Raw genomic sequence first — 57249 nt, forward strand, 5'->3', positions numbered from 1 at the left:
GATCGACCCCGATCCGCGGGACAGGACCGACGGCACGCTGTGGGACGGGCTGCACATCGCGCTGCGCGGCCACAGCGAGCGGCTGTCCCGGCAGAACGGGATGGGCAAGGAGCGGACGGAGCGGCAGCCGACGTGGGCCGCGCGCGTTCCGGACAACGACAAGGAAGCGCGGTAGGACATGTGCGGCATAGCAGGTACGTACCGGTGGCCGGACGGGAAGGCAGTGACCGACCGGCTCACCGATACCCTCGCCCACCGCGGTCCCGACGGGGCGGGCCGGTACAACCACGCCGCCGGTGACGCCGAAGTGCATCTCGGGCACCGCCGGTTGTCCATCATCGACCTGTCCGAGACCGGCGCCCAGCCGATGGTCTCGGACGGTCTCGCCCTGACGTACAACGGCGAGCTGTACAACGCCCCCGAGCTGCGGGCCGAGCTGGTCTCCGCCGGGGTGCGCTTTCGCGGCACCTCCGACACCGAGGTGCTCCTCGAGGCCTGGCGGCGCTGGGGCACGGACTGCCTGCCCCGGCTGCGCGGCATGTTCGCGTTCGGGATCTTCGACGAGCGCACCGGTGAACTGGTGCTTGTCCGCGACCAGTTGGGCATCAAGCCGCTGTTCATGCTCCGGCGCGGCGGCGGCCTCGTGTTCGCCTCCGAGCTCAAGGCGCTCGCGGCGGCCACCGGCGGTTCGCTGGAGGTGGACGACGCGGCGCTGGTGGCCTCGCTCCTCTACTACTGGGTGCCGGACTCCCGGTGCGCGTACCGCGAGGCGGAGAAGCTGGCGCCGGGGAGCTGGCTGCGGTGCCGGCCCGACGGCCGGGTGGAGCGCGGCCGGTTCTGGAACCTGAAGGACGTCGCCGCCGAAGGCCGCGAGCGGGCCCTGAGCGGCGACCGGCCGGACCTCGCGGCCATTGTCGAGGAGTCGACCCGGCACCACCTGCTCTCCGACGTGCCGGTGGCGACCTTCCTCTCCGGTGGCCTCGACTCCAGCTATCTGACCGCCCTCGCGGCCCGCGACCGGCCCGGCATCTCCGCCTACACGATCGGGTTCCGCGCCGAGGACGCCAAATTCGAGGCGATGCCGGACGATCTGCGCTACGCCCGGCAGGTGGCCGAGCGGTTCGGCGTCGACCTGCACGAGATCGAGATCGCCCCGGACGTGCTCGACCTGCTGCCCCGGATGACGTACAGCCTGGACGAGCCGATCGGTGACCCGGCGGCGATCAACACGTATCTGATCTGCCGGGCCGCCCGGGAGGCCGGGGTCAAGGTGATGCTCTCGGGGATGGGCGCCGACGAGCTGTTCGCCGGGTACCGCAAGCACCTGGCCAATCTGCTCGCGCTGCGCTACCAGCGCGTCCCGGGGCCGCTGCGGCGCGGCCTGTCCGGGGTCGTCGACCGGCTGCCGGTCGCCTCGGCCCGCCGGGGCTACCGCTCGGTGCGCTTCGCCAAGCGGTTCCTCTCCTTCGCCGATCTGCCGGAGGAGACCGCGTTCCGGCGCAGCTACACCATGTACGACCGGGAAGAGTTGCTCGCCCTGGTCAATCCCGACCTGGCGGGGGCGGTCGGGGACGTGCTGACGGAGCACGCGGACGTCTACGAGGACAACGACCTCGACGACTTCGTCAACCGCATGTGCCTGGGCGACGCCCGGATGTTCCTGCCGGGTCTGAACCTCGCCTACACCGACCGCTCCAGCATGGCCGCGTCGACCGAGGTGCGGGTGCCGTACGTCGATGTCGAGGTGGTCAAGGCGGCGTTCGCCGTGCCCGGTGACCAGAAGATCGTCGGCCGGCAGGGCAAGGCCGTCCTCAAGGAGGCGGCCACCTCGATCCTGCCCAAGGAGATCGTGTACCGGCCCAAGGGCCTGTTCAGCGCCCCGCTGCGGGCCTGGATGAGCCGGGACCTGGCGCCGCTGGTGCGTGAGGTCGTCAACGACGGTGTGCTCGTCAACTCCGGGTTCCTGCGCCGCGACGCGCTGGCGCGGATGGTCGCGGAGGACGCCGCGGGGCAGCGGGACTTCTCCAAGCATCTGTGGCACGTGCTGACGCTCGAGTACTGGTATCGCGGCGCGACCTCCGGCTCCGACCGGAGCCGAGCGGCCTGACGGCCCGGAAACACGGCTTGACAGCGTAGAAACAATGAGGAGCTCGGGTGAAACAGGTTGTGCAGAACTACAAGAGCGGCGAACTGGCGCTGCTCGACGTGCCGGTGCCGGGGTGCAAGCCCGACGGCGTGCTGGTGCGCAGCGCCTACTCGCTGATCTCCACCGGTACCGAGCTCATGAAGGTGTCCGAAGCCGGCATGTCGATGGTGGGCAAGGCCCGCTCCCGTCCCGACCAGGTGGCCAAGGTCATGCAGAGCGTGGCCACCAACGGGGTGCCCGCCACGTACCGCAAGGTGATGGGCAAGCTCGACTCCTACACGCCGCTCGGCTACTCGCTGTGCGGGGTGGTCGAGCAGGTCGGCGCCGGGATCGACGATGTGCGGGTGGGTGACCTGGTGGCCTGCGCGGGCAATGAGCACGCGCTGCACGCCGAGCTGAACTGGGTGCCGAAGAACCTGTACGCCCCGGTGCCGGACGGCCTCGCGGCGCGGCACGCGGCCTTCGGCACCGTCGGCTCCATCGCGATGCAGGGCGTCCGCCAGGGAGAGTCGCGGCTCGGCGAAACGGCAATGGTCATCGGCCTCGGCCTGATCGGGCAGCTGGTGGTGCAGCTCCTCGCCGCCTCCGGGGTCCGCGTCGTCGGTGTCGACCCGGACCCGGTGCGCTGCGATCTCGCCGAACGCCTGGGCGCCGCGGCCTGCGGCGATCCCGAATCCGCGGCCGTGGAGGCCACCGTCGCCGAACTGACCGACGGCCACGGCGTGGACCAGGTGTACCTGGCCGCGGGCGGCTCCAGCAATCAGCCCGTCGAGCTGGCCGCCCGGCTCTGCCGGGACCGCGGCCGGGTCGTCGACATCGGCAAGTGCCGTCTGGACCTGCCGTGGAACGCGTACTACGAGAAGGAGCTCGACGTCCGCTTCTCCCGCAGCTACGGCCCCGGGCGCTACGACCCGGCGTACGAGCTGGAGGGGCGCGACTACCCGATCGGCTACGTACGCTGGACCGAGCGCCGCAACCTCGCGTGCTTCCTCGACCTCGTGGCCCGCGGCCGCGTCGACGTGGGGCCCCTGGTCTCCCACATCGCCGACTTCGATGACGCCGTCGAGACGTACCGGGGCCTCAAGGACGGCGAACTGAAGGCCGTGGCCGTGCTGTTCCGCTACCCCGGCCAGGAGGTCACCGCCGAGGCCGGGGCCCCGGCGGCGACCGTGCCCGCGGTGAACGTGCCCTCGGTGAGTGTCACGCGCGGTCCGGCCCGCGCCGCCGGGGCGCCGGTGCGCTGTGCGTTCGTCGGCGCCGGGAACTACGCGACGTCGATGCTGCTGCCGCACCTGGCGGGGCGCGACGGCATCGCCCTGTCGACCGTCGTCACCACGACGGCGCTGTCCGCGGCCAACGCCAAGCGGAAGTTCGGCTTCGGTGAGGCGACCACCGATCTGGACGCCGTGCTCGGTGACAAGTCCATCGACGCGGTGTTCGTCGTCACCCGGCACAGCTCGCACGCCGAACTGACCCGCAGGGCGCTCCTCGCGGGCAAGGCGGTGTTCGTGGAGAAGCCCCTGGCCCTCGACGAGGACGAGCTGGCCGGTGTGGTCGCGGCGGTGGAGGAGTCCGGCAACGACCGGCTGCAGGTGGGCTTCAACCGCCGGTTCGCGCCGCTCCTGAAGGACGCCAGGCAGCGGTTCGGCGAGCGGACAGGGCCGGCGAGCCTGCGCTATCTGGTCAACGCGGGCCGGCTGGCGCACGGCAGCTGGTACCTCCAACAGGGCTCCGAGGGCTCGCGGTTCGCCGGTGAGGGCGGGCACTTCATCGACACGGCGAGCTGGCTGCTCGGGGCCGACCCGGTCTCGGTGTACGCGCTCGCCACGTCCGGCAACGAGGACCTCCAGGTCGTCCTGGCCTACCCGGACGGTTCCACGGCCACCATCAGCTACGTCACCACGGGGCCGGCGGGCTTCCCCAAGGAGACGCTGGACCTGGTCGCGGACGGCCGTGCGCTGCGGCTCGACGACTTCGTCCGTGCCGCCGTGTACGACGGCCGCAAGCGGTGGGTCAGCTCGCGGCTGCCGAAGGCCAGGGACAAGGGCCAGAACGCCGAACTCGCCGCGTTCTTCAAGGCCGTGAGGACCGGCGGGCCGATGCCGGTGCCGCTGGAGTCGCTCGTCGCCACCACGGCGGCCACCCTCGCCGTGCACAGCGGCCTGGCCTGCGGCGCGCCGGTGACGCTGGCGGGGGCGGCGCGATGACGGTGGGCTCGGGAAGCCCGGGCTGGTACCTGCGGCGGCTGTCCCGGATGGGGCCCCTTGAGGTCGGCGGCCGGGTGGGCGACGCGGTGCGCAGACGGCGGTGGCGCTCGGAGCCGCCCGGCTGCCCGCGGGTGACCGGCGCCCGGTTCACCGCGGTGCTGCCCGCCGGGGCGGTCGCCGCGGTGCCGCCGGACGCCGCGAAGCGTCTCGTCGCCGAGGCGGACCGGCTGATGGCCGGGCACGCCGAGTTCTTCGGCGTGGGCCGCGACGACCTGGCCGCCCCGGACTGGTGCCACGACCCGAAGACCGGGCGCCGGGCCCCGTCGGGCTACGCCTTCGGCCTGCCGTACCGGGACGAGGACGCGGTCGGCGACATCAAGCAGATCTGGGAGCTGTCCCGGCACCAGTACCTCACCGTGCTCGCCGCCGCCTACGCGGTCACCGGCGACGAGCGGTACGCGGAGCGCGTGGCCGGGCACCTGCGGTCGTGGTGGGCGGCCAACCCACCGCTGCGCGGCGTGCACTGGATCAGCGGCATCGAGCTGGGCATCCGGCTGCTCTCCTGGGTGTGGATACGGCGGCTGCTCGACGCCTGGCCGGGGGCGGCCGGGCTCTTCGAAGGCAACCCGGTGGCGCTGAACCAGATCTGGCACCACCAGCGCTGGCTGGCCGCCTTCCCCAGCAGGGGCTCATCGGCGAACAACCACGTCATCGCGGAGGCCGCCGGGCAGGCCGCCGCGGCCTGCGCGTTCGGCTGGTTCCCCGCATCGGCGCGCTGGCGCACCGGCGCGCTGCGCTCCCTTGAGCGGCAGCTGCGGAGCAACACCTATCCGTCCGGCCTCAACCGCGAGCTGGCCACCGAGTACCACGGCCTGGTGCTCGAACTCGGCCTGGCAGCGGTGGCCGAGGCGGACGCCGCAGGTGTGCCGGTTCCTCCGTCGATCCGGCTTGTGCTGCTGCGGATGACCGACGCGCTCGCGGCCGTCGTGGACAACCGGTTGCGGCCGCCGCGCCAGGGCGACGCGGACGACGGGCACGGCCTCGTCGTCGACGGCGCGGGCACCGACCGCTGGGCCTCGCTGCTCGCCACCGGCGACGCCGTGTTCGGCCGGCTCGCCTGGTGGCCCGCGGTGACCGGCACCGATGTGCGCACCCCGCTCCTCGCCGCACTCGTCACGCCGTACGCGAAGAGCGGGAGCGCGCCCGCCGTGTCCCGCCCGGCGCGGCGGCCGGACCGTTTCACCGGTCCGGGCATGACCATCCTGCGGGGCCCCGGGGAGATCTGGTGCCGCTGCGACGGCGGCCCGCACGGCTTCCTGTCCATCGCCGCGCACGCGCACGCGGACGCGCTGTCCGTGGAGGTCCGGCACGACGGCGTCGACGTGCTGGCCGACCCGGGGACGTACTGCTACCACGGGCAGCCCGAGTGGCGGCAGTACTTCCGCTCCACCCTCGGCCACAACACCCTGCAGCTGGACGGCGCCGACCAGTCGGTCTCCGGCGGCCCGTTCCTGTGGACCCGGCACGCCCGCACCCGCGTCCTGACCGAGGCCGTGCCGGACGCCTCCGATACCCGCGACGTCTCCGGGGGCGGGACGGCCCGCTGGTGCGCCGAACACGACGGGTACGAGCCCTCCGTGCACCGGCGCCGGGTGGAGTTGGTGGCCGCGTCCCGGGAGCTGAGGGTGATCGACGAGGTGCGCGGCCCGCGTCGCGGCGCCCGGCTGGCGTTCCACCTCGGCCCGGCGGTCGCCGCGGACCTGGTGGGGAGCAGGGCGGTGCTCACCTGGACCCGCGACGGCGAGGACCGCTCCGCGGTGCTCGAACTGCCCGAAGAGCTGGACTGGCGGGCGCATCGCGGCGAGAGCGACCCGCCGCTGGGCTGGTACTCGGCCGGTTTCGGGCGCAAGGAACCCGCCACCACGCTGATCGGCACCGGATTCGCCGACGGCACGCAGGGGTTCACCACCGTACTCAGGTTCCGTGGCTAGGGAGGACGCGTGGGGATGAAGTGGCGGAAGTGGGCGTTACCGGTGGCACCGCTGGCGCTGGCCCTGCTGGCGTCCGGCTGCGACAGCACCTCGGGCGCACCCGCGGCGGAGCCGACCGCCGCTCCCACCACGTCCGCGGCCCGGTCCGTGGCCCGGGTGTGCGCCAAACCGGCGGCCGGTCCCGCGAAGGCGCCGGCGGGCGCCGTGACGGTCGATCCCGCGGTGGTCGGCGATCTGGCGGCCAAGACCAAGAAGAGCCCCCCGAACACCACGTTCTGGCTGCGGCCCGGCAAGCACAGGCTCGATCCGGACCGTTACGCCCAGGTCATCCCCAAGAAGGGGGACCGCTACCTCGGCGCGCCCGGCGCGGTGCTCGACGGCAGGAAGAAGAACCAGTACGCGTTCGGCGGCAGCGCCCGCGACGTCACCATCCGCTATCTGACCGTGCAGCGTTTCGTCGCGCCGCACGACGAGGGCGTGGTCAACCACGACTCGGCCGACGGGTGGCTGATCGAGCACGCGACGATCCAGCACAACTCCGCCGCCGGGCTGATGGCCGGCTCCGGTCAGCGGGTCCGGGGCAGCTGCCTGCGCGCCAACGGCCAGTACGGCATGAACGCGTACAAGGCCAAGGGCCGGCTCAGCGATCTGGTCCTTGAGGGCAACGAGATCGTGGGCAACAACACCGGTGACTGGGAGCGGCGGCGCAAGGGCTGCGGCTGCACCGGGGGCGTGAAGTTCTGGGCCGTCAACCGCGCCGACATCCGCGGCAACTGGGTGCACGACAACCGCGGAACCGGTCTGTGGGCGGACACCAACAACAACGACTTCCGCATCGAGGAGAACGTGCTCGATGACAACGACGGGGCCGCGCTGATCTATGAGACCAGCTACAACGCGGTCATCCGGAAGAACACCTTCCGGCGGAACAACTGGATCGAGGGCAGCAGGTACGCCGACCGCGGCGACAACTTCCCGTTCGCGACCCTCTACTTCTCCGAATCCGGCGGCGAACCCCGTATCAAGGCCCGCACGGACAAGATCGAGATCTACCGGAACGTGCTGGAGAACAACTGGTCCGGGATCACCCTGTGGGAGAACGCCGACCGGTTCTGCAACAGCCCGGCCAACACCTCGTCCGGTGACTGCACGCTGCTGGTGAAGGACACCGGGCGCTGCGCCGACCCGGCGATTTCCAGGGCGCCGCTCTACGCCGACTGCCGGTGGAAGACCCAGCGGGTCGACATCCACGGCAACCGCTTCGTCCTGGACAAGTCCGTCGTCGAGTGCACGGTGAAGTGCGACCGCATGGCGGTCCTCGCCAACTACGGCACCTACCCGGACTGGTCGCCGTACCAGGGCGAGCGGGTGGCCGAGGCGATCACCGGCAAGCAGCACAACCGCTGGCACGACAACACCTACATCGGACCGTGGAAGTTCGTCACCCACGACCCGAGCCGGGTGCTCGACTTCGGCCAGTGGCAGGGCGCGCCGTACCTGCAGGACGCGGGCAGCACCTTCCGCTCGCCGGAGGGTGGCTGAGATGGCAGAGGGCCACACGTCGAAGATCGTCGCGACGGTCTGGGGGCTGCTCGTCCTCAACACGCTCGGCTCCGCCGGGGCGAAGACCATCATCCCGCTCCCCCGCTCCCTCATCCAGATGGTCACCATGGGCGCGTTGGTCGCCGCGTTCGCCTTGGCGCTCGCGGTCAACCTCCGGCTGCGCATCCGGCCCAGCGCCTACGTCTTCCTGCTCACGCTGCTCCTCGTGCCGAGCGTGATCTCCAGCGTGCACCTGGAGTCCGGGTTCGGCGCGCTGTTCCGCTGCGTCCGCCTCGCGCTCTTCGTCGGCACACTGTGGCTGCTCAGCCGCTGGTGGGACGGCGGCCTGACGTTCGTACGGCATCACATCCGGATGTACTTCGCGGTGCTCGGCTCGGTCGCCGCGGGGGCGCTCGCCTCACCGGGCGCGGCCATGCCCGATCTCTACGGCGGGCGCCTGGTCGGCGCGTTGTGGCCGCTCACCCCGCCGCAGATCGGACAGTACGCCGCGGTGATCATCGGGCTCACCGTACTGCTCCTCCTCGACCGCAGGACCGACAGGGCGAGCGCGGTGGTGGTCATCGTGCCCTCGCTCGTCCTGCTCGCCCTGACGCACACCCGCACGGCCACGCTCGGGCTGCTCATCGGCCTCGCGCTCGCGATCGGCTCGCTCCTGCTGACCAGCGCCGCCGCCCGCCGCTTCTTCACCTGGGCGGTGCTCATCACGACTGTGGCGGCGGTGGGGTTCGCCTCGGCGCTGCGGGCGTGGTTCCTGCGCGGCCAGAGCGAGGAGTACCTGACCAGCCTCACCGGGCGGGCCAAGGTCTGGGACGCCCTGCTCGCGGCGCCCCGGACGACCGCGGAGAAGCTGTTCGGCGTGGGCCTCGGCGACAAGTCGTTCGGCGGGCTGCCGATCGACAACAGCTGGCTGGCCGTCTATCACGAGCAGGGTCTGACCGGCGCCGCCATCGTGGCGACGATCATCGCCGTCCTAGGCGGCGTCGCGCTGCTGCGGCCCCCGTCGCTGGCGAGGGCCTGCGCGATCTTCCTCATCAGCTACTGCGCGATCGCCTCGTACACCGAGGCGGGGCTCGGCGACGCCTCGCCGTATCTGCTGCATCTGGCCGTCGCCGCCTCGCTCCTCGCGGCGCCCGCCGCTACCACTGCCACTGCCACTGCTCCGGCCCTCCCGGTGCCCGAAGCCCCGAAACGACGCGTCCCGCGCTGGGCCCAGGATCGGAGGTGACCTCGCACATGCACGTTCTCGTGGTGCACAACCGCTACAACTCGGCGCAGCCGAGCGGGGAGAACAAGGTCGTCGACCAGGAGGTGGAGCTGCTCCGCGGGGCCGGCCACCGGGTCGGGGTGTTCGAGCGGCGCAGCGACGACATCGCCGCCCGGTCCCTGCCGGGCAAGGCCGCGCTGCCGCTGCTCGTGCCGTGGAACCCCGCGGTGCGCAAGGAGCTGGCCGCCCGGCTCCGCGCCGAGCGGCCCGACGTGGTCCACGTCCACAACGTCTTCCCGCTCCTGTCGCCCGCGGTCCTCGCCGCCTGCGCGGACGCCGGTGTGCCCGCCGTCGCCACGCTGCACAACTACACCCAGGTCTGCCCGCCGGGCACGCTGCAGCGGGACGGCCTGCCGTGCACCGAGTGCGTCGGCTCCACGCCGCTGCCCGCCGTCCGGCACGGCTGCTACCGGAACTCCCGGCTCGCGACGGTGCCGCTCGCGGTCAGCCTCGTCGTCAACCGGCGGCGGTGGTGGTCCGGCGTGGAGCGGTTCTTCTGCATCTCCGCCGCGCAGCGCGACGTCCTGGTGCGCTCGGGCATGCCCGCCGAACGGCTGGCCGTGAAGCACAACTTCGTGCCGGAGCCGGACGCCCGCCGCTCGGGCCCCGGCGAGCATCTGCTCTACCTCGGCCGGCTCGCGGAGGCCAAGGGCGTACGGCTGCTCATGGCCGCGTGGGACGAGCTGGCGGCGGGCGGCGGTGTGGGCGTGCCGCTCGTCATCGCCGGTACGGGGCCGCTGGAGCGGGAGGTGAGCGCGTGGGCGGCGGGCCGGGACGACGTGCGCTACGTCGGCCTGTACGACCCGGCGCAGTGCCGGCAGGCGATCGCTCGCTCGGTCGCCGTGGTGGCTCCCTCGACCTGGCTCGAGGCGTTCGGCCTGGTCGTCGTGGAGGCGATGGCGGCGGGGGTACCGGCCGTCGCCGCCGGTCACGGCGCCTTCGTCGAACTCGTCGAGGACGGGGTGTCCGGGCTGCTGCACCGGCCGGGCGAGAGCGCCTCGCTCGCGGCCTGCCTGCGCCGGGTCGCGGCCGATCCGGCCCTGGGCCAGGAGATGGGCCGGGCGGCCCGACGCCGTTACGAGCGGGGCTTCAGCCCGGCCGTCGGCCTGGAGCGCCTGGTGGAGGAGTACCGCACCGCGATCGCGGGGCGGTCAGCACTGACTCGTGACGGGAAGACCCGCGCGAGCAGGGGGGATGGGAAAAGTACATGACACGATGCCGACTCTGCGGCTCGGAAGCGACGGCGAGCGTCGTCGACCTCGGGGCGACGCCGCCGTGCGAGAGCTTCCTCGCCGCGGACCAACTGGACGAGCCGGAACCGGCGTACCCGCTGCACCTGCGGGTCTGCACCGAGTGCTGGCTCGCGCAGCTGCCTGTGCTGATCACGCCGGAGGAGACGTTCAAGGAGTACGCGTACTTCTCGTCGTACTCGACGTCCTGGGTGGCGCACGCGCACACATTCGTCGCCGACTCCGTGGAGCGGGTGGGGCTCGGCCCCGACGCCTTCGTGGTCGAGGTCGCCAGCAACGACGGGTACCTGCTCAAGCACGTGGTGGACCGGGGGATCCGCTGCCTCGGCATCGAGCCGTCGGTGAACGTCGGCGCCGCGGCGCGCGACGCCGGTGTGCCCACGCTCACGGAGTTCCTGAGCCCCGACACCGGATCGGCCGTCCGCGCCGAGCACGGCCCGGCCGACCTGGTCGTGGCCAACAACGTCTACGCGCACATCCCCGACGTGGTCGGATTCACCCAGGGCCTGCGCGCTCTGGTCGCCGACGACGGATGGGTCTCCATCGAGGTGCAGCACCTGCTGACATTGATCGAGGAGAACCAGTACGACACGATCTACCACGAGCACTTCCAGTACTACACGGTGGCGTCCGCGATCCGGGCCCTGGCCAGCGGTGGCCTTGCGCTCGTGGACGTCGAGCTGCTGCCCACGCACGGCGGCTCCATCCGGCTCTGGGCGCGCCCGCAGGAGGTGGCGGGCGAACCCGGTCAGCGGGTGGCCGACGTGCTGGCCAGGGAGAAGGCGGCCGGTCTCCAGGAGCTGTCCGGGTACACCGAGTTCTCCGCCCGGGTCGCCAAGGTCCGCAGGGACCTCCTGAAGTTCCTCATCACGGCGGCCGAGCGCGGCGAGACGGTCGTCGGCTACGGCGCCCCCGGCAAGGGCAACACCCTGCTCAACCACTGCGGCATCCGGCCCGACCTGCTCGCCTACACGGTGGACCGCAACCCCTACAAGCACGGCAGATTCACCCCCGGCACCCGCATCCCGATCCTGTCGCCCGAGCAGATAGCCGCCGACCGGCCGGACTACGTGCTCGTCCTGCCCTGGAACCTGCGGGCCGAGCTGGTCGAGCAGCTGTCCTTCGTGCACGACTGGGGCGGCCGCCTGGTCTTTCCCATCCCGGAACTGAGCATTGTCGAGGCCACATCATGAAGGTCGTACTGTTCTGCGGCGGCTACGGGCTGCGCATGCGCGCCGGAGCCTCCGACGACGTACCCAAGCCGATGGCCATGGTCGGCCCGCGACCGCTGATCTGGCACGTCATGCGCTACTACGCGCACTTCGGGCACACGGAGTTCATCCTGTGCCTCGGCTACGGCGCGCACCACATCAAGAACTTCTTCCTCAACTACGAGGAGACGACGTCCAACGACTTCGTGCTGCGCGGCGGGCGGACCGAGCTGCTCTCCACCGACATAGCCGACTGGACGATCACGTTCGCGCAGACCGGCATCGAGTCGCCCATCGGGGAACGCCTTCGCCGGGTGCGCCACCACCTGGACGGCGACGAGATGTTCCTCGCCAACTACGCCGACGTGCTCACCGACGCCCCGCTGCCGGACATGATCGACTCCTTCGCCCGCCGCGACGCGGGCGCCTCGATGATGGTGGTCCCGCCGCAGTCGTCGTTCCACTGCGTGGACCTGGGCGAGGACGGCCTGGTGGGCGGCATCACCGCGGTGAGCGATCTGCCGCTGTGGGAGAACGGCGGCTACTTCGTGCTCCGCCAGGAGGTCTTCGACCACATCCCGGAGAACGGGGACCTCATCGGCGACGGCTGCGCCCAACTGGCCAAGCAGGGGCGGGCGGTGGCGTACCAGCACCGCGGCTTCTGGAAGCCGACCGACACCGTCAAGGAGCGGGCCGCGCTCGACGAGGCGTACGCCAGGGGCGAGCGCCCGTGGGCCGTGTGGGAGCGGGACGGCGTGCGGGTCGGCCCGGCCGGGGCCGGGCGCGGCGCCACGGCGGCGACCGCGTGATCCGGCTCGGGACCGGCGCTCTGGACCGGATCGTCGCTGTGGGCGCGCACTGCGACGACATCGCCATCGGCGCCGGCGGCACGCTCCTCGCGCTGTGCCTCGCGCGGCCGGGCATCCGCGTCGACGCGCTGGTGCTCACCGGGGGCGGCGGCGAGCGGGAGCAGGAGGAGCGGGCCGCGCTCGCCGCCTTCTGCCCCGGCGCCGACCTGCGGCTCACCGTGCTGAAGCTGACCGACGGCCGGCTTCCCGCGCAGTGGGACGAGGCCAAGGCCGCCGTCGAGGAGCTGCGCGGGCAGAGCGATCCGGATCTGGTGCTCGCCCCGCGTACCGACGACGCGCACCAGGACCACCGCGGCCTGGCGCAGCTGATGACCACCGCGTTCCGCGACCACCTCGTGCTCGGCTACGAGATCGTCAAGTGGGACGGCGATCTCGGCCGCCCGGTGGCGTACCAGCCGCTGTCGCCGGAGACCGCCGAGCGGAAGGTGCGGCTGCTGCAGGAGCACTACCCCTCGCAGCGGCACCGGCCCTGGTACGACCGGGAGGCGTTCCTCGGGCTCGCGCGGATCCGCGGCATCGAATGCCACGCGCGCTACGCCGAGGCGTTCGCCGTCACCAAACTCACTCTCGACCTGGGGGAATGAACCTTGCGCGTACTGCTGACCGGACATCAGGGCTACCTGGGCACCGTGATGGCCCCGGTCCTCACGGCCGCCGGACACGAGGTCGTCGGCCTCGACGCCGGCCTGTTCGCCGACTGCGTCCTCGGCCCGGCGCCCGCGGATCCGCCGGGCGTGCGGGTGGACCTGCGCGACGTCACGGCCGACCACGTGGCCGGGGTGGACGCCGTGATCCACCTGGCCGCGCTCTCCAACGACCCGCTGGGGTCCCTCGCGCCGGACCTCACCTACGACATCAACCACCACGCGTCCATCCGCCTCGCCCGGCTGGCCCGCGAGGCCGGGGTGCGGCGCTTCCTGTACGCGTCGACCTGCTCGGTGTACGGCGCGGCGGGCGGTGGCGACCTGGTCGCCGAGGACGCCCCGCTGCGCCCGGTGACGCCGTACGCGGAATCCAAGGTGCGGGTGGAGGACGACCTGCACGCGCTGGCCGACGGCGACTTCAGCCCGGTGTTCATGCGCAACGCCACCGCCTTCGGCTACTCGCCCCGGCTGCGCGCCGACATCGTGCTGAACAACCTGGTGGGCCACGCCCTCCTCTCCGGCGAGGTGCTCGTGCTCTCCGACGGCACCCCCTGGCGCCCGCTGGTGCACGCCGCGGACATCGCGCGGGCCTTCGCGGCCGCGCTGGCCGCGCCCAAGGAGGCGGTGCACGACCGGGCGTTCAACATCGGCAGCGAGGTCAACAACGTCACCGTCGCCGAGATCGCCGAGCAGGTCGCCGAGGCGGTGTCGGGATCGAAGGTGCGGATCACCGGGGAGAACGGCGCCGACCCGCGCTCCTACCGGGTGGACTTCTCCCGGTTCCGCGCCGCGATGGGCGGCTTCGACTGCGAGTGGACGGTGCAGCGGGGCGCGCTCGAACTCGCCGATGCCTACCGGGAGTTCGGGCTGACCCGGGAGGACTTCGAGCAGCGCTTCACCCGCCTCGCCGTGCTGCGCGCGGCGTCCGAGGCCGGCACCGTCGACGACACCCTGCGGTGGCGCCGATGACCGACCGGGTGGAGAAGAGCACGGGCGAGCAGATGTACGAGCTGGTGGAGCGGCTGTACCCGCTCTGCCGGAGCATCACCGGCGACGGGGTGCGCGCCACCCTGAGCATCGTCGACGAGTACCTGCCGCTGCGGATGCACGAGGTGCCGACCGGGACGCAGGTGCTCGACTGGACGGTGCCGCAGGAGTGGAACATCCGGGACGCGTACATAGCCGACGCCGCCGGGAACCGGGTCGTCGACTTCGCCGCGTCCAGCCTGCACGTCCTCGGCTACAGCGTGCCGGTGTCGGCGACCATGCCGCTGGCCGAGCTGCGCGAGCACCTGTACACCCTGCCGGAGCACCCGAGTTGGGTGCCGTACCGCACCAGCTACTACAAGCCGGAGTGGGGGTTCTGCCTCGCCCAGGAGACGCTGGACGCGCTGCCCGACGGCGAGTACGAGGTGTGCGTCGACTCCACACTCGCCGACGGCCACCTCACCTACGCCGAGCACGTGATCCCCGGGCAGGTCCCCGACGAGGTGATCGTCTCCTGCCACGTCTGCCACCCGTCGCTGGCCAACGACAACCTGGCGGGCATCGCGGTGGCGACGTACCTGGCCAGGGCCCTCGCCGAGCGGACGCCGTACTACACCTACCGGTTCATCTTCGCGCCCGGCACCATCGGGGCGATCACCTGGCTCGCCCGCAACGCGGAGCGGATCGAGCAGGTCAGGCACGGGCTGGTGCTGGCCTGCGCGGGCGACCCGGGCGACCTGACGTACAAGCAGAGCAGGCGCGGCGACGCGGAGATCGACCGGGTGCTGCGGTACGTCCTTGCCGCCTCCGGACGACCGCACCAGGTCAACGAGTTCACGCCGTACGGCTACGACGAGCGGCAGTTCTGCTCGCCCGGTTTCGACCTCGGCGTGGGCTCGCTCAGCCGGACGCCGTACGCCGGCTACCCCGAGTACCACACTTCGGCGGACAACCTGGACCTCGTCTCCCCGGAGGCGATGGCGGACACCCTCGCGGTCTGCCGCGAGGCGTTCGCGCTGCTCGACCGCAACCGGCGCTACATCAACCTCAGTCCTTACGGCGAACCGCAGTTGGGGCGGCGGGGGCTGTACGACGCGCTCGGTGGCCGCAGCGACACCAAGCAGGCGCAGATGGCCATGCTCTGGGTGCTCAGCCTCTCCGACGGCGAGCACGCTCTGCTGGATGTCGCCGAGCGGGCCGGGCTGCCGTTCGACACCGTGGCCGCCGCGGCCGACGCCCTGCACGGCGCCGGGCTGCTCAAGGCATGACGCCGATGACCACCGGCGGGGAGAAGACGACGGCCCCGGCGGACCAGGGCTCCGGCGCCCGGTCCGCCGCCAAGCGGGCCGTCGTCGGCCGGCTCTCCTGGGGTCTTGCCGACCAGGCGGCCTCCAGCATCAGCAACTTCGTGGTGGGCGTCTACGTGGCACGCTCGCTCGGGCTCGTCGCCTTCGGCGTGTTCAGCCTCGCCTGGGTGACCTACGGCGTGGTGCTCAGCGTCTCCCGCGGCCTCGCCACCGACCCGCTGGTGGTGCGCTTCAGCGGCGTGCCGGAGGCGTCCTGGCGCGGCGCGGTGGCCCGCTCTTCGGGTACCGCGCTCGGCGTCGGTGTCGCCCTCGGCGCGGTGAGCCTGGTGGTCGGCCTCGTGGTCGGCGGCCGGGTGGGGCCCGCGTTCGCCTGCCTCGGCGCCGTGCTGCCCGGCCTTCTGCTCCAGGACGCCTGGCGGTACTCGTTCTTCGCCGCGGGCACCGGGCGCAAGGCGTTCGTCAACGACCTCGTGTGGGGCGTGGCACTCGTCCCCGCCATGGTGGTGGCGGCGCGCGTGGGCAGCGTGGCCGCCTTCGTGCTCGCCTGGGGCACGTCCGCCGCGGTGGCGGCGGTGTACGGCTGTTTCCAGTCCGGCATCCGGCCCCGGCCCGGCGGCGCGCGCGAGTGGCTCCGCGACCACCGCGACCTCAGCTACCGGTACCTGGCCGAGAACGTCGGCGTCAGCGGCGCGAGCCAGCTGCGCGCGTACGGGCTCGGCGCGATCGTCGGGGTCGGCGCGGTCGGTGTGATCCGCGGCGCCGAGCTGCTGCTCGGCCCGTTCATGGCCGTGCTGATGGGCCTCTCGCTGGTCACCGTCGCGGAGGCGGCGCGGGTGCTGCGGCAGGCACCGCACCGGCTCGGCGTGTTCTGCCTCCTGCTCGGCGGCGTGCAGGCCGTCGCCGCGCTGATCTGGGGCGCGGCGCTGCTGCTGATGCCCGACCGGCTCGGCGAGCTCGTGCTCGGCGACGTCTGGAACTCCGCGTCCGAGCTCATCGTGCCGGTCACACTCGGTGTCGCGGGCGCCGGTCTGGGCACCGGCGCGGCGGCCGGACTGCGCGCGCTCGCCGCGGCCCGCCGCAGCCTGCGCAGCCAGCTGATCGCCTCCGCCTTCTATGTCGGCGGCGGACTCGGCGGGGCGGCCGCGGCCGGCACCGTCGGCTCGGCCTGGGGCGTCGCCGCCGCGACCGTCTGCGGCTCGGCCGTGTGGTGGCTGCAGCTGCGGTCCGCCCTGCGCGAGCGCTCCAAGAACCCCATCCCCGAAGTGAGGACTTCATGACCGCCCAACCCAGGCTGAGCATCGGCCTGCCCGTGTACAACGGCGAGGAGTACCTGGCCGAGTCGCTCGACGCGCTGCTCGGCCAGACGTACGAGGACTTCGAGCTGGTCATCACCGACAACGCCTCGACCGACGGAACGCAGGACATCTGCCGCAAGTACGCGGCGAACGACTCGCGCATCCGCTATGTCCGGCTGCTGCGGAACATCGGCGCCGCCCCCAACCACAACTACGTCTTCACCCAGTGCCGCGGCGAGCTGTTCAAGTGGGCGTCGCACGACGACCTGTACGCCCGGGACCTGCTGCGGGCTTGCGTGGAGGCGCTGGACGAGCGCCCCGAGATCGTCCTCGCCCACTCCGGGCAGGCGGTCATCGACGCCGAGGGGCAGGTGAAGGTCCCCTACGAGTACGGGCTCGCCACCGACTCCCCCGACGCGCCGGAGCGCTTCCGCAGCCTGCTGTTCGAGCCCGGCGGCGACGACTTCTACGGGGTGATGCGGGCCGACGTGCTGCGCCGGGTGAAGCCGCACGACAGCTACCACCACGCGGACCGCACGTTCGTCGCCGAGATCACCCTGCACGGGGCCTTCCACCAGGTGCCCGAACTGCTGTACTTCCGCCGCGACCACCCCACCCGCGCCGAGCGGGCGAACCCCGGCAAGCGCGCCCGGTGCGTCAACCTGGACCCGCGCAGGGCGGGCCCGCTGCACCCGACGCCCCGGCTGCTCGCCGAGTACGTCTGGGGCTTCGTCTCGGCGATCCGGCGGGCGCCGTTGTCCCCGGCCGACCGGCGCGCCTGCTACCGCCACCTGGCCGCATGGCTGGCCGGCCGGGCCCGTCCCGGCGCCGGTGAGCGGGTCGAGGACCGCGCCCCGGTCGACCCGGCCCTGCTCACCGTCTCCGTCGACGCCCTCGTCGCCGGCCGTGAGGGCCGCGAAGGCGGACGGGCATGACATCCACGGGCCAACCCCGGGTGCGCGTCGGGGTGTTCGGCCTGCTCGGCTCCGGCAACCTCGGCAACGACGGGTCGCTGGAGGCCGTGCTCGGCCACCTCGGCGCGGCGCATCCTGAGGCGGCCGTGGACGCGCTGTGCGGCGGACCCGGGACGGTCACGGCCCGGTACGGCATCCCCGCTACGCGGCTGCACTGGTACCGAGGGGAGTACCGGACCGCGTCGCGCGCGGGTGCCGTCGTGGGGAAGGGGCTCGGCAAACTCGTCGACGTCTTCCGCACCGCCGCCTGGGTGCGCAGGCACGACGTGGTGATCGTGCCGGGCATGGGCGTCCTGGAGGCCACGCTGCCGCTGCGGCCGTGGGGCTTCCCGTACTCGCTGTTCCTGCTCTGCGCGAGCGGCCGGCTGTTCGGCACCCGGGTCGCGCTGGTCGGCGTCGGCGCCGCCGCGATCGCCGACCGGCCGACCCGGGCCCTGGTGCGCTGGTCGGCCCGGCTCGCCGCCTACCGCTCGTACCGGGACACGCTGTCGCGTGACGCGCTGCGGGAGATGGGCGTGGACACCGGACGCGACGAGGTCTACCCGGACCTCGCGTTCGCGCTGCCTGCGCCGCGGGCGAGCGCTCCCCCGGCGGGCGCGCCCGGCCCGGTCTGCGTCGGCGTCATGGCCTTCCACGGCAGCAACGACGACCGGGCCAGGGCCGAAGAGATCCACCGGCGCTACCTCGAAGGGACGACCCGGTTCGTCCGCGCGCTGGTGGCGGACGGCCGGCAGGTCCGGCTGCTCACCGGTGACGCGTGTGACGCGCCGGTGGTCGCCGCGATCCTCGACGCGGTCGGCTCACCGCTGGTCACCGCCGCCGAAACGGCCTCGCTGGCCGACCTGATGGAGGAGACGGTGGCCGCCGACGCCGTGGTGGCGACCCGGTACCACAACCTCGTCTGCGCGCTGAAGGCCGGCACACCGACGCTCGCGCTCAGCTACGCGGCGAAGAGCGACGCGCTCATGGCCCTGATGGGCCTCGGCGCGTACTGCCATCCGGCCCGCGAGGTCGACGCCGACCGGCTCCTCACCCAGTTCCGGGAACTGGAGCAGCACTCGGCGCAGCTGCGCCGGATCCTCACCGAGCGAAACCTCGCCGCCACCCGGCGCCTTGAACACCAGTTCACCGCCCTGAGCGCGGCGTTGTTCCCGTCGAGCGACCACACCCGAGCCCATGCCCAGCGGGAGATCCGATGAAAGCGACCGAAGTGCCGGAGATCACCGGCGCGTTCCTCTTCGAGCCGACGCCGTACGCCGACGAACGCGGCTTCTTCTGCCGCACCTTCGATGCCGACGTGGTCCGCTCGGTGGGCCTCGACCCGCACGCCTTCGTCCAGGACAGCCTGTCGCGCTCCGTCCGTGGCGTGCTGCGCGGGCTGCACCTGCGCTCCGGCGACGGGGAGGCCAAGCTCGTGCGGTGCTCGTACGGGAAGATCTTCGACGTGGTCGTGGACCTGCGGCCGGACTCGCCGACGTACCGCAACCGGGCCTTCTTCGAGCTGTCCGGCGAGACCCAGACGACCCTGTACATCCCCGCGGGGTGCGCGCACGGCTTCCAGGCGCTGACCGACACCGCCGACACCTCCTACCGGATCGACCGCCCGCACGACCCGGCCGAGGACGTGACGATCGCCTTCGACGATCCGGAGCTCGCCATTCCGTGGCCGCTGCCGGTCACGTCGATGTCCCGGCGGGACCGGGAGGCACCGAGCCTCGCCGACGCCCTGAAGCAGAAGTCCTGAAGCAGAAGTCGAAGCACGGAGAGAGCTGAGGTCGTCGTGGACACCGAAGAATTCCGACTGCCCCGGTCGCGGCGGGCCAACGAGCGGTTGCACGCCCTGGTCCCGGGGGGCGCGCACACCTACGCCAAGGGCGACGACCAGTACCCCGAGGGCCTGGCCCCGGTCATCAGCCACGGCCGCGGCGCCCATGTGTGGGACATCGACGGCAACCGCTATGTCGAGTACGGCTCCGGTCTGCGGTCGGTCAGCCTCGGGCACGCCCACCCCCGCGTGATCGAGGCGGTGCGGCGGGAACTCGACCGCGGCAGCAACTTCGTCAGGCCGTCCATCCTGGAGGTCGAGGCCGCCGAACGCTTCCTGGCCACGGTGCCGACCGCCGAGATGGTGAAGTTCGCGAAGAACGGCTCCGACGTCACCACGGCCGCGGTGCGCCTGGCCCGCGCCGTCACGGGGCGCCCCCGGGTGGCCATCTGCGGCGACCATCCGTTCTTCTCCGTCGACGACTGGTTCATCGGCACCACGCCGATGTCCGCCGGCATTCCGGCGGCGACGACCGAGCTCACCGTGGCCTTCCCGTACGGGGACCTGGCCGCCACGGAGGAGGTGCTCACGCGCTACCCGGACGAGGTCGCCTGCCTGATCCTCGAACCCGCCGGGCACAGCGAGCCGCCGCCCGGGTACCTGGAGGGGCTGCGCGAACTGGCCGACCGGCACGGCTGCGTACTCGTCTTCGACGAGATGATCACCGGGCTGCGCTGGTCGGAGGCGGGCGCCCAGGGCCTGTACGGCGTCGTCCCCGACCTGTCCACGTTCGGCAAGGCGCTGGGCAACGGGTTCGCCGTCTCCGCGCTCGCCGGGCGCCGCGAGCTGATGGAGCGGGGCGGACTGCGCCACCGTGACGACCGGGTGTTCCTCCTTTCCACCACGCACGGTGCGGAGACGCACTCCCTGGCCGCCGCGATGGCCGTGCAGGCCACCTATGTCGAGGAGGGCATCACGGCGCGGCTGCACACGCTCGGCGAGCGGCTGGCCGCGGGGGTCCGTGAGGCCGCGGCGAGCATGGGCGTCGGCGACCACGTCGTGGTGCGGGGCCGGGCCAGCAACCTGGTCTTCGCCACCCTCGACGAGAACCGGCGGCCGTCGCAGCAGTACCGCACCCTGTTCCTGCGCCACCTCCTCGCGGGCGGGGTCCTCGCCCCGTCGTTCGTGGTGAGCAGCGCGCTCGACGACGCCGACATCGATCACACCGTCGACGTGGTGGCCGGGGCGTGCGCGGTGTACCGGAAGGCGCTGCACGCCGCCGATCCCGGCCCCTGGCTGGCCGGACGGCCGGTGAAGCCGGTATTCCGCCGCTTAGCGTGACGAGGCGTCAGCGCCGCTCGCACCGACCGGCGTCGGCCTCCTCAGGGACCTTCCGATCGGCCCTTCGGCCGGAGATCCCGTCCGCCGTCCGGTCGACCAGCCAGGCCGTCGCCGGGATCACCGCAAGCGCGGTGCACCAGCCGCCGAGGACGTCGGTCGGGTAGTGCGCGCCCAGGGCGACCTGCGCCCAGCCCATGGCGGCGCCCGCGACCAGCGCCGCGGCGAGCACGAGTGAGGTGCCCGCCGCCCTGCCGAGGCCGAGCCTGCCGGTCGCGAGGAGCGCCGCCACGAGGGCGAGCGCGGTGAGGAAGGCGGTGTGCCCGCTCGGGTAGGAGAGGTTGTCGTCCCCGTGGATGGTGCGTCCCACCAGGTACTTGAGCAGTGTCGCCGTCACCACGGTCACGGCGAGGCCGACCACGATGAGCACCGCCGCACGGGGACTGCGAAGCAGCAGGCAGCCCGCCACGGCGGCCACGACCAGCATCGCGGCTCCGGCGGGCTCTCCCAGGAAGTCCACGGCCAGAGCGACGTGCCGCCACGGGGGCCCCACACTGTCCGCCGTCGGCCGGACGACCCACCTGTCCACCCTGCCGGGCTCGCTGTGCCCGGCGTACAGGACCCCGAGGACGACGACCACGAGCGCGGCGAGGCCCGCGATCAGTCCGAGCCACGCACGCGGCGCGCGGGGCAGCACCGCGAGCCGCCCGTCATGTCCCATCATCCCCCCAAGGGCATCTTCACCACCCTGCCCAAGGACGACGAGATCAGTCATGTCCCGTCAAGTCGCGGCTGGTTCCACCGCTCCGAGGGTGTCGATGAGGTGGGGCGGGTAGCCGGCCGCGCGCAGCGGAGCGCGGACGTCCCGGTCGAGGTCGGGCAGGTATCCGAAGAGGACGTCGGCGGGCCCGGTGATCTCGACGTCCTGGCAGACCGCGGGGAGCAGCAGCGTCTCGGCCCGGCCGAGCTCTTCGTCCCAGGCGCCCGACCGCACGCGGACCGGCGCGCCGACGTTGGAGAGGATCTGCGCGGTGGCGAAGGAGTGACGCAGCGGTTCGGCCGTCCCGCCGGCCAGCCGCCCCGATCCGCGGTAGCTCTCCTCGCCGTGGTCGGGCCGCGGGGTCATCCCGGAGGTGGCACCCGGCGGGGTCTGCTGCTGACGAGGCTGAGACATGACGGCTCCCGGCGTTACGTTCGGTCGACGGCGCCCGGAACCCGGCACGCACCACACATGCTCACCTGCCGGCCGGGAGCCCGCCGGCCGAGGAGCGGCAGCCGGGCAGTTCGTGAGGAAGGTCGCCGTGCTCGCGGAAGGCCCGTCACCCGAACCGCAGGACGCGCGGCGCGAACGCGCCCTCGGGACCGTCGGCGCGGCCGACCGACCACACCGTCGCCGATCCCGGCACCGGGGCGAGGCGCAGCGTCCGGGAGTCGCCCTCCCCGGCCACCGCCGGTTCGGCGTACTCGGTGAACGACTGCCCGTTCCAGGCCAGGAAGTCCGGCCCCGGGACGAGCGGCGGATAGCTGCCGGGCGGGCCCAGCTTCTGCGAGCGGGTCACCGATACCCAGGCCAGTTCGCCGGACGTACCGGGCGTCAGCGAGCTGACCGAGCCGAAGTCGGTGGGCACGGTCACCCGGTTCCACGCCTGCCCGTCCCAGCGGACGAGCAGGGGTGGGATCGGTTTGCCCACAGGACCGCCGACGAATCCGGCCGTGCCGCCCGCCCACACCTCCGTCTTCGAGACCGCAAGCACGCTGCCCACGGCCGAGCGCGGGAACCCGTCGACGATCGTCTGCTGCCACGCCTGCCCGTCCCAATGCGACACGGCCGCCCCCGATCCGGTGGCGCCCGCGGCCCAGGCGTCGTCGGCGGCCAGGACGTGCAGCCCGTTCACGTATCCCGGCGGCACCGGCAGATCCCGCCAGCCGCGCCCGTCCCTGCGCAGCAGCGCCTGCGCGCCGTTCCGCGAGCCGGTCAGCCAGGTCTCGCCGCCACCGGCGACGACCTCGCCCAGCACGACACCGCGCGGCGGCGGGCTCTCGGACCAGGCCTTGCCGTCGTGGCGGAGCAGGTGGGAGCCGCCCGTCGAGTCCCGGCCGACCGCCCAGACCGCGGCCGGTGAGGTCGCGGCGACGGACAGCAGCTCGCCCTGCCAGCGGACCCCCGGCAGACTCTCGCGCTGCCACGCGGTCCCGTCCCAGCGCAGCATCAGCGGGAAACCCGGCGCCGCACGGCCGACGGCGTCGGCCCCGACCGCCCACGCCCGGTCGGGGCCGAACGCCACGGCCTCGTTCAGCCCGGCCTGTGGGCGTACCTGCGCCGGGACCGGGACGTGCTGCCAGGACCGGGTCTCTGCCGCGGCCGTCGTCATGACGGTCACCAGGGCCAGGGCGACGGCGAGGGCCGCGACGAGCAGTCGACGCACCATGGTCAGCCTCCCAGCCGCTCGCTCATCAGATTCGGTTTCGAGCCGTAGATCTCGACGGTGCCGAAGGACAGCAGGGAGCGGCCGGTGCTCGTCAGCGCACGCGGTTGGACGTCGATGGCGTTCGTGCGTTCCGGGCCGTAGGAGAAGGCGGTACGAGCGCCGTCCACCCGCGCGTACTTCGACCGGAACGCGCGGTCGCTGCGCACCGGCAGCCACAGCGCGCCGTCGGGGCCGCGCACCGTGGCCTCGGTGTAGGTGTCACCCAGCGCCGGGTAAGTGGTGCGCCAGGCCCGCCCGTTCCAGGCCGTCAGGTAGGTGCGGGTCACGCCGTCGGTGTACTGGCTGCCGCCGATCGTGGCACGTCCTGACGGTTCGAGGAGGATCGTGTGCACGTTGCTGTTCGACGGCAGCGGCACCTTCGCGTCCCGCCACGCCGTGCCGTCCCACCGCAGAACGGCGGTCCCGGTGTCGGTGTCCGCCCAGGCCCAGGCGTCGGTCGCGGTACGCGCGGTGACGCCCATGAGGAACAGCACACCGTCCGGGGTGGGCCGGGTGGTCCAGCGGGCGCCGTCGTAGTGCAACACCTTCAGGCCGGTGTCGTCCTCACCGACGACCCAGGCCGCTCCCGGTACCGCGGTGAAGTCCTGGTACGTCCAGAGGGTCCGCGGCAGCGGAACTGTGCTCCAGCCGGTGGCCGACCGGCGCAGGATCTCCCCCTCCCCCGCGCGGTTGTGAAAGATCCACACTTCCTCGCCGACGAACTGCACCTTGCCGAGCCAGCCGGATTCGCCGACGCCGGGGAAGCTGGTGTCCCGGCTCCACTTCGCGCCGTCCCACCCGTACAGCATCGGCCGCATCCCGTCGGCGGCCTGCTCGTACCCGGTCGCCCACGCCTCGCCGGAACCGCGGGCGGCCAGATCGAGCACGGTCACCGGCGCGACCGCCGCCGGAACCGGCACCGCCGACCAGCCCGGCGTCACGGCCGAGGCCGGCGACACCGCGGTGACACACGCGATGACGAGGCAGACGATGACCACGCGGAGACCGTGCACAGGACCTCCCAAGGCCGCGAAGGGCGCTCAGCCTAGGGCGTCCGCCCAGCGGTGAACAGAGCTGAACGGGATTGTTCGGTGGCTCGGACCAGGCCTGACGAACAATCCGTGAGCCGGTGAGATCGTTCACGGATGCCTGACCGGTATCCGCCATCGAGCACCAGAAGGAGAACTGTGCTGACTCGCACGAAGCTCACCACCGCGCTGGCGGCAAGCGTCCTCACGGCCGGGATCATCGGCGGCGCCTCCGCGACCGCCGCACCGTCCGAGCGTCCGGCCACCCCGTCGGTGGGGCACGCGTCGGTCGCCTCCTGCCTCGGCGGGGACTGGTCGTACGACGGGTACAAGTACGCGCCCCAGGGCGACGGCTACTACGTGACCACCAACCGGTGCGACGACATCCAGGTCAAGCCGGACCGGGACACGAAGATGAAGCTCTGCTACCTGAAGAACCGGAACCCCGACAACAAGGTCTGCAAGGGCTGGGTCACGGCGAAGGCAGCCAAGTGGACCGTCCTCGGCAAGGACTTCAACGACGGCGTCTACTTCTACCTCGACTTCCCCAACTCCCCCTACCTCAAGACGGGGTGGGTCGCCGCCTGACGGCTTGACGTCTGCCCCCGCCTTTTCGGCGGGGGCAGCGCCATGTGCGGACCGGGCGGGGGGCATCGCCTCACCGTCCGGCGGACAGCAGTAGGACTATGTCCAGGTTTGAACCGTAATTTCATCTTTCCACCCTTTGGCACCCCATGTAGGCAACTGCCTGCTTTCGCGATGCGCCCGAGCGAAACGGCTCACATTCTGACGGCCCGTCGATTCCATTCCGGGCCGTATCCCATTCGGTGAATTGAGTCACACCGTCCGCCGTACCCCGCTCCGGGAATCTCCGCGCGCATTCCCGCGCCACTCCAGGAGAGTTGGGCTTTTGGATCAAAGGCGGCGAGGAGTTTCCGATCTTCAGCGACAGCCCTCACGCATTGCCGATGCAAATTCGTATCTTGTTCCGTCCTGTCTTTCTCGTCTAACGTCACCGCCAATCCGGATGGAACGCCGAATCCTGCCGCTGTCCGGAATCCCTTCCACCACTCACTTACGCCCGGCAGGAGCGGGGGACCCAGGTAAGCCGCCGACCCGGATTCCGGGACGGCTCGGGGTGAAGGCGCATTCACCGTGCGTCCGGACATCTCCCGTCCGAACCCGACAGCTCACCTCGCAGGCGACGGAGAGGAATGCGTCATGCCCGCAAAGGGAAAGCACCGCCGCCCCAAGTCGAGCCCGCTCACCCGGGGCATCGCCGCCGCGGGCACGGGCGGCGCCGTGCTCGTCCTGCCGGTGCTCGGCGCCACCACCGCCGCCGCGGCACCGGCCGACGGGGCCGCCAAGCCCACCGCGGCCCCGAAGACCTACGTCGTCCTCGCCGGCGACTCCCTCTCCAAGATCGCCAAGGAGCACTCCCTGAGCGGCGGCTGGAAGGCCCTCTACCAGCAGAACCGCGGCATTCTCGGCGACAACCCGGGGCTGATACACCCCGGCCTCAAGCTCACCCTCGGCAAGGACGACGCGGCCGGGACCGCCTCCAGGACGTCCGCCGAGCGGGCGGACCGCTCCGGCAACACCGACGCGCTCGCCGCCGATGCCCCCACCGCCCCGGCCGTGAGGTCCTACCCGAACGACCTCGACGGCTGGATCAGGGAATCGCTCGACATCATGGCCCAGCACGGCATCCCGGGCACCTATGAGGGCATTCACCGCAACGTCATGCGCGAGTCCTCCGGAAATCCGCTGGCCATCAACAACTGGGACGTCAACGCCATTGCGGGAACCCCCTCCAAGGGGCTCCTGCAAGTTATCGCCCCCACCTTCACCGCCTACCACGTGCCCGGCACTTCGCTGGACAGCTTCGACCCGGTCGCCAACATCACGGCCGCCTGCAACTACGCGGCCGACCGCTACGGTTCGATCGACAACGTGAACGGCCCCTACTAAAAGCGGGCCGGCGTCGCCGAATGGAAAGAACTCCAGAACTCGCCGATGCAAAGGGCGACTTCAAAAGGTGACAAGCCTTTCGTGCGTCGGTAGCACCTGGGTGCTACCGGCGTACGCGCCGGTCGGTGCGTGAATCGGGCGAGAGAGCCGACACTCGGCGGACGATTCCGCGGCGGCAGCCGGTGAGGATGACGGGCATGGACCCTGAACTCGCCACAGCCATCCCGCCGTTCACCGCCACCCACCCGCCGCTCGCCGACGCGCGCGCCGTCTCCGCCCGGTGAGGGAGGCAAGTCCGGCGCCGGGGCAGAGCCCGGCAGCGCTGCTGCGCCCGTACGCCCGGAGTTTCGCCGCCGTCGTCATCCTGCAGGTCGTCGGTGCCGTCGCGGGTCTCGCGCCGCTGCTCGCGGTCCTCGAGGTGGGGCGTGCCCTGCTGTCGCCGGGGCCGGTCGACCGCGGGCACGTCTGGTCGGCCGTGGCCGTGGGTGCGGCCGGGCTGTTCGTCCGGTTGCTGTGCACAGGCGCGTCGTCCGGGATCGGGCACGTCCTCGACGGCCGGGTGCAGCTCTCGTTCCGTCGGCAACTGGCCTCCCGGCTGGGGCGGGCGCCGATCGGCTGGTTCTCCCGGCGCCGCACCGGTGAGCTGGCCAAGGTGGTGGGGGAAGACGTCAGCGCCGTACACCCGTTCATCGCCCACGCCCCCGGTCAGCTCGTCTCGGCGTTCGTGGTCCCGTTGGTGTCGCTGGTCTACCTGTTCACCGTCGACTGGCGGCTCACCCTCATCACGCTCGTCCCCGTGCTGCTGGCGGTGGCGCTGGTTCCGCTGATGATGACACCGGCCCGGCTGCGCGAGCAGGAGGCGTTCGACGCGGCCATGGGACGGATCTCCAGCTCCGTCGTCGAGTTCGTGCAGGGCATCGCGGTGGTCAAGGCGTTCGGCGGATCCGGGCGTGCGCACCGCGAGTTCCGTGCCGCCGTGGACGACTTCACGGACACCTTCCACCGGTGGGTGCGCGGCCTCTCCAGGATCGCCGCGGGGATGCAGCTCGTCCTCTCACCGCCGTTCGTCCTGCTCGTCGTCCTCGTCGGCGGCGCCGCTCTGCTCACCGACGGCGCTCTCGCCCCGGCCGACCTGCTCCCCTTCCTGCTCCTTGGACTCGGCCTGACCGCGCCGGTGGAGGCACTCGGCCACGGTTTCGACGACCTGCAGGCCGCGAGGCGCGCGGTCGGCCGCATCCGCGACGTCCTCACCGTACGGCCGCTGCCGGAGCCCGAGCATCCCCTCGCCCCCCCAGGGCCACCGGGTGGAACTGCGAGACGTCCGGTTCGGCTACGAGGCCGGTCGCGAGGTGCTGCGCGGCATCGACCTCGTGCTGGAACCCGGCACGCTCACGGCGATCACCGGGCCCTCCGGCAGTGGCAAGTCGACGCTGGTCCAGCTGCTGCCGCGATTCTTCGACCCCACCCACGGCTCGATCCTCCTCGGCGGTGTGGACCTGCGCGAGCTGAGCGGCCGTGACCTCTACCGCACCATCTCCTTCGTCTTCCAGGACGTACGCCTGCTGCGCGCCTCCGTGGCGGAGAACATCGCGCTGGCGGTCCCGCACGCCGGCCCCGACGCCGTGACGCGGGCCGCCCGGCTGGCCGACATCCACGACCGGATCCTCGAACTCCCGCGCGGCTACGAGACGGTGATCGGCGAGGACGCCGGACTGTCGGGCGGCGAGGCGCAACGGATCGCCCTCGCCCGCGCGCTGCTCGCCGACACGCCCGTTCTCGTGCTCGACGAGGCGACCGCCTTCGCCGACCCGAAGACCGAGCAAGCGGTGCGCCGGGCCCTGGCGACGTCGGCGGGCCAGCGGACGGTCGTGGTCATCGCCCATCGCCCGGAGACCGTCGCGGACGCCGACATGGTGGTGATGCTGGACGACGGAAGGGTCGTCGAGCGCGGTCGGCCCAGTGAACTCCTGGCGAAGGGAGGGGAATTCGCCACGTTCTGGCGGCCTCCCCAGCCGCCGTCGGCGACCGCCGAGACGCCCCGGGACCAGCACGACGCACCCCTACCGCAAGGAGACGAGCCCCGATGATTCCGCTGCTGCTGCGTGTGCTGGGGCGCGAGTACGCCCGGCCGTTGCGTCGCGCCCTGGTGCTGATGACGACGGCCGCCGTGGCCGAGGGCCTCTCCTACGCCCTGCTGGTCCCCGTACTGCGCGCCCTGTTCGGGAGCACCCCCGAGGACGCCTGGCCCTGGCTGACCGCGTTCGGGGCCGCGACGGCGGCGTACGCCGTGCTGCGGTACCTCGGCGACCTCTCGGGGTTCCGCGTCGGGACCGCGCTGCTGCGCGGCATGTACGACCGTCTCGGGGACCACCTGGCCCGGCTGCCCATCGGCTGGTACGGCGCGGGCCGTGTCGGGGAGGTGTCCGTCCTGGCCGGTCGCGGCGTCCTGGACGCCATGGCCGTGATCGCCCATCTGCTGGTGCCGTTGATCTCCGCGGCCGTGACCCCCGCGACGATCGTCGTCGTGATGCTCACCGTCAGCTGGCAGCTGGGCCTTGCCGCGCTGGCGGCCGTACCGCTGGTGGTGGTGATCCAGCGGTGGACGGCGCGCTCGACGGCCGCGGGCGACGCGGAGCGCTCCGCACGCGACGACGAGGCCACCGGCCGCGTCATCGAGTTCCTCCAGGTCCAGCCGGTGCTGCGGGCCGGCGGGCGCGGGGCCGAACGCTTCCGGGCGCTCGACGACGCGTTGCGCGGTGTCGAACGCGCGTCGCGCCGTGCCACGCTCTCGGCGCTGCCCGGCGTCGTGGGCCTCGCGCTCGTGGTGCAGGCGGTGTTCACGGGACTGCTCGTTCTCGGCACCTACCTCGCCCTCGGCGGCGACATCGGCGCGGCGGAACTCCTGACGGTCCTGGTACTGGCCGCGCGCTGCGCCGACCCGCTGTTGTCGCTGGCGGAGCTCGGCGGTCAACTCCGCGGCGCCCGCTCGGTGCTGGCCCGCCTCGACGCGGTACTGCGCACCGCTCCCCTGCCCGAACCCGCCGATCCTGTCCGGCCCCGCCACCACGGCCTGGAGTTCGAGTCCGTGACCTTCCGGCACGGGGAGCGCACGGTGATCGACGACGCGTCGCTGTCCGTGCCCCAGGGGCAGCGGCTCGCCGTGGTGGGCCCGTCGGGTGCGGGCAAGAGCACCCTGCTGCAACTTCTCGCACGGTTCTACGACGTGGACGCGGGCGCGGTACGCATGGGAGGGGTGGACGTGCGCGCGATCGACACGGAGGTGCTGATGGCGCAGATCGCCTTCGTCTTCCAGGACGTCTACCTCTTCGACGGCACGATCGAGGAGAACGTACGGCTCGGCCGCCCCGCCGCCGACGAGGCCGAGGTACGGGCGGCAGCCGCCGCGGCGAGGCTCGACGAGGTGATCGAGCGACTGCCCGAGGGCTGGGCGACCAACGTCGGCGAGGGCGGCGCGCGCCTCTCGGGCGGCGAACGTCAGCGGGTGTCGATCGCCCGGGCACTCCTGAAGAACGCTCCCGTCGTCCTGCTCGACGAGGTGACCTCCGCACTGGACCCGGTCAACGAGGCGGCCGTGCACGAGGGGATCGAGCGTCTGATGGCGGGCCGGACGGTGGTGATGGTCGCGCACCGGATGCGCACCGTCCGGCGGGCCGATCGCGTCGTCTTCCTCGACGGCGGCCGGATCGTGGAGGACGGAAGCCACGACGAGCTGCTGCGCCGGAACGGCCGCTACGCCGACTTCTGGAACCTCGCGCTCGCGCCGGCCGCACGCGAGTGAGGCCCCGTTCGCCGGGGGGGCGGGGCGCCAGGTGGCCACCAGGGCGGCGGCGAGGAGTAGTTCGGCGATGTCTCCGCCGTAGTACATGATCTCCGCGCCGCCCCGCACCTGGTCCACGGGGGCATGGATGTCCGTCCAGAAGCCGCCGTACATCAGCTGGGAGATCACCGCGTGCCCGGCGATGGCGACGCCGAGGCAGATCAGGCGGGCCCGCACCCCGGGTCGGGTGGGCGCCGGGTCGGGGCCCGCGATGACGTGGGCGAACAGGCACCCGGAGAGCACGAAGTGGGCGTGCAGCAGCCAGTGCCCCGCCGGGTGGCTCATGGTCGCGTTGTACAGGGGTGTGAAGTAGAGGAGCGCGAGACTTCCCGTGGACAGCAGCAGCGCGACGGCCGGGCGGGCGAGCACCCGGGCGGGCCCGCTGCGCAGGAGCGCGGTCAGCTGCCGGCCGCGCCGGGCGGGCAGGGTGCGCAGGAGCAGGGTGACGGGCGCGCCGAGGACGAGGGCGAGCGGCGCGTACATGCCGATGAGCATGTGCTGGGTCATGTGGCCGCGGAAATCGTCGTGCGCGAACGGCGCGAGCGGCGGCAGCAGGGCCACGGCCAGCAGGGCGAGACCGGTCAGGAAGCTCAGCGACCGCCACCGGGACCAGCCCTGGGCGGGGTTGCGGCGGTGGGCCCGGTGGACGAGGAGCAGGTGGGCCGCGGCGACGGTCAGCAGCGCGACGGCGGGCCACAGCGTCTCCAGCGGGTTGCCGGGGGCGGTGTGGCCTTCCATGTGCGGGCCGTGGTCCATCAGTGGCTCCGGGCCTCACGGCCGTCGGCCGGGGCATCGGGGTCGAACAGCTTGCCGCCGCGCTGGATCAGGTGGCCGCCGGCGAGGAGGAGGGCGCCGAGCACGAGGAAGCCGGTGTCCCACCAGGCCTGGTGGGGTCCGCCGTGGACGTGGTGGATGCCGAGGATCTGGTGGTCGAGGAGGCCTTCGACGAGGTTGAACACGCCCCATCCGGCGAGCACCCACCCCCACAGCACCCGGGAGGTCCACACGCGGCGCCGGTCGCGGGTGACGCGGGAGTACAGGATGGCCAGGCCCAGGAGTACGGCGAGCCAGCAGACGGTGTGGAAGACGCCGTCCCAGACGGTGTTCATCTCCAGGCCGGAGACCGTGTGGGGGTTGTAGTACTTCACACCGATGCGGTCGTGGTTGGTGCTGGTGAGCATGTGGTGCCACTGCAGGAGCTGGTGCAGGAGGATGCCGTCGACGAAGCCGCCGAGTCCCACCCCGAGGATGATGCCCGGCAGCTGGATGCTCCTGGCCGCTGCGCCCGCCCGGTCCGCGCCGGTGGTAGGGGCCATGTTGTCTCCGTCCGCAGCGTGCTTCGGGCCCGCGGGCCCCGGAACAGCACGTGTTCCCCGGCCGGTCGCGAACCTCACACGGCCGCGGGTTATCGGCCCGTAATGGCAGGGGTGGCCGACGCCCCGCGACCACCGCGCCCTCACGGAGGTGGGACGGCGGCCGCAGGGCGCCTACAGGCGTACGACGGGGGTTACGGCAGGCGGATGGACTGCGCGTGCCGGAAGATGTCCTTCGGGTCCCAGGCCGCCTTCGCCTTCTGGAGGCGGGCGTAGTTGTCCTTGTAGTAGAGGCTGTTCCAGGCCGTCGACGAGGTGTTCCAGGCGGTGTCGCCGAGGTCCTTGTCGGGGTAGTTGACGTAGCAGCCGTCGTTGGTCTCGTTCGGTACGGGGACGCCGCCGGTCTCGGCGTACACGTCCCGGTAGAAGTCGCGGATCCACTCCAGGTGCCTGGCCTCGGTGGCCGGGTCGGTCCAGTACGTCTGGTACTGGAGCTTGAGCACCGAGTCGCGCTGCGGCACGGCGGTGTCGCCGGGCTTCACCGCGTTGATGCGGCCGCCGTACGAGTCGACCTGGACCAGGGCGTCGGGGTTGTTGTAGTCGGTCCGGGACAGGTGCTTGTACATGGCCTTGATCTGCACGGCGGTGAAGCCCTTGCGTGCGTACGCCGACTTGTACTTACCGTACAGCGTCGGGTTGCCGCCGCTGAGGTAGTCGGTGGCGATGTACCAGGGGAGCGTGCGCGGGGCCGCGAACTGCGGCATGGCCGCGTGCTCGCCCGCCCGCTGCGTCATGGCCCGGCGCGTGACGCCGACGCCCTCGGTGACCGCGGCCAGGTAGTCGTCGAGGAGGCCCTGGGCGCCGGGGACGGTGGCGTCCATCTGGGTCAGCAGGACGATGGAGCCGTTGGAGATGTGGTTCAGCTTCAGCAGTCCGAACAGCGAGTTGTACTTGGAGTCCGGCGCGCTGTTCTTCTCGTGCCAGGCGCCCCAGTTCTGCAGGAGCCGGGTGAAGGACGCCTCGGTCATGTCCTTCCAGGGGAAGGCCGTGGCGTGCACGAACACCTCGGACGGCGGCTTGGGCAGCAGCTTGGACGGGTCGGTGCCGGTCGCGCCGGGCGAGCGCAGCCAGTAGCGGGTGATCAGGCCGAAGTTGCCGCCACCGCCGCCGGTGTGCGCCCACCACAGGTCCTTCAGGGCGGCGGAGTCGGAGTCGCGGGTGGCGACGACCGCCTTGGCGGTGCCGTTCTTGTCGACCGTGACGACCTCGACGCCGTAGAGGTGGTCGACGGTCAGGCCCTGGAGGCGGGAGAGCAGACCGTAGCCACCACCCGATATGTGGCCGCCGACGCCGACGGAGGCGCAGGATCCGGCGGGGAGCGTGACGCCGTACAGCTTGTAGAGCGTCTCGTAGACCTGGAGGTTGGAGGCCCCGCCCTCGACCGCGAAGGCGTTCCTGCCGCTGTCGTAGTAGACCTGGGTCATCCCGGACATGTCGATGACGACCTGGACGTCCTTGTTGAAGACGAAGTCCTCGTAGCAGTGGCCGCCGCTGCGCACGGTGAGCCGCTTGCCCGCGGAGACGGCCTCCTGCACGGCCCGTACGGCCTGGGAGGTGGTCGTGACCAGGCGGACGTAGTCGGGCTTCGCGACCCAGCGCTGGTTGATGCCGCGCACCAGGTCGGGGAAGCGTGAGTCGCCCGGGGCGACGGTGATGTAGTCGGCCGTGCCGACGGTGGTCTGCGAGCCGGTGGCGGCGGTGGTCGCGGCGGCGGCGCCGGGGTGCGGGGCGGCCTCGGCGGTCGCGGGCAGTGCGGTGCTGAGGGCCGCTCCCCCGGCGACGGCGGCGGCGCCGGTGAGGAGGGATCTTCGCCCGAAGCCTCTGTCCCCACTTGCCTCGATTGCCTCGATGGCCTTGTTTGTCTTTCGCATGGGCACATGCCTCCAACGGGTCTGCACGCAAAGGAAGTTGAAAACGCATTGAACGATGATCGATCACGACACTAGCCCAGCGGGACAGGGGCGACGCAATAGCTCCAATGAGAAAACTGTCCGAACTGCCGCTCAAACTATGGTTGGTTGCAACATGTGCAACTATCGCCAGAAGGAGGCGGGCAGCAGGTCGACTTCGCGGGCGGCCAGATCAAGCTCGGCCGCGACCGGCTCCAGTGCCGCGTAGACCGGATCGCCGTCGGCGGCCATCCGGCGGATGACGTCGGCGTTGGTCCGGGCGCGCTCGGCCACCACGGACGCGAACGCCGCGCGGTCGCCGTCGTACGCGTAGGCATCGAGCAGCAGGTGCAGCCGCCGGGAGCGGTCCTCGAACGCGGTGAAGCCGGTGCGCTCCGCGAACTCGCGCGCGTGCAGGGGGACCCAGGTCAACGCCATGAAGGCCAGATCGAACTCGCGGGTCGAGGGGCCTGCCGTGTCCCAGTCGAAGAAGCCCGCGAGGCGACCGTCGCGCCAGACAGCGTTCCACGGGGCGGCGTCGTGGTGGCCGATGACCAGGCCGGGCCGCCACGTCTGCCCGGCGAGCCAGCGGGCGTCCGGCGCGGGGACGAAGGACCGGGTCGCGTCGTGCAGCCTCCGCGCCCAGCGGCCGACGTCCGCCAGCGCGTTGTCGGAGTACACCCAACCGGGCCACGGCAGCTCCTCCCCCGCCGTCTCGCCGTCGAGATGGGTCAGCACCTCGCGCCCTTGCTCGTCCATCCCCAGGACCCGGGGCGCCCCCTCCACCCCGACCGCCTCCAGATGACGCAGCACCGCATGCACCGCGGGCGTCCACGGCCGCACAGGCCGATGAACCGCGCCCCCGCGCCGCACCGCTCCCCCCGTCCTGCCGCCGGGCAGGCGCCGCTCCGCATCATCCATGAGTCGGTTCTAGCGTGCCCCGGTCGCGGACGCAGCCGCATTTCGCGGCGACCGGGGCATGCCCGAGGAGGATCCTCACCCCGATTCCCAGGGATGGACGGCGCTCGTCCGGATACTCGTGGGGAATGGTCTGGACACCGAAACGGCAAGGAAAGCACGGCGAGCCCGCCCCGGTCGGTCATGACGGGGCCGACAGGCCGGGGGCGAGCGCCGGGCTCGATGAGCAGGTGGAGCGGCAGGCGCCGGACACGCCGACCGAGTTGCCCAAACGCTCCTGGATGGCGGTGCTGAAGGGCACCGTCAAAGAGTTCAAGGACGACGAGCTGTCCGACAGGGCGGCGACACTGACGTACTACGGGATCCTGTCGCTCTTCCCGGCGCTGCTCACCCTGGTCTCACTGCTCGGGATCGTCGGAAGGTCGGCGTCCCAGGAGGTGCTGGACAGCATCCAGGACCTCGCGCCGGGCGCCGTGCGGGACGTTCTCAGCAGCGCCGTGAAGCAGTTGCAGGGCAATGCCGGGACCGGCTCGGTCATGGCGATCGTGGGTCTGCTGGTGGCGGTGTGGTCGGCGTCGGGTTACGTCGCCGCCTTCATCCGGAGCGCCAACGCCGTCTACGACATGCCGGAAGGCCGGCCCGTGTGGAAGGTGCTGCCGCTCCGGCTCGGCGTCACCGTGGTGCTGATGGTGCTCGCGGTGGTGAGCGCGCTGATCGTCGTGTTCACCGGTGGTCTGGCCGAGGAGGCCGGCAGCCTGCTCGGGGTCGGTGGCACGGCGCTGACGGTGTGGTCGATCGCGAAGTGGCCCGTGCTGCTCGTCCTCGTCACGATCATGATCGCCCTCCTGTACTGGGCGACGCCGAACGCCAAGGTCCGCGGGTTCCGCTGGATCACACCGGGCAGCTTCCTCGCGCTGGTGATCTGGATGATCTCCTCCGCCGGGTTCGCGCTGTACGTGGCCAACTTCGCCTCGTACAACAAGACGTACGGCACCTTCGCCGGTGTCATCGTGTTCCTGGTGTGGCTCTGGATCACGAACCTCGCGATCCTGCTCGGCCTCGAATTCGACGCGGAAATGGCCCGTCAGCGCGCCGTCGCAGGCGGTCTCCCGCCCGATCAGGAGCCGTACGTGGAGCCCCGCGACACCCGCGCGTGGGACGAGGAGGACCGGCGCCGCCTCGACCCGTGAGCGACCGGCGCGGCGGAGCGCAGTGGCGCGAGGACGGGCTCTCAGGGCTTGCGCGCCACGCCTCCATAGAAGCCGATCTCGGCCGACCGCTCCGGCGGCGGCGCGTCCGGGCGCCAGAACGGGACCTGGGCGAGGCCCGGTTCGACGAGTTCGAAGCCGTCGAAGAGCCGCTCGACCTCCGCGCGGGTGCGCAGGTTCAGTGACGCGGTGGCGTTGCGGTAGACGGCCTGGGCCCCGCTGCGGTCGGCGAAGTCACCCGTGGCGTGCGAGAGGACCAGGAAGCTGCCGGCCGGCAGCGCGTCCCGCAGCGTGGCGACGACCTCGCCGGGCCGCTCCGCCTCGGTGAGGAAGTGCAGGACGGCGACGAGGAGCAGGGCGACCGGCTCGTCGAAGTCGATGATGCGGCGGACGTCGGGGTGCTCCACCACGGCACGCGGATCGCGCAGGTCACCGAGGACGATGCTGGTCGCGCCGGAGCGGCTGAGCAGCGCGTCGGCGTGCGACTTCACGATCGGGTCGTTGTCGACGTACGCGACGCGTACGTCCGGGGCGATCTCCTGGGCGGTTTCGTGCACATTGGGCGAGGTCGGCAGCCCGGTGCCGATGTCGAGGATCTGGCGCACGCCGCCGCGGACGGCGAAACGGACTGCGCGCTGCAGGAAGGCCCGGTTGGCCTGCACCCCGATCCGTACCTCGGGCGCCACGGCGGCGAGCTCGTCGGCGGCGTTCTGGTCCACCTCGTAGTTGTCCTTGCCGCCGAGCAGGTAGTCGTAGATCCGCGCGGGGTGCGGCCTGCTGGTGTCTATCGTCCCGGTGGGAAAACCGTCCTGTCGCACGCCGCGCTCCTCTCGACCACCACTCCCGCCCCTGTCCGCGGGCGGCAGTCGACAGCTTCCCACATCAACTGCGCGCTCCAGGCACGCAGTTACGGGAGCAGACGCCCTGGTCACACGCGGTGCGCAGGGCACGGGACCACCCACCACGACGCTCGATCACATGTTCGAGTGCGATGTCGTGGTGACGAGCCACCGGATGCGAACCGGGGCGCACTGCGCAAGCCTGGACGTGGGGGCGGCAATGCAGAGAGGCAGGCACTCCATGTCAGTCATGGACAAGCTCAAGCAGATGCTCAAGGGCCACGAGTCCCAGGCCGGTAAGGGAGTCGACAAGGCGGGTGACTTCGTCGACGACAGGACCCAGGGCAAGTACAGCGGCCAGGTCGACACCGCCCAGGACAAGCTGAAGAACCAGTTCGGCCGGGATCAGGACCAGCCGCCGCACGCCTAGGCCGCGCGCCCGGAACCGGACCTCGTGGACCCGGAAGGACCCGAATCCCGGTCCACCCCGGCACCGGGCGCGGCCCCGCACGTGGACAAGCCCGTCTCCACGTGCGGGGCCCGCCTCCACGTGCGGGGCGCCTCACCCTGCGTACGCCTACTTGTGGTGCGGGTCCCGGAAGCGCCCGAACGGTTTCGTGAGGGCGCTCAGCAGCGAACCGTCCGGCTTGGCCGCCCCCGGCTTGAGCACACCCGGCTTGAGCGGCCCGGACACCGCCCCGTCGCCACCCGTCGCCTCCGCCAGGGCCGCCTGCGCCGCCTCGGCCGCCTCCCGGTACAGGTCGCAGGAGTTGGTCATCGCCTCCAGCGCCTCCGCGTACTTGGTGACCATGGCCTGGGCGTGGGCCAGCTCCTCTTCGGGGGTGAGCAGGTGCCAGCCCTGGCGCAGCCGCGTCAGGGCCCGCTCCGCCTCGCCCTCCAGCGGTCGCGGACGCGCGGCGAACTCCTTGATCCTGTCCAGGAGTTCGGTCGGCTCCGAACCGTCGAGAAAGACACTGCGCACCGTGAAGCGCTCCGCGTCGTAGTCCGAGTCCTTCGGATCGGAGGGCAGGACGACGCCTCCGCCGCGCGGCACCCGTACGCCCAGCTCTCGCTTGACCGCGAAGTCGACGATCTGCGCCTGCTCCGGCGTGCCGCGGTGCTCGACCACCAGGTGCCGCAGGCTCGGCGGAAGGAACACCGAGACCGGCTGCTGTCCCTTCGCGTCCGGCGTCATCGCCTCATGCACCACGACGTGGATGAACCAGCTCTGCCGTGCGGCGTCCCGCAGCCGGTGGCGCAGCTCGTCGTCGTCCTTGGGCAGGTGGTTCGTCGACCGCAGACGCAGGCCCGGGACCGTGTCGTGGTCCCAGGCGATGCGGTCGCTGTCCGGCCAGAACATGGTGGCGGGCGAGGGCCAGTGCGCGTCCCACGTCAGTGCCGCCTCGGCGGCCAGGATCCAGGTGACTCCCTCGCCCTCCTTGCGGCGGGCCTCGGGGTCGTACGTGGTCAGCTGTGCGCGTACGGTGACGTCATCGGCCACGCGCCAGCGCGCCTCGAAGACGCGGCGGGCCGACGGGCCCGGGTCGGCGCTCTCGTCCCGCGGGTACAGGACGGTGGAGCGCGCCGCCTCGACGGGGTCGAGGTCCAGGAAGTCGTCGAGCACCCCGGCCGCCTTGAGGGCGATCAGGTTACGCCGGACGTCCTGCTCGGGCTCCGGCCCGAGATGTCTGCCGCGCGCGAGCCACGCGGTGTCGGGGACAGTGGCCGATGGGGTGCTGTTCTTGGTCATGGAGTCGTTCTGTGAGTGATCAGGGCCCGACCAGTATGGCCCGTCGACCTCTCAATGGAAGGGCTAAGGCCTCATTGGCTTCACCACGCCCCTCACCACGACCTTGATCACGGCCCGGCCCCGGCTCCGTCACGGCCTTGTCCCACGGCCTCCGTGAGAACCTTCACGTCACGGCCCGGCGTGAGAACCTTCACGTCACGGCCCGCTCGCCGGACCGCCCCGGGACCTCGGACCGGCTTACTTCCGCCGCGCGTTGTAGGCATCGGCCGCCCTCTCGTTCATGGCGCTGCCCCACGCCTGGAACGTGCTGCTCACAGCGCCGTCGGGTGGATCGACGTCCGCGCCGCGCCGCATGGCCCTTCGGCCCCCGGGCGCCCCCGGCAGCAGCCGCGCCAGAACGCCGTTGAGCCGCGTCGTCGTGGCCGGCGCCAGGCCGTGGGCCAGGTCGGCGGCGCGGGCCGCGGGCGTCAGGACCAGGCGGGTGCGGCGCCGGACGACCGCCTTGACGATGCGTTCGGCGGCGCGCTGCGCGTTCATCGATACGACGGGGGCACCGGCCAGCGCCGAGAACCAGCCGTACTCGCCGCTGCGGTCCCCGCCGAACTGCGCGTGCAGATGTGATCCGGTGCGCATCAGGCCGGGGTAGACCGCGGTGACGCTCACGCCGCTGGGGCCCGCTTCCGCGTTCAGCCCCTCGGCCAGGATGCCGGTCGCCGCCTTGGCGCTCGCGTAGGGGAGCATGTGCGGCACGCCCAGCAGGCCGCCGACCGACGAGATCAGCCCCAGGCGGCCGCCCCGCCCGCTCTCCCTGAGGTACGGGAGCGCTTCGAGCGAGGTGTGCACAGCGCCCATGAACAAGGTGTCCATGGCGTCCCTGAACTCGGTGGCACCGATGGCCTCCACCGGTGCCACCTGGATGATCCCGGCGTTTGCGATGACGATGTCGGGGCCGCCGCAGGCGTCGTGGGCCGTGCGGAACATCTGGTGGACGGACTCCTGGTCGCGCACGTCGCAGACGGCGGTGTGGACGGCTGCGCCGGGGTGCCGGTGGCGCAACTTCCGCTGGGCTGCGGCGAGTTCGTCGGCGTCCCGTGCGGCGACGACCACCGTGGCGCCGCGTGCGGCGAGGCGGTCGGCCATGAGCAGGCCGAGGCCGCGGGAGCCGCCGGTGACGAGCGCCGTCGTTCCCGACAACGACTCCGTGAAGTGCGACATGAGCGTCCTGACGTCCCTTCCCTGTCCACTCCCCCTGCTGCCCTCTCCGCTCCCGCTGCTGCCCCTCTGCGTGCTCAGGGCTTGAGCAGCGTCTTGATCATGCCGTCTTCCTTGTCCTGGAACATCTGGTAGACCTTGGGCCCGTCCTCCAGCGGCATGTGGTGCGTGGCGAAGCTGTCGACGCCGAGCGGGTCGTCGTCGGTGAGGAGCGGCAGGATGTCGTCCACCCAGTGCCGCACGTTCGCCTGCCCCATGCGCAGCTGGATCTGCTTGTCGAACATGGTCAGCAGCGGCATGGGGTCGACCGCGCCGCCGTAGACACCGGAGATGGAGACCGTGCCGCCGCGCCGCACGATGTCGATGGCCGTGTAGAGCGCGTTGAGCCGGTCGATGCCTGCGCGGTCCATGAGCTTCTCCGCCAGGGCGTCGGGCAGGAGGCCCACGCCCCACTGGGCCGCCTTGGCCAAGGGCGCGCCGTGCGCCTCCATGCCGACGGCGTCGATGACGGCGTCCGTGCCGCGTCCGTCGGTGAGATCGCGGATGGTGTCACCGAGGTCCTTGCCGTAGCGGCGCAGGTCGAGGCATTTGACGCCGTCCGCGTGCGCGCGGCTCAGCCGTTCGGGCACCAGGTCGACCCCGACCACGAGGCTCGCGCCCCGGTGGAGCGCGATGCGCGCGGCCATGGCGCCGATCGGGCCGAGCCCGAGGACGGTCACCGTGCCGCCCGCCGGGATGTCGGCGTACTCGACGGCCTGCCAGGCGGTGGGGAGCACGTCGGAGAGGAAGACGAACCGGTCGTCCGGGGGCCCCGAGGGCACCTTGATGGGCAGGGTGTTGCCGAACGGCACCCGCAGGAGTTCCGCCTGTCCGCCGGGCACCTGGCCGTAGAGCTTGGTGTACCCGAAGAGCGCGGCGCCCGAGCCGCGCTCCTTGACCTGGGTGGTCTCGCACTGGGAGTGCAGACCCCTGTCGCACATGAAGCAGCTGCCGCAGGAGACGTTGAACGGCACCACCACGCGGTCGCCGACCGAGAGCTCGGTGACGTCCCTGCCGACCTCCTCGACGATGCCCATCGGTTCGTGGCCCAGGATGTCGCCGGGGTCGAGGTAGGGCCCGAGGACCTCGTACAGGTGCAGGTCGGAACCGCAGACCCCGGTGGATGTCACCCGCACGATGACGTCGGTCGCGTCCTTGAGCTCGGGGTCGGGGACGTCCTCGACACGGACGTCCCTCTTGCCGTGCCAGGTGAGTGCGCGCATCGGGTCTCCTCCAGTCGCAGTTGCGCTCGGCTGGTTACGTGTCTCCCGTGAGCGCGCCGTCATGCCTCCGCAGGCGTCGACTACCCGAAACATAAGCGTCAAAAACCCCTAAAATGGTCCGCAATGGACTCACCCATCTGGATTCCTGGCTGATATGGATTCCAGGTCGACACGGATCCGGCCTCCTGGTTCCTGCGGATCCGCCGTGCGCGTTCGCGAGTGGGAGCGTTCACGGAGACGATGAGAAGACCCCGGCGCTTCTGTCGCGGAACGCGTCCTGCCCGGGTGACGTCGCTGAGAGGAAGAGCGCCATGAGCGTGCCCGTACCGCCCGACCCCGACACCCGGCCCACCCCGCAGCCGGACCCCGGCCCCCGCCCCGGCGGCCCCGCCCCGGGCCCCCACCCTGGACCGGGTCCCGTGCCGACCCCGGGGCCGGACCCCGTGCCGGACCCGACACCCGCGCCCACTCCCCCTTCGCCGCCCCTCTGAACAGCGACGACCATTGATTTTCGGGCGTTCATGACGCCGGCACGGCACGGACACCTCAGGACGGTACGCAGATGAACAGCCACAGAGCACTCACCAGCGAGGTAGCGGTCAGCGACCAGGTCTACGGCGCACCCTGCTGGGTCAGCCTGACCGCACGCGATCTGGGGACGGCGGAGCGCTTCTACCAGGCGGTACTGGGATGGGAGTGGCGCGGCGGCAAACTGGGCGACCAGTACCGGTTCGCGAGTGTGAACGGCGTGCCGGTGGCGGGTGTCTCCGCCATGGACAGCCTGGGGCAGATGGCGGTCGCGTGGACGCCCTACTTCGCCGTGTCGAACGCCGACGAGACGGTCGCCCGCAGCCAGGAGCGCGGCGGGACCACCGCCGTGGGGCCGATCTCGTTCCCGCCCGGCCGCGCGGCTCTGCTCGCCGACCGCGACGGGGCCGTCTTCGGCATCTGGGAGGGTGACCTGGTGGTCGGCTGGGAGAAGTGGCGCGGCGCGGCGCCGACCTTCGCCGAGCTGCACACCCGCAACGCCTTCGACGCGGCCATCTTCTACGGCGAGGTGCTCGGCTGGGCGTCCGCGGAGCCCGGCGCCTGCGACGTCGACTACGAGGACGAAGAGGTCGTCCTGCGCAGCCAGGGAGACGTGGTGGCCCGCATCCATTCGGGCGCGGTGGACTCGGCGCCCGACCCCGCGATCCGGCCCCGCTGGCAGATCCACTTCACCGTCGACGACGTGGAGGCCTGCGTCCGGGCCGCGCGCACCCACGGGGGCAGCGTCCTGCTCCGCGACGAGGGGTCGGCGGAGGCGGTCCTGAGGGATCCGGACGGTGCGCGTTTCGTGGTGAACGCGCGGTAGCAGCCGCGGTGGGGCGAACCCGCCTCCGCCCCTTCCTCCGGATGCGCCTGCCCGCGCCCCGGGGTGCCATGGCAGGAGACAGGAACGTGGCAGGAGAGAGGAAGGGGTGACGCCGCCATGGCGCGTCCGGTGTGGAGCGGAACCGTGACCTTCGGCCTCGTGTCCCTGCCCGTCCAGATGTACACCGCCACGGACAGCCACACCGTCCGCTTCCACCAGCTCCAGCGAGGTACGTCCGATCGGGTTCGCAACAAACGGGTGAATGAGCGCACGGGCGAGGAAGTGCCTCTCGACGAGATCGTCAAGGCCTACGACGCCGGTGACGAGTACGTGGTGGTCGAGCCCGGCGAGCTGGAGGACATCGCTCCCGGCCGCTCCAAGGCGCTGGAGATCACCGGCTTCGTCGATCTGGAGGACGTCGAGCCGGTCTTCTTCGACAAGACGTACTACCTCGGCCCGAAGGGCAAGGAGTACGCCAAGATCTACGCCTTGCTGGAGAAGGCGCTCGCCGAGGCGGGCCGCGTCGGCATCGCCATGTTCGTGATGCGCAACCGCCAGTACTTGGTCGCGGTGAAGGCCGAGGACGGTCTTCTGACACTGCACACACTCCACTGGGCCGACGAGATCCGTGACCCGCGCGACGAGATCGACAGCCTGCCGGAGAAGACCGAGGTCACCGACCGTGAGCTGAAGATGGCGCGGCAGCTCGTGGACACCCTGCGTATCGAGTGGAAGCCCGAGGACTTCCACGACACCTACCAGGAGCAGGTGGCCGCTCTCATCGAGGCCAAACGCACCGGTGAGAGCGTCGAGAAGGCGGAACCGCCCGCCGAGTCCACGAACGTCGTCGACCTCATGGACGCGCTGCGGGCCAGCGTCGACCGGGCGAAGAGGCCCGCGGACAAGCCCGCCAAGACGTCCGCGAAGGAGTCCGCGAAGCAGCCCTCAAGTAGCGGCGAGGCGAAGTCCGGCTCCGACGGCGTCCGGCCGCCGACCCACATCCGCGACGCCGCCGAACGCCGGTCCGCGAGGGCCGGGAGCCGTAAACCGGCGGAGCCCCGGGCGAGGAAGTCCGCCGCGTCCAAGGCGCGGAAAGGCACCGCGAAAGGCCGCTCGCTCGACTCCCTCACCAAGGCCGAGCTCTACGAACGGGCCACCGACGCCGAGATCCCCGGCCGCTCCTCCATGAACCGTGAGGAACTCGTCGATGCCCTGCGCGACGCGCGCAGGCACAAGGCGACGTCCTGAGAAACTGTGTCATGTCCTCGGCCCGGTGGTCGCCGCGGAAGGACCGACCGTCCTCACAGCTCGATGCGTTCCACGGCCGTGACCTCCGCGGCCATGTTGCGCCGCATCATGCGCAGCGCCGCGTCCGCCAGGTCCGGGTCGATGGCCGCGACAGCGTCCTCGGCGACGACCACGTCCAGATGCCTGATGTGGGCGTCGAGCGCCGAGTAGAGCACGCACTGCTCGGTGACCTGGCCGCAGAGGATCACCTCCTCCACACCCAGCTGGGAGAGGAGGTACGTCAGGGGTGTCTCGAAGAAGATCGAGTGCCGGGCCTTGATCACGAAGAGGGAGTCCTCGTCGGGCCTGATCGGTTCGATCACGTCGGCGTGCGGCCCGGCGAGGGCGGTCTCGACGAGTTCGCCGTGGTGCGAGCGCCATTCGCCGAAGTTGTCGTTGGCGTAGATGACGGGCACCCCCGCGGCGCGCGCCCGCTCCAGTAGCCGGACCATGGCGGGCAGGGCCTTGCGGACCCCGGACAGGAGTACGTCCGCGTCCCGGTGCTCGTACGTGTTGATCATGTCGATGACGATGACTACCCGCTTGCTCATGCTTCTGTGCTCACCCCGTTTCGTCCACGAGGCGCCGCAGCCGCCGGGCCGCCGGGGCCACCCCACGGCCTCGGCGCGCCGGCTCCGCCCAGGGATCCTGCTCCAGCCTGTCGCCGAGGTCGGTGACGGTCCAGCGGCGGGCGCTCAGTTCCGGTTCGGCCAGCTCGTGCCAGCCGAGCGGTACGGCGACGGGGGCGCCCGGCAACGACCTGACGGCGAAGGGCGCGACCGCGGTCTGGGCGTACCCGTTCCGCGCGACGTCAAGGTACAGCCGCCCCTTGTGGGCGTCCTTGCGCGCCTCGGTCGTCAGCTCCTTCGGGTACCGCGCGGCGAGGGCGTCCGCGGTGGCGCGGGCGAACGCGAGTACGTCGTCGACCTCGTCGCGCCGGTTCAGCGGTACGACGACGTGCAGGCCGCGGGAGCCCGAAGTCATCAGGCCCGAGGGCAGCTCCAGCTCCTCAAGGAGAGCGCGAAGGCGGTGGGCCGCGCGGCGTACGGGCTCGAATCCGTCGGCGGACGGGTCCAGGTCGAACACCAGGCGGTCGGGGTGGCGCGGCCGGTCGGCGCGGCTCAGCCAGCGGTGCGGAGTGATGCACGCCTGGCCCGCGAGGTAGGCCAGGGTCGCCGTGTCCTCGCACAGCACATGGGTGACCTCGCCGTTCTCCTTGGGCACCGCGGCGCGATGGATCCAGTCGGGGAAGTAGTCGGAGACCTCCTTCTGGTAGAAGCGGTCGCCGTCGATTCCGTCCGGCATCCGTTCGAGCATCAGGGGCCTGCCGCGCAGTTCGGGGAGCATGCGCGGGGCGACGCGGCGGTAGTGCTCCACGAGATCGGCCTTGGTGATGCCGTCCTCGGGGAAGAGCGTCTTCTCGGGCCGCTTCACTTCGACCGTGCGCCGGCCGACCCGCAGCTCAAGGGTGGGAGTGGGGCTCATGTCACCGCCTCCTTCGTACCGATGGTGTTCATGATCTCCTCGGTGGCGGGGCCACCGCACTCCGGGCCGAGGGGGCGGACACTCATCCCAGGGTCAGCAGGACGATGGCGGCGCCCGCGCCGAGCAGACCGGCCGCCTGGGGTTTCGTGACCTTCTCGTGGAGCACCGCGAGGCCGAGCAGCGTGGGGATGGCCGGGTACAGCGAGGCCAGGACGACGGCGATGGCCAGCATCTGCTGCTGGGCCGCCAGGAGGTAGAGGATGAGGCCCAGTGCGGCTCCCGCCCCGATCCCGGCGGCCTGGACCTGGCGCGGCCACGGCTCCCGGAACCGGGGCGCGTGCCGCCACGCACTCGGGATCAGGACGAGAACGGCAGCCAGCCGGCCCGCGGCCACCGGCCAGAGGCCGCTGACGGCATCGGCCTGGGCGAGCCCGATGTACTGCACGGCCACGCCCATGCTCGCGAGCAGGCCGTCGACGGGCGCCGGCCCTCCGGCACGCAGGCTTCCACGGTGCGGGCCTCCCCCGGCGACGAGCCACAGGGCGGGCACGGTGACGCAGATGCCCAGCCAGGCCAGGGCGGTGGGCCGGTCCCCGAGGAAGCACACGCCGCACAGGACGGACAACGCCACCCCGGTGACGGCGCTCACCGGCACCACCACACTCATCGCTCCGCGGCTCATGCCACGGTTGAGGAAGAGCATGGCCGTCGCGCTTCCGGCACCGGACAGCGCGCCCCAGAGCAGGTCCACCGGGCGTACGGCGTCCGCGGACATCACCAGGGCGGCGACGAGTGCGAGAAGCAGTCCGCCCACCTGGCCGACGAAGGTGACGACGGCGAAGTGGACGCGGCGGGACAGCAGGCCGCCCGCGAAGTCCACGACGCCGTAGCAGGCGGCCGACGCGAGTGCGAGAAGAGCTCCCATCAGTGCGCGCGGCCCCCGGCGACGGTGATGATCGATATGCCCGGCACGACCCGCTCGGTCGGCATGACGGCCCCCCTCCTCGACGTAACTCCTGCCTTCAGACCCCTTGAGACTCTTCGGCTCCTCGGATCAGCCGCGTTCCAACTGGCCGAAGACGCTGTCGTCGAGCCGCGCGAGCAGATCCGCGGGGTCCCGGTAGACCGCCACCGCGCCGGCCTCCTCCAGATCCGCCCGCGGGATGCCGCCCGACAGCAGGGCCACGGGACGCACGCCGGCCCGTACCGCGGCCCGCATGTCCCACACCGTGTCGCCGATGAAGACCGCGCTGTCGGCGCTCGCTCCGGCCAGATCGAGCGCCTGGTGCACCGGGTCCGGGGCCGGTTTGCCCGCGGCCACGTCGTCCGCGCTCGCCGTCCCCGCGATCACGTCGTCCGCGTCGATGGCCCGGCGCAGGGCTTCGAGCTCGCGGCCCCCGGCGGACGTGGCGAGGACGTTGCGCCAGCCCCGGTCCGCGAGGGCGTGCAGGAGGTCGTGCGCGCCGTCGAGGGGCGCCAGCCGGTCGGAGTAGGCGCCGTACAGCGCCTTGTGGGCCGAGCTGATCTGCCCGTCCTGGTCCTTGTCGCGGTCCTCGCCGAGCAGGTGCTCGATGAGGTCGTCGGAGCCGAGGCCGATCGACCGGTGGATGGCGTGCGTGGACACGCGGTGGCCTGCCTGGCGGAAGGCCTCCCACCAGGTCGTCACATGCAGGTGGTTGGTGTCCACGAGGGTTCCGTCGACGTCGAACAGCGCCGCGCGCCCGGCGCGTCCCCCGCTCATGAGCCGCTCCGGAGCCGCGGCAGGACACTGGCCCCGTAGAAGTCGAAGAAGCCCTGCTGATCGGGCCCCATCTGGGCCACGTACACCTCGTCGAAGTCCGCCTCCACGAAGGCTCGCACCGCGCTCACATGCTCCTCCACGTCGTCGCCGCAGGTGACCGCCGAGCGGATCATGTCCTCGGTGACCAGCTCGGCGGCCTGCTCGAAGTGTTTCGGTGTCGGCAGGAGCTGGCCCAGCTCGCCCGGCAGGTAGTCGGTCGGCCAGAGGCGGTGCGCCGTCTTCACCGACCGGTCGCGGTCGGGGCCCCAGCAGACCTTCAGCCCGCCGACGACCGGCTTGCGGCCGCCGCCCGCCGACCGGAACCGCCCCACGAGGTCGGCGTCGGGCGTCATCGTGACGAAGCCGTCCCCGATACGTCCCGCCAGCGCGGCCGCCCGTGGGCCGAACCCGGAGACATAGATGGGCGGCGGCTGCTCCGGTCGGGTGTAGAGGCGGGCGTTCTCCACATTGTAGTGGCGTCCCCGGTGGGTGACCTGCTCGCCCGTGAAGAGCTGCCGGATGACCTGGACGGCCTCTTCCAGCATGTCCATCCGCTGTTCGGCGTCGGGCCACCGCTCGCCGACGACATGCTCGTTGAGCGCCTCCCCGGTCCCCACCCCGAACCGGAACCGGCCCTCCGTCAGCACGGCGGACGTGGCCGCCGCCTGCGCGTTGACCGCGGGGTGCATACGGACCGTGGGGCAGGTGACCAGCGTCGTCACCGGCAGCGAGCAGACCTGGGACAGCGCCCCGATCATCGACCACACGAAGGAGCTCTGCCCCTGTTCGTCGTTCCATGGGTGGTAGTGGTCCGAGATGGCGAGCACCTCGAATCCGGCCTCCTCGGCCGCCCTGGCCTGCGAGAGGAGCTCAGCGGGCGCGAACTCCTCGCACGACAGGAAGTATCCGTAGACGGTCATGGCGCGTGGCGCTCCTTCGTATGAGTCCCTCTCACAGGTTCACGCAGTCCACGGCGCGCCACACACTGGACGGACCCGATGGGTGAACCGGCGAGTCGACGCAGCGGGTACCCAGTGGGGGGCGAGACACACGGGGGGGTTCTGCCTCGTGGGCACCATGCGGCCGAGGCCGCCGGGACTGCTCCCCGCGGCTCAGGCGTGCCGGCGCTGCGCGTAGCCCTCCCGCAGCGGCCCGCCGAACAGGTCGAGCACCTGCTCGGCGGCGGCTGCCAGCGGCGCGGGGTCGGCATGCTCTGCCACAGCCAGGTGACCGTCCAGCAGGGCCCGGCCACGTACCGGGTCCGCGCTCAGGAGCCTGCGGGGGAGCCATTTGCCGATGCCGGTCCAGGCCCGGTGATGGGCCGTGAGGAGGTGGGCCGCCTCGCGCAGCGTGAAGTCGGCGAGGGCCAGCTGTTCGTACCGGTTGTCCGGCGGGGCGTCGACCAGGTCCGGGTCCGGCAGCAGGACGGCGATGTCGAGATCACTCGTCGGTGCGGCACGCCCGTGAGCGGCGGACCCTCCCAGCAGGGCGCCGAGCGCCTGGGGGTAGCGGGTGTTGACGAGGCGAAGAGCTTGCGCGGCGAGGTCTTCTCGCTCCGGAGCGGCGGGGCCGTCTTGATCCTTCATGGCCCCTGATCGTGCCAGCTCCATTCCGTGTGATGTTGGGCGAGGCAAGATGCCCCTCCCGCCACGGTTCTGGCCGGCACCCCCTCGTACGGGGCCGGCGCTCTCAACCCCGATGAACAGCGATCGCCGTCCGGACGAATGACCGGATCAACGGGTTCGGGGTTCTTCGCGTCCACGCCACCACCGCGCGGCTCGGTTCCATGTCGAGCAGGGGTACCACCGTGAGGCCTTCGGGTGGTTCGTCGGCCAGGAGGGTGATGCCTACCGTGCCGTTCCAGAGGACGGCCTGGCGGCATTCCTGGACGGCTCTCACCACCGGTCCCTTGCGGGGGCGTCCGCCGTTCCAGTACGTCTGCCAGGCGGGGTCCGTGCCTTTGGGGAACACGAACCACCGGCGGTCGGCCAGGTCGGTCAGGGCCAGGGCGGAGCGGTGGGCCAGCGGGTCGTCGGCGCGCAGCAGCGCTCCCACCGGGTCGGCGCGCAGCTCGCGTACGGTCAGTCCGGTGCCGTCGAACGGTCCGCGGGTCAGGGCGACGTCGACGGCTCCGGCGTGCAGGCCGCAGGTGGGGTCGGTCAGGTCGGTCTCGCGGACGCGGACTTCGACTCGCGGGTGCTGCCGGCGGTACGCGTCGGCCAGCCGGGCCGCGTCGGAGTCGGTGCCGCCGCTCAGGATGCCGACGGTGATGCTCGCGGCGCCGGCCGCCGTGGCGACGCGTTCGCGTGCCCGGTCGGCACGGTCGAGCAAGGCGCGCGCCTCGTCGAGGAGGACCGCGCCCACGGGGGTGAGCGCGACACCGGCGGAGGAGCGGTCGAACAGCGCGGCGCCGAGTTCCGTCTCCAGCTGTTTGATCGCCCGGCTCAGCGGCGGCTGGCTCATGTGCAGCCGGGTCGCGGCCCGCCCGAAGTGGAGTTCCTCGGCGACTGCCACGAAGTAGTGCAGTGCGCGCAACTCCATGCCGCAACGATACCCATGCGGTATCGAGGTTCCGGAACGGGTCTTGGACGCCTCCAGGCCCTCGGCGGTGGGATGGGGTCATGACCGACGAGAGCATGACTGGCAAGACACCTGCCCACCCCGCCGTGTCCGTGGTGCGGCCCGGCCAGGGCGAGACCATCGTCCTCGGCACCACCCGCATGCGCATCCTCGAGGACGGCAGCAACACCGGGCACCGCCTCGGCATGGCCGAGTCCGTCCTCGCGCCGCACACGCCAGGCCCGCCCCAGCACCGCCACGCCCAGCACGACGAGGGCTTCTACGTCGTCGCGGGCACCGTGCGGTTCACGGTCGGGGAGGCGGACCACGACGCCGCGCCCGGCACACTCGTGATGGTTCCGGCCGGCGCCCCGCACACGTTCGCCAACGTGACGGACCAGCCGGCCGTCATGCTCAGCACGTTCACACCGGATCTGTACGTGCAGTACTTCCGGGACATGCGGGACGCGTTGGCCGGTCGCCGGCCCCTGGCCCCGCAGGCCGTCATCCGGACGATGAGCCACTACGCCACCGAGCCGGCCACCGAGTTCGCGCGGCCCCGGACAGATCCGAAAGACAGGCCCTAGCCGACCGGACGGACCGTGAGGATCTGCTGGGCGTACCCGACCGGGCCGTTGATGTCGTGCAGGACCGTGCTGGTGATGCCCTGGCCCGTGGGGCCGAAGGTGACCGTGGTGTCCAGGCCCGTCCAGCGGCCCTCGGGCTGACGGTGGAGGTGGATGGTGAGGTCGACGTTGGGGAAGATCCAGGCGGTGGGCGACTCGCGGGCGGCGATGCCGTTGGCGGTGTCGACGAGCGCGACAAAGGACGCGACTGGGCCCGCGCTCTCCCCGGCGACCAGGTCGAGAGGGGTGGAGAGCCACGCCGTGGCGCGGCCCGGTCGCGGGGGCGCCGTCGGCCGGACGTCGACGGAGGCGACGTAGCCACCGGGCCAGACGGAACCCATGGCCCAGGGGGCGAGCGTCCCGGGTGCGGGGAGCCGGTCGGGGCCGCCTCCGGCGACGGCCGTGGTGTCGCCGGAGGCGAGGAGCCAGGCCCGGGCCCGTACGACGGCGCGGCCGGCGATGAGGGCGACGGCCTCGATCAGTTCGATGGTGCGGCCGGGCCGTACGGTCTCCACCCGGATCTCGCACTCGTCGAGGGCGAGCCGGCCGAGGATGTCGAAGCTGATCCTGGACATGAGGAGGCCGGTTTCCGGCCGCGCGGCGATATGCCGCTCCATGGCGTGGACGAGGAGGCCGCCGAGCGGGCTGAAGTGCTGTTCGTCGGTGCTCCATGCGCCGCTCGCGTGCGCGGTGGGCTTGTAGCGGTGGGTGTCGATGGGCTCGAAGTAGCTGCCGGTGTTCAAGGGGTGCGTACCTCCGCGGATCGGCGCTTCGGGCCGCGGCGCGTCACGAGCGTCACGTCCCGGGATGCCGTTCCCTCCCGTACCTCCGGTAAAGGAACCGTGCTAGTCCGGCCTCGTATCGCATCGGCCCATGTCAAGAGCAAGAAAAATAACTTCTAGCTACAACCAACTGGCTCGAATGAGATCCACATCACGTGCCGCGCGAGAGGAGTCTGATTTCCGTTCATCGACAGACGCGTGCCGGAGGTGACCGCTCCGGCAGGCCGGTCCCCGAGGGGAGTCCGTGGCATGGGACGTGGCAGGGCGAAGGCGGCACGGATCGCGGCGGATGCCGCCGAACGCCTTCTCGCCGTCGGGCAGTTGACACAGCGGGCGCCGACCACGCCCGAGGGAAGGGCGGTCTTCCGCCAGGACCAGCGGGTCAACGACCAGCCGTACCGCGAGCGCTGGGCGCACGACAAGGTGGTCAGGTCGACCCACGGGGTGAACTGCACCGGCTCGTGTTCCTGGCAGGTGTACGTCAAGGACGGCCTGATCACCTGGGAGACGCAGGCCACCGACTACCCCTCGGCGGGCGCCGACCGGCCCGACTACGAGCCGCGGGGCTGCCCGCGCGGGGCCTCGTTCTCCTGGTACACGTACTCACCGACCCGGGTCCGCTACCCGCACGCGCGCGGCGTCCTGGTCGAGATGTTCCGGGATGCCAAGCGGCGCCTGGGCGGTGACCCGGTGGCGGCCTGGGCGGAGATCACCGGCGACCCGGACAAGCGGCGCCGCTACCAGTCGGCGCGCGGCAAGGGCGGCCTGGTGCGCGTCGGCTGGGAGGAGGCACTGGAGATCGCGGCCGCCGCGCACGTGCACACGCTCAGGGAGTACGGCCCCGACCGCATCGCCGGCTTCTCGCCGATCCCGGCGATGTCGATGGCCTCGCACGCCGTCGGCGCCCGCTTCCACTCGCTCATCGGCGCCCCGATGCTGTCCTTCTACGACTGGTACGCGGACCTCCCGATCGCCTCCCCGCAGGTGTTCGGCGACCAGACCGACGTACCGGAGTCGGGTGACTGGTGGGACGCGGCGTATCTGATGCTGTGGGGCTCGAACGTCCCCGTCACACGCACCCCCGACGCCCACTGGATGGCGGAGGCGCGCTACCGGGGCCAGAAGGTCGTCGTGGTCTCGCCGGACTACGCGGACGCGACGAAGTTCGCCGACGAGTGGCTGCATCCGCATCCGGGCACCGACGGCGCGCTCGCCATGGCGATGGGGCACGTGATCCTTCGGGAGTGCTTCGTGGAGCGGCAGGTGCCGTACTTCACGGACTACGTCAAGCGCTTCACCGACCTGCCCTTCCTCGTGGCGCTCGACGAGCACGGCACGGGCACGCGCGCGCCCGGCGCGTTCGTCACCGCCAGGGACCTCGACCTGGCCAAGGAGGCGACGGCCGACGCGCGGCGCTGGATGCCCGTCCTCCACGACGCGGCGACCGACCGCCCCGCCGTCCCGAACGGCACCCTGGGCGACCGCTGGGGCAAGGCCGGCGAAGGCCGCTGGAATCTGGACCTCGGCGACATCGACCCGCTCCTGACCCTGTACGGCCACCCCCGCGCCGAGACGGCCGATGTGGTGCTGCCCCGCTTCGACGAGGAAGGCGCCACAGTGCGGCGCACGGTCCCCGCGCTGCGCGTCGAGGGGCGCCTGGTGACCACGGTCTTCGACCTGATGCTGGCTCAGTACAGCGTCGCGCGGGCCGGGTTGGGCGAGCAGGAGACCGTCTCGTACGACGACGCGGCCACACCCTGCACCCCGGCCTGGCAGGAGGCGGTCACGTCGGTTCCCGCGCAGGCGGTGGTGCGCGCGGCGCGGGAGTTCGCCCGTACCGCGGAGCAGACCCGGGGCCGCTGCATGATCGTGATGGGGGCGGGCACCAACCACTGGTTCCACTCGGACACGATCTACCGTTCGTTCCTCTCACTGCTGCTGCTCACCGGCTGCCAGGGTGTCAACGGCGGCGGCTGGGCACACTACGTGGGGCAGGAGAAGGTGCGTCCGTACGCGGGCTGGCAGCAGCTCGCCTCGGCGGCGGACTGGGTCCGCCCGTCGCGGCAGATGGCCGGGACGCCGTACTGGTACCTGCACACCGACCAGTGGCGCTACGAGAAGTTCACCGCCGATACCCTCACCGCGCCCACCGCGCCCGGCGGCCTCGCGGGCCTGCACACCGCGGACCTCGTCTCCCGTTCGGTGCGCCAGGGCTGGATGCCCTCGTACCCGACGTTCGGCGCCAACCCGCTGGACCTGGGGCGGCGCGCGCACGAGAGCGGCGCGGACCCCGCGGACTGGGTGGCCGCCGAACGCGACGCCGGGAACCTCTCGTACGCCTGCGAGGACCCCGACGATCCCGCCAACTGGCCCCGCGTGCTCACCGTGTGGCGCGCCAACCTGATCGGCTCGTCCGCCAAGGGCAACGAGTTCTTCCTGCGGCATCTGCTCGGCGCGTCCGACAACGCGAGCGCCGACGAGGCCGCGCCCGACCAGCGGCCGCGCGAGGTGACGTGGCGGGACGACGCGCCGCGCGGCAAGATCGACCTGCTGCTGTCCCTGGACTTCCGCATGACGTCCACCGGCCTCTTCGCCGACCTCGTGCTGCCCGCGGCGACGTGGTACGAGAAGCACGACCTGTCCAGCACGGACATGCACCCCTACGTCCACGCCTTCTCCCCCGCGATCAACCCGCCCTGGCAGGCCCGCACCGACTTCGAGATCTTCCACGGCCTGGCCGCCGAGGTCAGCCGTCTCGCCGCGGGCCGCCTCGACGTGGCCCACGACCTGGTCGCCGCGCCGCTGCTGCACGACACACCCGGCGAGGCACCGCCCGACGGGCCCACCGGACCGCGGTTCACCCTCGTCGAGCGGGACTACACCGCCATCGGCGACAAGATGGCCGCGCTCGGCCCGCTCACCGGGCAGCAGGGCATGACGGTCAAGGGGGTGACCGTGCGCCCGCGGCCGGAGATCGACTGGCTGGCGGGACGCTGCGGCACGGTGGGCCGCGGTCCCGCGCGCGGGCTGCCCCTGCTCGACACGGACGTCAAGATGTGCGAGGCGATCCTCGCGCTCTCGGGCACCACCAACGGCCGCCTCGCCGCCGAGGGCTTCGAGCGTCTCGCCGAGCGCTGCGGCGCCGACACGGGACTCGGCGAACTGGGCGCGTCGGTGGCCGAGCGGCGCATCACCTTCTCCGACACGCAGGCGCGCCCCGTACAGGTCGGGGCGAGTTTCGAGTGGTCGGGCAAGGAGGGCCCCGAGCGCCGCTACGCGCCGTTCACGATCAACACCGAGCACTTCAAGCCCTGGCACACCCTCACCGGCCGCCAGCACTTCTACCTCGACCACCCGTGGATCGCCGAGTACGGGGAGCAACTGCCTGTCTACCGCCCCCCGTTGAACCTCGGGGAGCTCGGTGAGCAGCCCAGGGCGGACGGCGAAGGGCGTTCGGTGACCGTGCGCTACCTGACGCCGCACTCGAAGTGGTCGATCCACTCCGAGTACCAGGAGAACCTGCTGATGCAGACCCTCGCCAGGGGCGGCCCCGTCATCTGGCTCGGTGCGGCCGACGCCGAGGCGATCGGCGTGGCGGACAACGACTGGATCGAGGCGCGGAACAACAACGGCGTGGTCGTGGCCCGCGCCGTCGTGTCCCACCGCATGCCGCCCGGCACGGTGTTCATGTACCACGTCCAGGAACGCCTGGTGAACGTGCCGAAGTCCGAGGCGACAGGGAAGCGCGGCGGCGTCCACAACGCCCTCACCAAGCTCCTGATCAAGCCGACCCATCTGATCGGCGGCCACGCCCAGCTCAGCTTCGCCCCCAACTACTACGGCCCCACCGGCAACCAGCGCGACGCGGTCACGGTGATCCGCCGCCGCGCCCAGGAGGTTCAGTACTGATGCCCCGTGACGGAGCCACCATCGGACGGGTCATGGCACAAGTGGCGATGGTGATGAACCTCGACAAGTGCATCGGCTGCCACACCTGCTCGGTCACCTGCAAACAGACCTGGACCAACCGCTCGGGCACCGAGTACGTCTGGTTCAACAACGTCGAGACCCGCCCCGGCCAGGGCTACCCCCGCGGCTACGAGGACCAGGACAAGTGGCGGGGCGGCTGGGAGCTCAAACACGGCCGCCTGGTGCCCCGCAGCGGGGGCCGCGCCCGGCGCCTTGCCCGGCTCTTCGCCAACCCCGAACTGCCCTCGCTCAGCGACTACTACGAGCCGTGGACGTACGACTACGAGACGCTCATCTCCGCGCCGCTCGGCGACGACGTGCCGACCGCGCGGCCCCGCTCCCTGGTCGACGGCGAGCCCACCGCGGTCACCTGGGGCCCGAACTGGGACGACGACCTCGGCGGCGGGCCCGCGCACATCGCGGGCGACCCGATGCTGAAGAAGATGAACGAGCAGGTGCGCCTGGAGTACGAGCAGGCGTTCATGTTCTACCTGCCGCGGATCTGCGAGCACTGCCTCAACCCGTCGTGCGTGGCGGTGTGCCCGTCGGGCGCGATGTACAAGCGCGTCGAGGACGGCATCGTGCTCGTGGACCAGGACCGCTGCCGCGGCTGGCGGATGTGCGTGAGCGGCTGCCCGTACAAGAAGGTCTACTTCAACCACGAGTCCGGCAAGGCCGAGAAGTGCACGTTCTGCTACCCGCGCATCGAAGCGGGCCAGCCGACCGTCTGCTCCGAGACCTGTGTGGGCCGGCTGCGCTACCTCGGCGTGATCCTCTACGACGCCGACAAGGTCGGCGAGGCCGCCGCCACCGAGAACGAACAGGACCTCTACGAGGCGCAGTTGGGGTGCTTCCTCGACCCTGACGACCCCGAGGTGGCGCGGGCCGCCGAGGCGTCCGGCATCCCGCACGACTGGGTCACCGCCGCCCGGCGCTCCCCCGTGCACGCCCTGATCAGCACGTACAAGGTGGCGCTCCCGTTGCACCCGGAGTACCGCACCATGCCCATGGTCTGGTACGTCCCGCCGCTGTCGCCCGTCGTCGACTCGCTCACCGCCAGTGGGCACGACGGCGAGGACCCGGCCAAGCTCTTCGCCGCCATCGACTCGCTGCGCATCCCCGTCGCCTACCTCGCGGAGCTGTTCACCGCGGGCGATCCGGCCCCGGTGGAGGCGGCGCTGTGCCGCCTCGCCGCGATGCGCTCGCACATGCGGCGCGTCAACCTCGGCGAGGAGCAGGACCCCGCCATCGCCGGCGCCGTCGGCATGGACGCCGAGGGGATCGAGGGGATGTACCGGCTGCTCGCCCTCGCCAAGTACGACGAGCGCTACGTCGTCCCGACCAGCTACACCGCGGGCACCCCCGCCGACGACCTCGACGCCGGGTGCAGCCTGGACGGCCACGGCGGGCCCGGCATGTACGAGGCGGACGCCTTCCACACCGCCCCGGCCCCCGGCAGGGAGCCCGAACACGCCGGGACGTCGCTGCGCGACCGGGTCAACCTCCTGAACTGGAACGGGCGCGGGCGTCCCGACGGCCTCTTCCCGAAGACCGAGGGGGGCGGGGCCCGGTGAACCGCGCCGTCGTCCACCAGGCCGCCGCACTGCTGCTCGGCTACCCCGACGCGGGCTGGCCCGAGCGACTGCACACCGTGCGCACCGCCCTCGAGCCCGTGCCGGGCGGCGACATCCGTCTCCTGCGGCACTTCTGCGACCAGGTCGCGGGAACGGAACCGCTGACGCTCGCCGCCCGGTACGTCGCCACGTTCGACCGCAGCCGTCGGCGCTGCCTGTACCTGACGTACTACACCGACGGCGACACCCGCAGGCGCGGACCCGCCCTGGCCGGGCTCAAGGCGCTCTACCGCGAGCACGGCTGGCAGCCGCCCGAGGACGAACTGCCCGATTTCCTGCCGCTGGTCCTGGAGTTCGCCGCCCGGGTCCCGGAGGCGGGCACGCGGCTGCTGAGCGACCACCGGGCCGCCCTCGAGCTCCTCCGCTTCGGCCTCACGGCACACCGCAGCCCCTACGCCGACGTCGTCCAGGCGGTCTGCCGGACCCTGCCAGGGGCCGGCCCCGCCACCCGTGAGGCGGCCCTCCGGCTTGCTCGCACCGGCCCGCCCGCCGAGTCGGTCGGTCGCACTCCCCTGCCCTTCCCCCGGCTCCGACCGGTTCCCGACGCTCCGCACGCGGAGGAGACTTCCCGGTGAAACACCTGCACATCGCCCTGTGGGGCGTCCTGCCCTACCTCGTCCTCGTCGTGCTGGTCATGGGCACGGTCTGGCGCTACCGCTACGACCGCTTCGGTTTCACCACCCGCTCCAGCCAGCTCCACGAACACCGGCTGCTCAGCGTCGGCGGCCCGCTGTTCCACTACGGGCTCCTCTTCGTCGTGGCCGGGCACGCCATCGGCCTCCTCGTGCCCGAGTCGCTCACCGAGCGGGCCCACGTCCACGAGTGGCTCTACCACGCCAACGCCCTGCTCGTCGGCGGCACCGCGGGCCTCGCCACCCTCGCCGGGCTCCTGATCCTGCTGTACCGGCGGCTGCGCGTGCCCGCCGTGCGCGCCGCGACCAGCCGCAGCGACCGCGCCGTGTACCCCGTCCTGCTCTGCGTGATCCTGGCCGGTCTCACCGCCACGGCCACCACCCTGCGACCCCACTCCTACGACTACCGGCTCGGCGTCTCGGTGTGGTTCCGCTCCCTGTTCGCCCTCGACCCCGACGTGCCCGCCATGTCCGACGCCCCGCTCTCCTACCAGGTGCACGCGCTCCTCGGCATGGCCCTGTTCGCCCTGTGGCCGTTCAGCCGCCTCGTCCACGCCTTCACCGCGCCCGTCGG

49 protein-coding genes, 2 pseudogenes and 1 riboswitch (2 of these 52 only partly in view) are annotated in these 57249 nt (G+C 71.9%); of the genes and pseudogenes, 31 read left to right on the top strand and 20 right to left on the bottom strand.

Annotation, left to right across the window (positions count from 1 at the left end):
- The 17 genes in view from AC07DI_RS14600 to AC07DI_RS14680 are tightly spaced (at most 47 nt apart) and all read left to right on the top strand, a layout consistent with a single transcriptional unit that may run on beyond the window.
- Positions 1–175, top strand: partial view of a Wzz/FepE/Etk N-terminal domain-containing protein gene (locus AC07DI_RS14600; protein WP_384252108.1) — the end only. 1355 nt of this gene lie to the left of the window's left edge; only the last 175 of its 1530 coding nucleotides appear in the window; its start codon lies off the left edge, out of view; the stop codon is at positions 173–175.
- Between the two features lie 3 nt (positions 176–178).
- On the top strand, positions 179–2107 hold the full coding sequence (gene asnB, locus AC07DI_RS14605) for an asparagine synthase (glutamine-hydrolyzing) (protein ID WP_478904675.1): 1929 nt from the start codon (positions 179–181) through the stop codon (positions 2105–2107).
- A gap of 47 nt (positions 2108–2154) precedes the next feature.
- A complete protein-coding gene (locus AC07DI_RS14610; protein ID WP_478904676.1) occupies positions 2155–4353 on the top strand; it encodes a bi-domain-containing oxidoreductase in 2199 nt (732 codons plus the stop codon).
- Positions 4350–6344 carry a heparinase II/III family protein gene (locus AC07DI_RS14615; RefSeq protein WP_478904677.1) on the top strand — a complete coding sequence of 665 codons (1995 nt, stop codon included), beginning with the start codon at positions 4350–4352 and terminating at the stop codon, positions 6342–6344. Before AC07DI_RS14610 ends, AC07DI_RS14615 begins: the two co-directional genes overlap by 4 nt.
- Positions 6345–6353: 9 nt before the next feature.
- On the top strand, positions 6354–7886 hold the full coding sequence (locus tag AC07DI_RS14620; RefSeq protein ID WP_478904678.1) for a right-handed parallel beta-helix repeat-containing protein: 1533 nt from the start codon (positions 6354–6356) through the stop codon (positions 7884–7886).
- Position 7887: 1 nt separating this feature from the next.
- A complete protein-coding gene (locus tag AC07DI_RS14625; protein WP_478904679.1) occupies positions 7888–9132 on the top strand; it encodes an O-antigen ligase domain-containing protein in 1245 nt (414 codons plus the stop codon).
- 8 nt (positions 9133–9140) lie between these two features.
- The gene (locus AC07DI_RS14630; protein WP_384252091.1) at positions 9141–10382 is read left to right on the top strand and encodes a glycosyltransferase; all 1242 of its coding nucleotides are present in this window, start codon (positions 9141–9143) and stop codon (positions 10380–10382) included.
- Positions 10379–11614: a class I SAM-dependent methyltransferase gene (locus tag AC07DI_RS14635; protein ID WP_478904680.1), complete on the top strand. Its 1236-nt coding sequence runs from the start codon at positions 10379–10381 to the stop codon at positions 11612–11614. Before AC07DI_RS14630 ends, AC07DI_RS14635 begins: the two co-directional genes overlap by 4 nt.
- Complete coding sequence (locus AC07DI_RS14640; protein WP_478904681.1) at positions 11611–12441, top strand: glycosyltransferase family protein; 831 nt, start codon at positions 11611–11613, stop codon at positions 12439–12441. The genes AC07DI_RS14635 and AC07DI_RS14640 overlap by 4 nt, the downstream gene beginning before the upstream one ends.
- Positions 12438–13085 carry a PIG-L deacetylase family protein gene (locus AC07DI_RS14645; protein WP_478904682.1) on the top strand — a complete coding sequence of 216 codons (648 nt, stop codon included), beginning with the start codon at positions 12438–12440 and terminating at the stop codon, positions 13083–13085. The genes AC07DI_RS14640 and AC07DI_RS14645 overlap by 4 nt, the downstream gene beginning before the upstream one ends.
- A gap of 3 nt (positions 13086–13088) precedes the next feature.
- Positions 13089–14114 carry an NAD-dependent epimerase/dehydratase family protein gene (locus AC07DI_RS14650; protein WP_478904683.1) on the top strand — a complete coding sequence of 342 codons (1026 nt, stop codon included), beginning with the start codon at positions 13089–13091 and terminating at the stop codon, positions 14112–14114.
- A complete protein-coding gene (locus AC07DI_RS14655; protein ID WP_478904684.1) occupies positions 14111–15400 on the top strand; it encodes a DUF4910 domain-containing protein in 1290 nt (429 codons plus the stop codon). The genes AC07DI_RS14650 and AC07DI_RS14655 overlap by 4 nt, the downstream gene beginning before the upstream one ends.
- 5 nt (positions 15401–15405) lie before the next feature.
- On the top strand, positions 15406–16716 hold the full coding sequence (locus AC07DI_RS14660) for a hypothetical protein (RefSeq protein ID WP_478904813.1): 1311 nt from the start codon (positions 15406–15408) through the stop codon (positions 16714–16716).
- On the top strand, positions 16713–17669 hold the full coding sequence (locus AC07DI_RS14665) for a glycosyltransferase family 2 protein (protein WP_478904685.1): 957 nt from the start codon (positions 16713–16715) through the stop codon (positions 17667–17669). Before AC07DI_RS14660 ends, AC07DI_RS14665 begins: the two co-directional genes overlap by 4 nt.
- Positions 17666–18907, top strand: coding sequence for a polysaccharide pyruvyl transferase family protein (locus AC07DI_RS14670; RefSeq protein WP_478904686.1), 1242 nt, complete (start codon positions 17666–17668; stop codon positions 18905–18907). Before AC07DI_RS14665 ends, AC07DI_RS14670 begins: the two co-directional genes overlap by 4 nt.
- The gene (gene rfbC / locus AC07DI_RS14675) at positions 18904–19452 is read left to right on the top strand and encodes a dTDP-4-dehydrorhamnose 3,5-epimerase (protein ID WP_478904687.1); all 549 of its coding nucleotides are present in this window, start codon (positions 18904–18906) and stop codon (positions 19450–19452) included. Before AC07DI_RS14670 ends, rfbC begins: the two co-directional genes overlap by 4 nt.
- A 36-nt stretch (positions 19453–19488) precedes the next feature.
- Entirely contained in the window at positions 19489–20814 is a 1326-nt protein-coding gene (locus tag AC07DI_RS14680) for a glutamate-1-semialdehyde 2,1-aminomutase (protein WP_478904688.1), read from the top strand.
- A gap of 7 nt (positions 20815–20821) precedes the next feature.
- On the opposite strand, the gene AC07DI_RS14685 is transcribed toward AC07DI_RS14680, so the two are convergent.
- From AC07DI_RS14685 to AC07DI_RS14700, 4 genes are all read right to left on the bottom strand, one after another.
- Positions 20822–21532, bottom strand: a complete 711-nt coding sequence (locus AC07DI_RS14685) for a phosphatase PAP2 family protein (protein ID WP_478904814.1) — start codon at positions 21530–21532, stop codon at positions 20822–20824.
- Positions 21533–21592: 60 nt separating this feature from the next.
- Complete coding sequence (locus AC07DI_RS14690) at positions 21593–21985, bottom strand: hypothetical protein (RefSeq protein WP_478904689.1); 393 nt, start codon at positions 21983–21985, stop codon at positions 21593–21595.
- 145 nt (positions 21986–22130) lie between these two features.
- Positions 22131–23240, bottom strand: coding sequence for a hypothetical protein (locus tag AC07DI_RS14695; RefSeq protein WP_478904690.1), 1110 nt, complete (start codon positions 23238–23240; stop codon positions 22131–22133).
- Between the two features lie 2 nt (positions 23241–23242).
- Positions 23243–24292, bottom strand: coding sequence for a hypothetical protein (locus AC07DI_RS14700; protein WP_478904691.1), 1050 nt, complete (start codon positions 24290–24292; stop codon positions 23243–23245).
- A gap of 174 nt (positions 24293–24466) precedes the next feature.
- On the opposite strand from AC07DI_RS14700, the gene AC07DI_RS14705 reads away from it, so the two are divergent.
- From AC07DI_RS14705 to AC07DI_RS14725, 5 genes and pseudogenes are all read left to right on the top strand, one after another.
- Positions 24467–24895 (top strand): hypothetical protein, encoded by a 429-nt coding sequence (locus AC07DI_RS14705; protein WP_478904692.1) that lies wholly within the window; start codon positions 24467–24469, stop codon positions 24893–24895.
- Between the two features lie 474 nt (positions 24896–25369).
- A riboswitch (cyclic di-AMP (ydaO/yuaA leader) is annotated at positions 25370–25526 on the top strand.
- 2 nt (positions 25527–25528) lie between these two features.
- Complete coding sequence (locus AC07DI_RS14710) at positions 25529–26278, top strand: transglycosylase SLT domain-containing protein (RefSeq protein WP_478904693.1); 750 nt, start codon at positions 25529–25531, stop codon at positions 26276–26278.
- Positions 26279–26759: 481 nt separating this feature from the next.
- Positions 26760–27392: pseudogene (locus AC07DI_RS14715) on the top strand (ABC transporter transmembrane domain-containing protein); the annotation flags it as partial.
- A 256-nt stretch (positions 27393–27648) separates the two neighbouring features.
- Complete coding sequence (locus tag AC07DI_RS14720) at positions 27649–28365, top strand: ABC transporter ATP-binding protein (protein ID WP_478904694.1); 717 nt, start codon at positions 27649–27651, stop codon at positions 28363–28365.
- Positions 28362–30077, top strand: coding sequence for an ABC transporter ATP-binding protein (locus tag AC07DI_RS14725; protein WP_478904695.1), 1716 nt, complete (start codon positions 28362–28364; stop codon positions 30075–30077). Before AC07DI_RS14720 ends, AC07DI_RS14725 begins: the two co-directional genes overlap by 4 nt.
- 18 nt (positions 30078–30095) lie before the next feature.
- On the opposite strand, the pseudogene AC07DI_RS14730 reads toward AC07DI_RS14725, so the two are convergent.
- From AC07DI_RS14730 to AC07DI_RS14745, 4 genes and pseudogenes are all read right to left on the bottom strand, one after another.
- Positions 30096–30872 (bottom strand): annotated as a pseudogene (locus AC07DI_RS14730) (cytochrome c oxidase assembly protein); the annotation flags it as partial.
- Entirely contained in the window at positions 30872–31432 is a 561-nt protein-coding gene (locus AC07DI_RS14735) for a DUF2243 domain-containing protein (protein WP_478904696.1), read from the bottom strand. The pseudogene AC07DI_RS14730 and the gene AC07DI_RS14735, both read right to left, overlap by 1 nt.
- Before the next feature lie 191 nt (positions 31433–31623).
- On the bottom strand, positions 31624–33360 hold the full coding sequence (locus tag AC07DI_RS14740; protein ID WP_478904697.1) for an FAD-binding oxidoreductase: 1737 nt from the start codon (positions 33358–33360) through the stop codon (positions 31624–31626).
- Positions 33361–33522: 162 nt separating this feature from the next.
- Complete coding sequence (locus AC07DI_RS14745) at positions 33523–34299, bottom strand: phosphotransferase (RefSeq protein ID WP_478904698.1); 777 nt, start codon at positions 34297–34299, stop codon at positions 33523–33525.
- Positions 34300–34424: 125 nt separating this feature from the next.
- Between AC07DI_RS14745 and AC07DI_RS14750 the strand changes: the two genes are divergently transcribed.
- The gene (locus AC07DI_RS14750) at positions 34425–35486 is read left to right on the top strand and encodes a YihY/virulence factor BrkB family protein (protein ID WP_384252029.1); all 1062 of its coding nucleotides are present in this window, start codon (positions 34425–34427) and stop codon (positions 35484–35486) included.
- A gap of 41 nt (positions 35487–35527) precedes the next feature.
- On the opposite strand, the gene AC07DI_RS14755 is transcribed toward AC07DI_RS14750, so the two are convergent.
- Complete coding sequence (locus AC07DI_RS14755) at positions 35528–36322, bottom strand: SAM-dependent methyltransferase (protein WP_478904699.1); 795 nt, start codon at positions 36320–36322, stop codon at positions 35528–35530.
- Between the two features lie 262 nt (positions 36323–36584).
- Between AC07DI_RS14755 and AC07DI_RS14760 the strand changes: the two genes are divergently transcribed.
- Positions 36585–36773, top strand: a complete 189-nt coding sequence (locus AC07DI_RS14760) for an antitoxin (RefSeq protein ID WP_384252024.1) — start codon at positions 36585–36587, stop codon at positions 36771–36773.
- 147 nt (positions 36774–36920) lie between these two features.
- Here the strand turns inward: AC07DI_RS14760 and AC07DI_RS14765 are convergent, their stop codons facing one another.
- From AC07DI_RS14765 to AC07DI_RS14775, 3 genes are all read right to left on the bottom strand, one after another.
- Positions 36921–38093, bottom strand: coding sequence for a hypothetical protein (locus AC07DI_RS14765; RefSeq protein WP_478904700.1), 1173 nt, complete (start codon positions 38091–38093; stop codon positions 36921–36923).
- A gap of 237 nt (positions 38094–38330) precedes the next feature.
- The gene (locus AC07DI_RS14770; protein WP_478904701.1) at positions 38331–39308 is read right to left on the bottom strand and encodes an SDR family NAD(P)-dependent oxidoreductase; all 978 of its coding nucleotides are present in this window, start codon (positions 39306–39308) and stop codon (positions 38331–38333) included.
- 74 nt (positions 39309–39382) lie between these two features.
- Positions 39383–40567: a zinc-dependent alcohol dehydrogenase gene (locus AC07DI_RS14775; protein ID WP_478904702.1), complete on the bottom strand. Its 1185-nt coding sequence runs from the start codon at positions 40565–40567 to the stop codon at positions 39383–39385.
- 562 nt (positions 40568–41129) lie between these two features.
- Between AC07DI_RS14775 and AC07DI_RS14780 the strand changes: the two genes are divergently transcribed.
- On the top strand, positions 41130–41921 hold the full coding sequence (locus tag AC07DI_RS14780) for a VOC family protein (RefSeq protein WP_478904703.1): 792 nt from the start codon (positions 41130–41132) through the stop codon (positions 41919–41921).
- 117 nt (positions 41922–42038) lie between these two features.
- Positions 42039–43169, top strand: a complete 1131-nt coding sequence (gene ku, locus AC07DI_RS14785) for a non-homologous end joining protein Ku (RefSeq protein ID WP_478904704.1) — start codon at positions 42039–42041, stop codon at positions 43167–43169.
- 53 nt (positions 43170–43222) lie between these two features.
- Here the strand turns inward: ku and AC07DI_RS14790 are convergent, their stop codons facing one another.
- From AC07DI_RS14790 to AC07DI_RS14820, 7 genes are all read right to left on the bottom strand, one after another.
- Entirely contained in the window at positions 43223–43759 is a 537-nt protein-coding gene (locus AC07DI_RS14790) for a cysteine hydrolase family protein (RefSeq protein WP_384252010.1), read from the bottom strand.
- Positions 43760–43769: 10 nt separating this feature from the next.
- Positions 43770–44693, bottom strand: coding sequence for a non-homologous end-joining DNA ligase (gene ligD, locus AC07DI_RS14795; protein WP_478904705.1), 924 nt, complete (start codon positions 44691–44693; stop codon positions 43770–43772).
- A gap of 82 nt (positions 44694–44775) precedes the next feature.
- Positions 44776–45618 carry an EamA family transporter gene (locus AC07DI_RS14800; protein ID WP_478904706.1) on the bottom strand — a complete coding sequence of 281 codons (843 nt, stop codon included), beginning with the start codon at positions 45616–45618 and terminating at the stop codon, positions 44776–44778.
- Positions 45619–45747: 129 nt separating this feature from the next.
- On the bottom strand, positions 45748–46434 hold the full coding sequence (locus AC07DI_RS14805; protein WP_478904707.1) for an HAD family hydrolase: 687 nt from the start codon (positions 46432–46434) through the stop codon (positions 45748–45750).
- Complete coding sequence (locus tag AC07DI_RS14810) at positions 46431–47393, bottom strand: LLM class F420-dependent oxidoreductase (RefSeq protein WP_478904708.1); 963 nt, start codon at positions 47391–47393, stop codon at positions 46431–46433. The genes AC07DI_RS14805 and AC07DI_RS14810 overlap by 4 nt, the downstream gene beginning before the upstream one ends.
- A 192-nt stretch (positions 47394–47585) precedes the next feature.
- Positions 47586–48059, bottom strand: a complete 474-nt coding sequence (locus tag AC07DI_RS14815) for a nucleotidyltransferase domain-containing protein (RefSeq protein WP_478904709.1) — start codon at positions 48057–48059, stop codon at positions 47586–47588.
- Positions 48060–48162: 103 nt separating this feature from the next.
- Positions 48163–49014, bottom strand: coding sequence for a LysR family transcriptional regulator (locus AC07DI_RS14820; RefSeq protein WP_478904710.1), 852 nt, complete (start codon positions 49012–49014; stop codon positions 48163–48165).
- 80 nt (positions 49015–49094) lie between these two features.
- Between AC07DI_RS14820 and AC07DI_RS14825 the strand changes: the two genes are divergently transcribed.
- Positions 49095–49619 (top strand): cupin domain-containing protein, encoded by a 525-nt coding sequence (locus AC07DI_RS14825; protein WP_478904711.1) that lies wholly within the window; start codon positions 49095–49097, stop codon positions 49617–49619.
- Here the strand turns inward: AC07DI_RS14825 and AC07DI_RS14830 are convergent.
- Entirely contained in the window at positions 49616–50401 is a 786-nt protein-coding gene (locus tag AC07DI_RS14830; RefSeq protein ID WP_478904712.1) for a thioesterase family protein, read from the bottom strand. The two genes, AC07DI_RS14825 and AC07DI_RS14830, sit on opposite strands and share 4 nt — an antisense overlap.
- A 288-nt stretch (positions 50402–50689) precedes the next feature.
- On the opposite strand from AC07DI_RS14830, the gene AC07DI_RS14835 reads away from it, so the two are divergent.
- The 4 genes in view from AC07DI_RS14835 to narI are tightly spaced (each overlapping or abutting the next) and all read left to right on the top strand, a layout consistent with a single transcriptional unit that may run on beyond the window.
- Positions 50690–54349 carry a nitrate reductase subunit alpha gene (locus AC07DI_RS14835; RefSeq protein ID WP_478904713.1) on the top strand — a complete coding sequence of 1220 codons (3660 nt, stop codon included), beginning with the start codon at positions 50690–50692 and terminating at the stop codon, positions 54347–54349.
- On the top strand, positions 54349–55983 hold the full coding sequence (gene narH, locus AC07DI_RS14840; protein ID WP_384251988.1) for a nitrate reductase subunit beta: 1635 nt from the start codon (positions 54349–54351) through the stop codon (positions 55981–55983). Before AC07DI_RS14835 ends, narH begins: the two co-directional genes overlap by 1 nt.
- Positions 55980–56618, top strand: coding sequence for a nitrate reductase molybdenum cofactor assembly chaperone (gene narJ, locus AC07DI_RS14845; RefSeq protein WP_478904714.1), 639 nt, complete (start codon positions 55980–55982; stop codon positions 56616–56618). Before narH ends, narJ begins: the two co-directional genes overlap by 4 nt.
- Positions 56615–57249: the 5' portion of a respiratory nitrate reductase subunit gamma gene (gene narI, locus AC07DI_RS14850; RefSeq protein WP_384251984.1), read on the top strand. Its footprint extends 79 nt past the window's final position; the window shows 635 of its 714 coding nt (coding positions 1–635); its start codon is at positions 56615–56617; its stop codon lies beyond the right edge, outside the window. The genes narJ and narI overlap by 4 nt, the downstream gene beginning before the upstream one ends.

This window comes from Streptomyces sp. NPDC044106 (genome assembly GCF_056433985.1).

Bases quoted from the DNA above. Each gene is read 5' to 3' on its own strand.
- asnB (WP_478904675.1), top strand. From the start codon at position 179: ATGTGCGGCATAGCAGGTACGTACCGGTGGCCGGACGGGAAGGCAGTG.
- AC07DI_RS14615 (WP_478904677.1), top strand. From the start codon at position 4,350: ATGACGGTGGGCTCGGGAAGCCCGGGCTGGTACCTGCGGCGGCTGTCC.
- AC07DI_RS14625 (WP_478904679.1), top strand. From the start codon at position 7,888: ATGGCAGAGGGCCACACGTCGAAGATCGTCGCGACGGTCTGGGGGCTG.
- AC07DI_RS14630 (WP_384252091.1), top strand. From the start codon at position 9,141: ATGCACGTTCTCGTGGTGCACAACCGCTACAACTCGGCGCAGCCGAGC.
- AC07DI_RS14635 (WP_478904680.1), top strand. From the start codon at position 10,379: ATGACACGATGCCGACTCTGCGGCTCGGAAGCGACGGCGAGCGTCGTC.
- AC07DI_RS14640 (WP_478904681.1), top strand. From the start codon at position 11,611: ATGAAGGTCGTACTGTTCTGCGGCGGCTACGGGCTGCGCATGCGCGCC.
- AC07DI_RS14655 (WP_478904684.1), top strand. From the start codon at position 14,111: ATGACCGACCGGGTGGAGAAGAGCACGGGCGAGCAGATGTACGAGCTG.
- AC07DI_RS14660 (WP_478904813.1), top strand. From the start codon at position 15,406: ATGACCACCGGCGGGGAGAAGACGACGGCCCCGGCGGACCAGGGCTCC.
- AC07DI_RS14665 (WP_478904685.1), top strand. From the start codon at position 16,713: ATGACCGCCCAACCCAGGCTGAGCATCGGCCTGCCCGTGTACAACGGC.
- AC07DI_RS14670 (WP_478904686.1), top strand. From the start codon at position 17,666: ATGACATCCACGGGCCAACCCCGGGTGCGCGTCGGGGTGTTCGGCCTG.
- rfbC (WP_478904687.1), top strand. From the start codon at position 18,904: ATGAAAGCGACCGAAGTGCCGGAGATCACCGGCGCGTTCCTCTTCGAG.
- AC07DI_RS14685 (WP_478904814.1), bottom strand. From the start codon at position 21,532: ATGGGACATGACGGGCGGCTCGCGGTGCTGCCCCGCGCGCCGCGTGCG.
- AC07DI_RS14690 (WP_478904689.1), bottom strand. From the start codon at position 21,985: ATGTCTCAGCCTCGTCAGCAGCAGACCCCGCCGGGTGCCACCTCCGGG.
- AC07DI_RS14695 (WP_478904690.1), bottom strand. From the start codon at position 23,240: ATGGTGCGTCGACTGCTCGTCGCGGCCCTCGCCGTCGCCCTGGCCCTG.
- AC07DI_RS14710 (WP_478904693.1), top strand. From the start codon at position 25,529: ATGCCCGCAAAGGGAAAGCACCGCCGCCCCAAGTCGAGCCCGCTCACC.
- AC07DI_RS14725 (WP_478904695.1), top strand. From the start codon at position 28,362: ATGATTCCGCTGCTGCTGCGTGTGCTGGGGCGCGAGTACGCCCGGCCG.
- AC07DI_RS14735 (WP_478904696.1), bottom strand. From the start codon at position 31,432: ATGGCCCCTACCACCGGCGCGGACCGGGCGGGCGCAGCGGCCAGGAGC.
- AC07DI_RS14740 (WP_478904697.1), bottom strand. From the start codon at position 33,360: ATGCGAAAGACAAACAAGGCCATCGAGGCAATCGAGGCAAGTGGGGAC.
- AC07DI_RS14745 (WP_478904698.1), bottom strand. From the start codon at position 34,299: ATGGATGATGCGGAGCGGCGCCTGCCCGGCGGCAGGACGGGGGGAGCG.
- AC07DI_RS14750 (WP_384252029.1), top strand. From the start codon at position 34,425: ATGGTCTGGACACCGAAACGGCAAGGAAAGCACGGCGAGCCCGCCCCG.
- AC07DI_RS14760 (WP_384252024.1), top strand. From the start codon at position 36,585: ATGTCAGTCATGGACAAGCTCAAGCAGATGCTCAAGGGCCACGAGTCC.
- AC07DI_RS14765 (WP_478904700.1), bottom strand. From the start codon at position 38,093: ATGACCAAGAACAGCACCCCATCGGCCACTGTCCCCGACACCGCGTGG.
- AC07DI_RS14770 (WP_478904701.1), bottom strand. From the start codon at position 39,308: ATGTCGCACTTCACGGAGTCGTTGTCGGGAACGACGGCGCTCGTCACC.
- AC07DI_RS14775 (WP_478904702.1), bottom strand. From the start codon at position 40,567: ATGCGCGCACTCACCTGGCACGGCAAGAGGGACGTCCGTGTCGAGGAC.
- AC07DI_RS14780 (WP_478904703.1), top strand. From the start codon at position 41,130: ATGAACAGCCACAGAGCACTCACCAGCGAGGTAGCGGTCAGCGACCAG.
- ku (WP_478904704.1), top strand. From the start codon at position 42,039: ATGGCGCGTCCGGTGTGGAGCGGAACCGTGACCTTCGGCCTCGTGTCC.
- AC07DI_RS14790 (WP_384252010.1), bottom strand. From the start codon at position 43,759: ATGAGCAAGCGGGTAGTCATCGTCATCGACATGATCAACACGTACGAG.
- ligD (WP_478904705.1), bottom strand. From the start codon at position 44,693: ATGAGCCCCACTCCCACCCTTGAGCTGCGGGTCGGCCGGCGCACGGTC.
- AC07DI_RS14800 (WP_478904706.1), bottom strand. From the start codon at position 45,618: ATGGGAGCTCTTCTCGCACTCGCGTCGGCCGCCTGCTACGGCGTCGTG.
- AC07DI_RS14805 (WP_478904707.1), bottom strand. From the start codon at position 46,434: ATGAGCGGGGGACGCGCCGGGCGCGCGGCGCTGTTCGACGTCGACGGA.
- AC07DI_RS14810 (WP_478904708.1), bottom strand. From the start codon at position 47,393: ATGACCGTCTACGGATACTTCCTGTCGTGCGAGGAGTTCGCGCCCGCT.
- AC07DI_RS14815 (WP_478904709.1), bottom strand. From the start codon at position 48,059: ATGAAGGATCAAGACGGCCCCGCCGCTCCGGAGCGAGAAGACCTCGCC.
- AC07DI_RS14820 (WP_478904710.1), bottom strand. From the start codon at position 49,014: ATGGAGTTGCGCGCACTGCACTACTTCGTGGCAGTCGCCGAGGAACTC.
- AC07DI_RS14825 (WP_478904711.1), top strand. From the start codon at position 49,095: ATGACCGACGAGAGCATGACTGGCAAGACACCTGCCCACCCCGCCGTG.
- AC07DI_RS14835 (WP_478904713.1), top strand. From the start codon at position 50,690: ATGGGACGTGGCAGGGCGAAGGCGGCACGGATCGCGGCGGATGCCGCC.
- narH (WP_384251988.1), top strand. From the start codon at position 54,349: ATGCCCCGTGACGGAGCCACCATCGGACGGGTCATGGCACAAGTGGCG.